This is a genomic window from Streptomyces scabiei 87.22, from assembly GCF_000091305.1.
GTDB lineage: Bacteria > Actinomycetota > Actinomycetes > Streptomycetales > Streptomycetaceae > Streptomyces > Streptomyces scabiei.
This window is the reverse complement of record NC_013929.1, coordinates 8,591,204-8,647,302: the sequence shown is the minus strand read 5'-3', so window position 1 is coordinate 8,647,302 and position 56,099 is coordinate 8,591,204. Positions and strand designations below refer to the sequence as shown.

The 56,099-nt window shown below is 73.5% G+C and carries 53 protein-coding genes (2 of these 53 running past the window's edge); 30 read left to right on the top strand and 23 right to left on the bottom strand.

Annotation, left to right across the window (positions count from 1 at the left end; translation table 11 throughout):
- The 3 genes in view from bioB to bioD are tightly spaced (at most 14 nt apart) and all read left to right on the top strand, a layout consistent with a single transcriptional unit that may run on beyond the window.
- A protein-coding gene (bioB, locus tag SCAB_RS37455) for a biotin synthase BioB (RefSeq protein ID WP_013005239.1) crosses the window boundary here: on the top strand, nt 1-590 show its 3' portion. The gene continues 643 nt to the left of window position 1, outside the view; the window shows 590 of its 1,233 coding nt (coding positions 644-1,233); the start codon falls outside the window, past its left edge; its stop codon occupies nt 588-590.
- Nucleotides 583-1,872, top strand: coding sequence for an adenosylmethionine--8-amino-7-oxononanoate transaminase (locus SCAB_RS37450; protein WP_041670091.1), 1,290 nt, complete (start codon nt 583-585; stop codon nt 1,870-1,872). Before bioB ends, SCAB_RS37450 begins: the two co-directional genes overlap by 8 nt.
- Before the next feature lie 14 nt (nt 1,873-1,886).
- Nucleotides 1,887-2,606, top strand: a complete 720-nt coding sequence (bioD, locus tag SCAB_RS37445) for a dethiobiotin synthase (protein WP_013005237.1) — start codon at nt 1,887-1,889, stop codon at nt 2,604-2,606.
- Between the two features lie 81 nt (nt 2,607-2,687).
- Here the strand turns inward: bioD and SCAB_RS37440 are convergent, their stop codons facing one another.
- Nucleotides 2,688-4,901 carry a helix-turn-helix transcriptional regulator gene (locus SCAB_RS37440; RefSeq protein WP_013005236.1) on the bottom strand — a complete coding sequence of 738 codons (2,214 nt, stop codon included), beginning with the start codon at nt 4,899-4,901 and terminating at the stop codon, nt 2,688-2,690.
- Nucleotides 4,902-5,010: 109 nt separating this feature from the next.
- Between SCAB_RS37440 and SCAB_RS37435 the strand changes: the two genes are divergently transcribed.
- A complete protein-coding gene (locus SCAB_RS37435) occupies nt 5,011-5,697 on the top strand; it encodes an esterase/lipase family protein (RefSeq protein WP_013005235.1) in 687 nt (228 codons plus the stop codon).
- A 204-nt stretch (nt 5,698-5,901) separates the two neighbouring features.
- Nucleotides 5,902-6,582 carry a class I SAM-dependent methyltransferase gene (locus SCAB_RS37430; RefSeq protein WP_013005234.1) on the top strand — a complete coding sequence of 227 codons (681 nt, stop codon included), beginning with the start codon at nt 5,902-5,904 and terminating at the stop codon, nt 6,580-6,582.
- Here the strand turns inward: SCAB_RS37430 and SCAB_RS37425 are convergent.
- Nucleotides 6,551-6,925, bottom strand: a complete 375-nt coding sequence (locus tag SCAB_RS37425) for a hypothetical protein (protein ID WP_013005233.1) — start codon at nt 6,923-6,925, stop codon at nt 6,551-6,553. The genes SCAB_RS37430 and SCAB_RS37425 overlap by 32 nt on opposite strands.
- 4 nt (nt 6,926-6,929) lie before the next feature.
- Nucleotides 6,930-7,169, bottom strand: coding sequence for a toxin-antitoxin system HicB family antitoxin (locus tag SCAB_RS37420; protein ID WP_013005232.1), 240 nt, complete (start codon nt 7,167-7,169; stop codon nt 6,930-6,932).
- A 219-nt stretch (nt 7,170-7,388) separates the two neighbouring features.
- Here SCAB_RS37420 and SCAB_RS37415 point away from each other — a divergent pair, with 219 nt between their 5' ends.
- The 12 genes from SCAB_RS37415 to mug all read left to right on the top strand — a co-directional run bounded on the left by SCAB_RS37415 (nt 7,389) and on the right by mug (nt 22,152).
- On the top strand, nt 7,389-8,321 hold the full coding sequence (locus SCAB_RS37415; protein ID WP_013005231.1) for an ABC transporter ATP-binding protein: 933 nt from the start codon (nt 7,389-7,391) through the stop codon (nt 8,319-8,321).
- A gap of 4 nt (nt 8,322-8,325) precedes the next feature.
- Nucleotides 8,326-10,896: an FtsX-like permease family protein gene (locus SCAB_RS37410; RefSeq protein WP_013005230.1), complete on the top strand. Its 2,571-nt coding sequence runs from the start codon at nt 8,326-8,328 to the stop codon at nt 10,894-10,896.
- 117 nt (nt 10,897-11,013) lie between these two features.
- A complete protein-coding gene (locus tag SCAB_RS37405) occupies nt 11,014-11,895 on the top strand; it encodes an LLM class F420-dependent oxidoreductase (RefSeq protein WP_013005229.1) in 882 nt (293 codons plus the stop codon).
- Nucleotides 11,896-12,279: 384 nt separating this feature from the next.
- Nucleotides 12,280-12,705, top strand: a complete 426-nt coding sequence (locus tag SCAB_RS37400) for a GNAT family N-acetyltransferase (protein ID WP_013005228.1) — start codon at nt 12,280-12,282, stop codon at nt 12,703-12,705.
- A 215-nt stretch (nt 12,706-12,920) separates the two neighbouring features.
- Nucleotides 12,921-14,258, top strand: a complete 1,338-nt coding sequence (locus SCAB_RS37395; protein WP_013005227.1) for a hemolysin family protein — start codon at nt 12,921-12,923, stop codon at nt 14,256-14,258.
- A complete protein-coding gene (locus tag SCAB_RS37390) occupies nt 14,255-15,271 on the top strand; it encodes a hemolysin family protein (RefSeq protein WP_013005226.1) in 1,017 nt (338 codons plus the stop codon). Before SCAB_RS37395 ends, SCAB_RS37390 begins: the two co-directional genes overlap by 4 nt.
- A 65-nt stretch (nt 15,272-15,336) precedes the next feature.
- Nucleotides 15,337-16,176 (top strand): SGNH/GDSL hydrolase family protein, encoded by an 840-nt coding sequence (locus SCAB_RS37385; RefSeq protein ID WP_013005225.1) that lies wholly within the window; start codon nt 15,337-15,339, stop codon nt 16,174-16,176.
- A gap of 253 nt (nt 16,177-16,429) precedes the next feature.
- Nucleotides 16,430-18,451 (top strand): LodA/GoxA family CTQ-dependent oxidase, encoded by a 2,022-nt coding sequence (locus tag SCAB_RS37380; protein ID WP_013005224.1) that lies wholly within the window; start codon nt 16,430-16,432, stop codon nt 18,449-18,451.
- Nucleotides 18,448-19,638 (top strand): NAD(P)/FAD-dependent oxidoreductase, encoded by a 1,191-nt coding sequence (locus SCAB_RS37375; protein ID WP_013005223.1) that lies wholly within the window; start codon nt 18,448-18,450, stop codon nt 19,636-19,638. Before SCAB_RS37380 ends, SCAB_RS37375 begins: the two co-directional genes overlap by 4 nt.
- Before the next feature lie 61 nt (nt 19,639-19,699).
- Entirely contained in the window at nt 19,700-20,038 is a 339-nt protein-coding gene (locus SCAB_RS37370; RefSeq protein WP_013005222.1) for a DUF4326 domain-containing protein, read from the top strand.
- A 129-nt stretch (nt 20,039-20,167) separates the two neighbouring features.
- Nucleotides 20,168-21,610 carry an adenylosuccinate lyase gene (purB, locus tag SCAB_RS37365; protein WP_013005221.1) on the top strand — a complete coding sequence of 481 codons (1,443 nt, stop codon included), beginning with the start codon at nt 20,168-20,170 and terminating at the stop codon, nt 21,608-21,610.
- Nucleotides 21,611-21,654: 44 nt separating this feature from the next.
- Nucleotides 21,655-22,152: a G/U mismatch-specific DNA glycosylase gene (gene mug / locus SCAB_RS37360; RefSeq protein WP_013005220.1), complete on the top strand. Its 498-nt coding sequence runs from the start codon at nt 21,655-21,657 to the stop codon at nt 22,150-22,152.
- A gap of 34 nt (nt 22,153-22,186) precedes the next feature.
- On the opposite strand, the gene SCAB_RS37355 is transcribed toward mug, so the two are convergent.
- Nucleotides 22,187-22,624 (bottom strand): hypothetical protein, encoded by a 438-nt coding sequence (locus tag SCAB_RS37355; RefSeq protein WP_013005219.1) that lies wholly within the window; start codon nt 22,622-22,624, stop codon nt 22,187-22,189.
- Between the two features lie 636 nt (nt 22,625-23,260).
- On the opposite strand from SCAB_RS37355, the gene SCAB_RS37350 reads away from it, so the two are divergent.
- A complete protein-coding gene (locus tag SCAB_RS37350) occupies nt 23,261-24,418 on the top strand; it encodes an ROK family transcriptional regulator (protein ID WP_041670088.1) in 1,158 nt (385 codons plus the stop codon).
- A 135-nt stretch (nt 24,419-24,553) separates the two neighbouring features.
- Here SCAB_RS37350 and SCAB_RS37345 read toward each other — a convergent pair whose 3' ends face one another.
- A complete protein-coding gene (locus SCAB_RS37345; RefSeq protein WP_037727502.1) occupies nt 24,554-25,315 on the bottom strand; it encodes a GntR family transcriptional regulator in 762 nt (253 codons plus the stop codon).
- Nucleotides 25,316-25,549: 234 nt separating this feature from the next.
- A complete protein-coding gene (locus SCAB_RS37340; protein ID WP_013005216.1) occupies nt 25,550-26,437 on the bottom strand; it encodes an RNA polymerase sigma-70 factor in 888 nt (295 codons plus the stop codon).
- Between the two features lie 159 nt (nt 26,438-26,596).
- On the opposite strand from SCAB_RS37340, the gene SCAB_RS37335 reads away from it, so the two are divergent.
- From SCAB_RS37335 to SCAB_RS37315, 4 genes are all read left to right on the top strand, one after another.
- Entirely contained in the window at nt 26,597-27,430 is an 834-nt protein-coding gene (locus SCAB_RS37335) for an alpha/beta fold hydrolase (protein WP_037727500.1), read from the top strand.
- Nucleotides 27,431-28,503: 1,073 nt separating this feature from the next.
- Nucleotides 28,504-29,913, top strand: coding sequence for a MocR-like pyridoxine biosynthesis transcription factor PdxR (gene pdxR, locus SCAB_RS37325; protein ID WP_013005214.1), 1,410 nt, complete (start codon nt 28,504-28,506; stop codon nt 29,911-29,913).
- Between the two features lie 173 nt (nt 29,914-30,086).
- Nucleotides 30,087-31,682 carry an alkaline phosphatase D family protein gene (locus SCAB_RS37320; protein ID WP_037727494.1) on the top strand — a complete coding sequence of 532 codons (1,596 nt, stop codon included), beginning with the start codon at nt 30,087-30,089 and terminating at the stop codon, nt 31,680-31,682.
- 415 nt (nt 31,683-32,097) lie between these two features.
- A complete protein-coding gene (locus tag SCAB_RS37315) occupies nt 32,098-33,393 on the top strand; it encodes a GNAT family N-acetyltransferase (protein WP_046774248.1) in 1,296 nt (431 codons plus the stop codon).
- A gap of 128 nt (nt 33,394-33,521) precedes the next feature.
- Here the strand turns inward: SCAB_RS37315 and SCAB_RS37310 are convergent, their stop codons facing one another.
- Nucleotides 33,522-34,766, bottom strand: coding sequence for a trans-sulfuration enzyme family protein (locus SCAB_RS37310; protein WP_013005211.1), 1,245 nt, complete (start codon nt 34,764-34,766; stop codon nt 33,522-33,524).
- Nucleotides 34,767-34,825: 59 nt separating this feature from the next.
- Between SCAB_RS37310 and SCAB_RS37305 the strand changes: the two genes are divergently transcribed.
- Nucleotides 34,826-35,320: an Lrp/AsnC family transcriptional regulator gene (locus SCAB_RS37305; RefSeq protein WP_013005210.1), complete on the top strand. Its 495-nt coding sequence runs from the start codon at nt 34,826-34,828 to the stop codon at nt 35,318-35,320.
- 59 nt (nt 35,321-35,379) lie between these two features.
- Nucleotides 35,380-37,071: a DUF885 domain-containing protein gene (locus SCAB_RS37300; RefSeq protein WP_013005209.1), complete on the top strand. Its 1,692-nt coding sequence runs from the start codon at nt 35,380-35,382 to the stop codon at nt 37,069-37,071.
- A gap of 169 nt (nt 37,072-37,240) precedes the next feature.
- On the opposite strand, the gene SCAB_RS37295 is transcribed toward SCAB_RS37300, so the two are convergent.
- Nucleotides 37,241-37,783, bottom strand: coding sequence for an immunity 21 family protein (locus SCAB_RS37295; protein WP_013005208.1), 543 nt, complete (start codon nt 37,781-37,783; stop codon nt 37,241-37,243).
- Between the two features lie 65 nt (nt 37,784-37,848).
- Nucleotides 37,849-38,331, bottom strand: coding sequence for a rhodanese-like domain-containing protein (locus tag SCAB_RS37290; protein WP_013005207.1), 483 nt, complete (start codon nt 38,329-38,331; stop codon nt 37,849-37,851).
- Nucleotides 38,332-38,469: 138 nt separating this feature from the next.
- Between SCAB_RS37290 and SCAB_RS37285 the strand changes: the two genes are divergently transcribed.
- Nucleotides 38,470-38,925 (top strand): Lrp/AsnC family transcriptional regulator, encoded by a 456-nt coding sequence (locus SCAB_RS37285; RefSeq protein WP_013005206.1) that lies wholly within the window; start codon nt 38,470-38,472, stop codon nt 38,923-38,925.
- A gap of 35 nt (nt 38,926-38,960) precedes the next feature.
- Here the strand turns inward: SCAB_RS37285 and SCAB_RS37280 are convergent, their stop codons facing one another.
- From SCAB_RS37280 to SCAB_RS37260, 5 genes are all read right to left on the bottom strand, one after another.
- A complete protein-coding gene (locus SCAB_RS37280; RefSeq protein ID WP_013005205.1) occupies nt 38,961-41,954 on the bottom strand; it encodes an AAA family ATPase in 2,994 nt (997 codons plus the stop codon).
- 217 nt (nt 41,955-42,171) lie between these two features.
- Entirely contained in the window at nt 42,172-43,335 is a 1,164-nt protein-coding gene (locus tag SCAB_RS37275) for an exonuclease SbcCD subunit D (protein WP_037727485.1), read from the bottom strand.
- 137 nt (nt 43,336-43,472) lie between these two features.
- On the bottom strand, nt 43,473-44,099 hold the full coding sequence (locus tag SCAB_RS37270) for a YigZ family protein (protein ID WP_013005203.1): 627 nt from the start codon (nt 44,097-44,099) through the stop codon (nt 43,473-43,475).
- Between the two features lie 77 nt (nt 44,100-44,176).
- Nucleotides 44,177-44,722 (bottom strand): SixA phosphatase family protein, encoded by a 546-nt coding sequence (locus SCAB_RS37265; RefSeq protein WP_013005202.1) that lies wholly within the window; start codon nt 44,720-44,722, stop codon nt 44,177-44,179.
- On the bottom strand, nt 44,719-45,468 hold the full coding sequence (locus SCAB_RS37260; protein WP_041671179.1) for a cysteine--tRNA ligase: 750 nt from the start codon (nt 45,466-45,468) through the stop codon (nt 44,719-44,721). The genes SCAB_RS37265 and SCAB_RS37260 overlap by 4 nt, the downstream gene beginning before the upstream one ends.
- A 179-nt stretch (nt 45,469-45,647) precedes the next feature.
- Between SCAB_RS37260 and SCAB_RS37255 the strand changes: the two genes are divergently transcribed.
- A complete protein-coding gene (locus SCAB_RS37255; protein WP_013005200.1) occupies nt 45,648-46,064 on the top strand; it encodes a CoA-binding protein in 417 nt (138 codons plus the stop codon).
- Between the two features lie 124 nt (nt 46,065-46,188).
- On the opposite strand, the gene SCAB_RS37250 is transcribed toward SCAB_RS37255, so the two are convergent.
- Complete coding sequence (locus tag SCAB_RS37250; RefSeq protein WP_013005199.1) at nt 46,189-47,115, bottom strand: universal stress protein; 927 nt, start codon at nt 47,113-47,115, stop codon at nt 46,189-46,191.
- A 77-nt stretch (nt 47,116-47,192) separates the two neighbouring features.
- On the opposite strand from SCAB_RS37250, the gene SCAB_RS37245 reads away from it, so the two are divergent.
- On the top strand, nt 47,193-47,561 hold the full coding sequence (locus SCAB_RS37245; RefSeq protein WP_013005198.1) for a VOC family protein: 369 nt from the start codon (nt 47,193-47,195) through the stop codon (nt 47,559-47,561).
- A gap of 22 nt (nt 47,562-47,583) precedes the next feature.
- Here SCAB_RS37245 and SCAB_RS37240 read toward each other — a convergent pair whose 3' ends face one another.
- The 3 genes from SCAB_RS37240 to SCAB_RS37230 form a co-directional block, all read right to left on the bottom strand.
- Entirely contained in the window at nt 47,584-49,140 is a 1,557-nt protein-coding gene (locus tag SCAB_RS37240; RefSeq protein ID WP_013005197.1) for a VWA domain-containing protein, read from the bottom strand.
- A complete protein-coding gene (locus SCAB_RS37235; protein ID WP_013005196.1) occupies nt 49,137-50,072 on the bottom strand; it encodes an AAA family ATPase in 936 nt (311 codons plus the stop codon). Before SCAB_RS37235 ends, SCAB_RS37240 begins: the two co-directional genes overlap by 4 nt.
- Nucleotides 50,073-50,188: 116 nt before the next feature.
- Nucleotides 50,189-50,845: a TetR/AcrR family transcriptional regulator gene (locus SCAB_RS37230; protein WP_013005195.1), complete on the bottom strand. Its 657-nt coding sequence runs from the start codon at nt 50,843-50,845 to the stop codon at nt 50,189-50,191.
- Between the two features lie 120 nt (nt 50,846-50,965).
- Between SCAB_RS37230 and SCAB_RS37225 the strand changes: the two genes are divergently transcribed.
- Nucleotides 50,966-51,526, top strand: coding sequence for an NAD(P)H-dependent oxidoreductase (locus SCAB_RS37225; protein WP_013005194.1), 561 nt, complete (start codon nt 50,966-50,968; stop codon nt 51,524-51,526).
- A gap of 93 nt (nt 51,527-51,619) precedes the next feature.
- On the opposite strand, the gene SCAB_RS37220 is transcribed toward SCAB_RS37225, so the two are convergent.
- The 3 genes from SCAB_RS37220 to SCAB_RS37210 all read right to left on the bottom strand — a co-directional run bounded on the left by SCAB_RS37220 (nt 51,620) and on the right by SCAB_RS37210 (nt 53,724).
- On the bottom strand, nt 51,620-52,177 hold the full coding sequence (locus tag SCAB_RS37220) for a YbaK/EbsC family protein (RefSeq protein ID WP_013005193.1): 558 nt from the start codon (nt 52,175-52,177) through the stop codon (nt 51,620-51,622).
- A gap of 91 nt (nt 52,178-52,268) precedes the next feature.
- A complete protein-coding gene (locus tag SCAB_RS37215; protein WP_013005192.1) occupies nt 52,269-52,841 on the bottom strand; it encodes a helix-turn-helix domain-containing protein in 573 nt (190 codons plus the stop codon).
- A gap of 103 nt (nt 52,842-52,944) precedes the next feature.
- Nucleotides 52,945-53,724 (bottom strand): acyltransferase, encoded by a 780-nt coding sequence (locus SCAB_RS37210; protein WP_013005191.1) that lies wholly within the window; start codon nt 53,722-53,724, stop codon nt 52,945-52,947.
- Nucleotides 53,725-53,821: 97 nt separating this feature from the next.
- Between SCAB_RS37210 and SCAB_RS37205 the strand changes: the two genes are divergently transcribed.
- Nucleotides 53,822-54,364, top strand: coding sequence for a gamma carbonic anhydrase family protein (locus SCAB_RS37205; protein ID WP_013005190.1), 543 nt, complete (start codon nt 53,822-53,824; stop codon nt 54,362-54,364).
- Between the two features lie 46 nt (nt 54,365-54,410).
- Here SCAB_RS37205 and SCAB_RS37200 read toward each other — a convergent pair whose 3' ends face one another.
- Nucleotides 54,411-55,061, bottom strand: a complete 651-nt coding sequence (locus tag SCAB_RS37200; protein WP_013005189.1) for a DedA family protein — start codon at nt 55,059-55,061, stop codon at nt 54,411-54,413.
- A 206-nt stretch (nt 55,062-55,267) separates the two neighbouring features.
- Nucleotides 55,268-55,705 (bottom strand): DUF4442 domain-containing protein, encoded by a 438-nt coding sequence (locus tag SCAB_RS37195; RefSeq protein ID WP_037727477.1) that lies wholly within the window; start codon nt 55,703-55,705, stop codon nt 55,268-55,270.
- 233 nt (nt 55,706-55,938) lie between these two features.
- Between SCAB_RS37195 and SCAB_RS37190 the strand changes: the two genes are divergently transcribed.
- Nucleotides 55,939-56,099, top strand: partial view of a hypothetical protein gene (locus tag SCAB_RS37190; RefSeq protein ID WP_013005187.1) — the beginning only. The gene runs 895 nt beyond the window's last position; 161 of the gene's 1,056 nt are visible here — the first part of the coding sequence; its start codon is at nt 55,939-55,941; its stop codon lies off the right edge, out of view.

Here is a 56,099-nt window from a genome sequence, read left to right as displayed (position 1 = left end):
ACCTGGTCGACGTCGTCTTCTCCCTCCGTGAGCTGGACCCGGACTCGGTGCCGGTCAACTTCCTGATCCCGTTCGAGGGCACCCCGCTCGCCAAGGAGTGGAACCTGACCCCGCAGCGCTGTCTGCGGATCCTGGCGATGGTGCGGTTCGTCTGCCCGGACAGCGAGGTGCGGATCGCGGGCGGGCGCGAGGTCCACCTGCGCACGATGCAGCCGCTCGCGCTGCACCTGGCCAACTCGATCTTCCTGGGCGACTACCTCACCAGTGAGGGCCAGGCGGGCAAGGCCGACCTGGAGATGATCGCGGACGCCGGCTTCGAGGTGGAGGGCACCGACCAGGTCACCCTGCCGGAGCACCGGGCCGCGGTCACCGCGGGCGGGGCGTGCGGGTCCGGGGAGAGCGCCGGGTGCGGGTCGCACGAGGGGGGCGGCTGCGGGGCGCACGAGAGCGCCGGCGCGGGCTGCGGATCGCACGCGGAGGGCGGCCCCTGCGGGTCCGTCGCCGCCACGGCCCTGGCCGGCGAGGCGCGGACGGACCTGGTCGCGGTACGCCGTCGGGGTGCCGGAACCGACCTCGCGCCCAATGCCTGAGCCGTCCGGTCTGGGCGTGGCGGAGCTGCTGGACCTCGACCGGCGGCATGTGTGGCACCCGTACGGGCCCATGCCGGGCCGGCAGGCACCGCTCGTCGTGGAGTCGGCGAGCGGGGTCCGGCTGAAGCTCGCGGACGGCTCGGGCGAGCTGGTGGACGGCATGTCGTCCTGGTGGTCGGCCATCCACGGCTACAACCACCCGGTGCTCAACGAGGCGGCCCGCGAGCAGCTCGGCCGGATGAGTCACGTCATGTTCGGCGGGCTCACCCACGAGCCCGCCGTCCGGCTGGCGAAGCACCTCGTCGACCTGTCGCCCGACGGTCTGGAGCACGTGTTCCTGGCCGACTCGGGGTCGGTCTCCGTCGAGGTCGCGGTCAAGATGTGCCTGCAGTACTGGCGTTCGCTCGGCCGCCCCGCCAAGCGGCGCCTGCTGACCTGGCGCGGCGGCTACCACGGCGACACCTGGCAGCCGATGTCCGTGTGCGACCCCGAGGGCGGGATGCACGAGTTGTGGCAGGGCGTCCTGCCCCACCAGGTGTTCGTGGACCCGCCGCCGGCCGAGTTCGACGAGGCGTACGCGCAGTCGCTGCGCGCGGCGGTCGAGCGGCACGCCGACGAACTGGCCGCCGTGATCGTGGAGCCCGTGGTGCAGGGGGCGGGTGGGATGCGCTTCCACTCCCCCGCGTATCTGCGGGTGCTGCGCGAGGCGTGCGACGCGCACGACGTGCTGCTGGTCTTCGACGAGATCGCGACCGGGTTCGGCCGTACGGGCGCTCTGTTCGCGGCGGACCACGCGGCGGTGACACCGGATGTGATGTGCGTCGGCAAGGCGCTGACCGGCGGTTACCTGACCCTGGCGGCGGCCCTGTGCACCGCCGGGGTGGCCGAGGGGATCTCGCGGGGCGAGGTGCCCGTGCTGGCCCACGGGCCCACCTTCATGGGCAACCCGCTGGCGGCCTCCGTCGCCTGTGCCTCGATCGAGCTGCTGCTCGGTCAGGACTGGCTCGCGGAGGTCAAGCGGATCGAGACGGGGCTGCGGGACGGGCTGGCGCCCGCGCGGGAGCTGCCGGGGGTGAAGGACGTCCGGGTCCTCGGCGCGATCGGGGTCGTCCAGCTCGACCACCCGGTGGACATGGCCGCCGCCACGGCCGCCGCGGTGCGCGAGGGCGTGTGGCTGCGGCCGTTCCGCGACCTCGTCTACACGATGCCTCCCTATGTCACGGGCGACGAGGACGTGGCACGGATCGCGCGCGCGGTGCGCGCGGCGGCGACGGCGGGATGACGGAGAGGGATGACATGACGGTCCTGGTGGTCACGGGGACGGGTACGGAGGTCGGCAAGACGGTCACCACGGCGGCCGTCGCGGCGGTGGCCCTGGCGTCCGGCCGGTCCGTGGCCGTCCTCAAGCCCGCGCAGACCGGTGTACGGCCGGACGAGCGCGGGGACGCGGACGAGGTGGCCCGGCTCGCGGGCGCCGTGACGGTCCGCGAACTCGCCCGCTATCCGGAGCCGTTGGCCCCGGCGACCGCCGCCCGGCGCGCCGGGCTTCCCGCGGTGCACCCCGAGGACGTCGCCGAGGCGGCGGCGAAGCTGGCGGCCGACCACGACCTGGTGCTGGTGGAGGGCGCGGGCGGCCTCCTCGTCCGCTTCGACGAGACGGGCGGCACCCTGGCGGACACGGCACGGCTGCTCGGCGCGCCGGTGCTGCTCGTCGCCTCCGCCGGGCTGGGCACGCTGAACACGACCGAGCTGACGGCCCGCGAACTCGCCGTGCGGGAAGTGGAGCTGGCGGGTGTCGTGATCGGCAGCTGGCCCGAGGTCCCGGACCTGGCGTCGCGGTGCAACCTGGCGGATCTGCCCGTGGTCGCGGCTGCGCCGCTGGTGGGGGCGGTGCCCGCGGGGGCCGGGGGGCTGCCCCCGGCTGCCTTCCGGGCGGCGGCCGGGGGCTGGCTGGCGCCGGCGCTGGGCGGGGTGTGGGACGCGGTGTCCTTCAGCGCCGGCGAGGCCGCGCCGTAGAGGTCCCGTGGCGGGTCTTCCGCGGGTACGTCGTGGCTGGTCGCGCAGTTCGGCGCGCCCCTGTGGGGCGCGCCGCCGCTCTCAGCTCTCCGTCTCCCCCAGCAGTCTCACCAGCTCGATCCTCGACCGGATCCCCAGCCGCGAGAACACCCCCCGCAGATGGTGGTCGATCGTGCGCGGGCTGAGCAGCAGCCGCGCGGCGATCTCCCGGTTCGTCGCACCCTCCGCCGCCATGCGGGCGATCATCAACTGCTGGGCGGTGAGGACGGACGCCAGGGCCTCCGCGGCCGGCACCGCGGCCGCGCGCTCCCCGAGGGCCCGGAGTTCCGCGCGGGCCTGGGCCGCGCAGTGCGGCGAGCCGAAGTGGTCGAAGGCCTCCAGGGCGCTGTGCAGCCGGTCGCGGGCCTCGGTGCGGTTGCGCAACCGCCGCAGGGCACTGCCGAACAGCAGTTCCGTACGGGCGCGTTCGAAGTCGCGGGTGCCGGAGGCGTGCAGGTCGAGCGCCGCGCGGTAGTGCTCCACGGCTGCCTCCCCGGTGGCGAGCAGCGCCCGGCAGCGGGCGCTGAGGGCGAGGTCGTCGGCGCTGCGGACGGTACGGGCCCAGCGGTCGTAGTCGGCGTGCGCGGCGCGCGCCACCCGGGTGTCGCCGGTGCGGACGGCCGCCTCGACGTAGTGCGGGGTGGCGAGGTGCCTCACGGCCCGGTGCCCGTGCCCGGGGCCGAAGCCGGCCAGGGCGCGCAGACGGGCCGCCGAGGCGGCGTACCGGCCGGTGCTCAGGTCGAGGAAGGCGAGGGCGAACATGGCGAGCGCGGCGGGCAGTCCGAGCCCGCGTTCCAGGGCGTGCACACGGGCGGCCTCGGCGCGCTCCCGGCACACCTGCTCGTCCCCGGTGACGGCCGCGAACATCGCGAGGGCGGCCTGGAGATGGCAGGCGCCGTTGTCCTGCCCGGTGGCGTACGCCTGGCGCAGGGCGTCCACGGCGGCGGCCTCGGCAGCCCTCGGCCGTCCGGTCCAGAACTCCGCGTAGGCCCGGAACTCCATGGCCTGCGGCACGGTCACCATCTCGCCCCCGGCCCGGGCGGAGGCGGCGGCGCGGACGGTGGCGGTGTAGGCGCGGGTGTGGTCGCCGAGGAGGAGGGCGGCGATCCCGGCGTGGATGAGCTGGGTGGGGTCGCCACCGGGACCGCAGCGCCCGGCGGCGGCTTCGAGCACGTCCCGGGCGTCCTCGTAGCGGCCCTCGAACGCGGCGGCGAGTGCGCCGAGGGTGCTGGGCGGCACGATGCCGAGCCCGTCGGCGACGGCGGCGGCCTCCCGGCAGCGGCGCAGGTCCCCGGTGTAGATGGCGGCCTCGGTGGCGCGTGCCAGCAGGTGGGCGGCCCTGTCCCGGGTGTGGTCGCCGACGTGCCGGACGGTGGCGGTGAGCAGGGCGTCGAAGGCCTCGGCCGCGTTTCCGGCGCGCAGGGCGAGCAGTCCCGCGAGGGCGTCGTCGTCCGTGGCGGTGACGAGCCGGCGGGCCCGGTCGCCGTCGCCGGACCGCCATGCCTCGGCGGCTGCCCGGGCGAGCAGGGGCGCGCGTTCGGCGGGTTCGGGGGTGAGTGCGGCGGCGCGTTCGGCGAGCGCGGAGGCGAGCGCCGGGTCACCGATGGCACGTGCCACCCGTGCCGCCAGGCGGAGTTCGGCGGCGAGGCGGCGGCTGGGGCCGAGCGCGGCGGCGGCCCGGTGCCAGGAGCGGCCGGGGCGCTCGCCCTCGCCGCTGAGGACGGCGGCGAGCAGACGGTGGGCCTCGCGCCGGTCGGCCATGGACGCGGACTCGTACACGGCGACACGGATCCAGGCGTCCTGGAAGACGATGCCGTGGGCCGTGGCGTGCGCGAGACCAGCCGCCTCCGCCGTGTCCAGGGGGCGGGTGTCGAGCCGGGCCGCGGTGACGGCCCGCGCGTAGGCGTGCGTGGCGACCGGGTACTGGTCGGCGGCCGCGAGGAGCAGCAGGAAGCGGGTGTCGTCGGGCAGCGCCCGTACGTCCCGTCGATGGCCGCGCAGCAGGGCGGGGGCCAGCGCCAGCGGTTCGGCGGGGAGCGGGTCGAGGCCCGTGAGCTGACGCGGGGTCAGGACAGCGGCGAGTTCCGCGGCCGCGCGCGGATCGCCGTGGGCGGCGTGCAGCAGGCGTACGCGCACGCCCTCGGACGGCGCGGGCGCGGCGGCCGACGCTGGGTCCGGGCTCGGCCGCGTGCGCGTGGGGGGCGGTGGCGAGCGATGCGGAAGTCGTGGGGGATTCACCGGGGTCACCACACCCATCACGTTACTTGCGAGTTAACCGGCCAGTAAAGACCGGCGATTTCGCCGATGCGGCGCGCGTAGACCCCGCTGACACTCCAGACGAACCCCACCCGTTTCAGGAGGCACCATGCAGCGCCGCATGCGCCGTATCGCCACGGCCCTCGCGACCGTGACCACCACGCTCCTTCTGTCGCTCTCCTTCTCCGCGACCTCCGCTCAGGCCGCGACCCGCAACCCCGTGGTCTTCGTGCACGGTCTGAGCAGTTCGTCCAGCAGCTGGGACGACTGGATCGCGTACTTCAAGGCCGACGGCTACACGTCCGCGGAGCTGTACTCCTGGTCCTACGACTGGGGTCAGTCCAACGTCACGACGGCCGCGCAGCTCAAGACCAAGATCGAGAGCGTGCGGGCCGCGACCGGCGCCGCCAAGGTCGACGTGGTCGTCCACTCGATGGGCGCGCTCAGCTCCCGGTACTACCTCAAGAACCTCGGCGGGACGGCGTACGTGGACGACTTCGTCTCCGCGGCCGGTGTGAACCACGGGACGACGGTGGCCGGTTGGTGCCGGTGGCTCTACACGTCCTGCGGCGAGATGTACACCGGCAGCTCGTTCCTGACCGCGCTGAACTCCGGCGACGAGACGCCGGGCAGCGTGTCGTACGCCAGCTACTGGTCGAACTGCGACGACGCGCTCACCCCGGACACCTCCGCGATCCTGAGCGGCGCGACCAACGTCGAGGTCGGCTGTGTCTCGCACAACGACATGAACAACGACAAGGGCATCTACAACCAGGTCCGGGCCTTCATCGCCTGACCTTCCGGCGGCCGGCACCGCGTGCCGCGTTCCCCCGCGCCCGTCGCGTGGTCCCCTCCCCTGGGACACGCGGCGGGTGAGCCGTTTCCGCCCCCTTCACGACCGGCGGCCCCCTTCCACGGCCGGCCGTCCCGGTCGTGACGGGTGAGCCGATACTTCCGGGGGGACAATCACGGTATCTGCCGTTCTCTTCGGGAGGTCCTCATGGCCCGCGCGACGACGGACGCCGTGCACCACCCTCTCTTCGCCCGGTTCTACGCCCGGCTGAGCGTGTCGGCGGAGCCGAGGATCGGCCCCCTGCGCGACGAGTTGCTGGCGGGGCTGTCGGGGCGGGTCATCGAGATCGGCGCCGGGAACGGACTGAACTTCGCGCGCTACCCGAACGCGGTGTCGGAGGTCGTGGCGATCGAACCGGAGCACTCCCTGCGGCGGTTGGCCCTGGAGTCCGCCCTGCGCGCCGAGGTGCCGGTGGACGTGGTGCCGGGCGCGGCGGAGGCGCTGCCGGTCAAGAGCGAGGCGTTCGACGCGGCCGTCGTGTCGCTGGTGCTGTGCAGCGTGCGGGACGTACGGCGCTCGCTGAGCGAGGTGCGGCGGGTGCTGCGTCCCGGCGGTGAGCTGCGGTTCTTCGAGCACGGCCGGGGCGGCGGACGCGTGATGCGGACGGCGCAGCGGGCGCTGGACGGCACGGTGTGGCCCCTGTTGTTCGGCGGCTGCCATGTGTCCCGCGACCCGGTCGCCGTGATCCGGGCCGCCGGGTTCGAGACCGGGGCGGTCCGGGAGGTCCTGGTGCCCGAGCGGGGGCCGCGGCTGCCCAGCTCCTACTGCGTGCTGGGCCGGGCCCGGCGGCCCGGCGTCACAGACTCCACTGGCGCAGCTCCCGCGTGATGTCCTGCACGGTGGCCTCGCCGCTCTTGACCAGCCGGGCGAGTTCACGCACCTGCTCGGCGGAGGTGACGACCTTGACGCCGCTGGCCACGAGGTAGCCGTAGGCGACGGCGGAGGCGAACAGCGCGTTGGAGCGCTCCAGCGCCGGGACGTGCATCAGGACCTGGAGGAGGGCGGCGGCCCGGGCGTGCGGGGTGTCGTAGACGGGGACCCCGAAGATCTCGGCCTCGTGCCGGGCGACGGCCGCGACGAGTGCGCCCCAGTCGGCGACCTGTGGGTCTCCGGGCGTCTTGCGTTCGGCGACCATGAGGAGCCAGGCGAGGTCGATTCTGAGCTGACTCAAGGGATCAGTGACGTCCCTCGCGCCGGCCCTCGGGATCGGCGCCGAACTCCTCGGCGAAGACCGCCTCGTACTGCTTCATGAAGTCGGCGGCGGACTCGACGAAGGTGTGGCCCGCCTCGCCGGTGTCCTGCCGGACCAGTTCCTCGATGTACCGGTTCACACTCATCCCGCGCTCCAGGGCTCGTTCACGGGCGGCCCGGGCCGTGTCCTCGTCCACCCGGACGTTCAGCTGGGTCTTGGCCATGAATCGACGCTAGCGCCGGAGTGCTAGCGGTGGCAAGGGCGCCTTCCTCCGGCACCACCCCTAAGGGCCCTCCTTGCGTGCCCCTTACACACAGATCGGGAACCCGACCTGCGACGGAGACCGCCTCGGACTTCGGGGGGATTCCTGCTGTGCCCCACATCACACTAGGCTCGGCCCGAAGCGCCCGGAATTCGAACTGGTTCGAGCCTGGAGGCCGTTTTGTCCACTGCTGCCGCTGAGCACCCCCTCGGCCGCGCGGAAGCCGACGCCGTCGCCGCCCGCGCCCGGGGCCTGACGAAGGCGTACGGCTCGGGCGAGACCGCGGTGCTCGCCCTCGACTCGGTCGACGTGGACATCGCGCGCGGCCGTTTCACCGCCGTGATGGGCCCCTCGGGCTCGGGGAAGTCCACGCTGATGCACTGCCTCGCGGGGCTCGACACCGTCTCGGCCGGGCAGGTGTGGCTCGGGGACACCGAGATCACCCGGCTCAGGGAACGCGATCTGACCCGGTTGCGCCGGGACCGGATCGGCTTCATGTTCCAGTCCTTCAACCTGATCCCCACGCTGAACGCGGCCGAGAACATCACGCTGCCGATGGACATCGCGGGCCGGAAACCCGACCAGCAGTGGCTCGACCGGGTCATCGACACGCTCGGGCTGCGCGACCGGCTGAGGCACCGGCCCTCGCAGCTCTCCGGCGGGCAGCAGCAGCGCGTCGCCTGTGCCCGCGCGCTCGCCTCCCGGCCCGAGCTGATCTTCGCCGACGAGCCGACCGGCAACCTCGACTCCCGCGCCGGGCTCGAAGTGCTCGGCTTCCTGCGCGAGGCGGTCGACCGGCTGGGCCAGACGGTCGTCATGGTCACCCACGACCCGGGCGCCGCCGCCCACTCCGACCTGGTGCTCTACCTCGCGGACGGGCGGATCGTGGACCGGATGGAGCGCCCGACGGCCGAGGCCGTCCTGGAGCGCATGCGCCTGTTCTCCGGAGCCAAGCCGCAGGCGGCGGCCGGGACCGCCGCCGCAACCGCCGCGGTGGACGGGGGCGCGGAGGGGTCGGCCCCCGGATCCGTCGAGGGGTCCGTTGATCGGTCCGTCGATCGGTCCGTCGATCGGTCCGTCGATCGGTCCGTCGACTTCGGCAAGGGCGACTGAGGCCGTGCTGAAGGCGACCCTGCGGAGTTTCCTCGCACACAAGGGGCGGCTGCTGCTCTCGGCGCTGGCGGTCGTCCTGTCCGTGGCGTTCGTCGCGGGCAGCCTGATCTTCTCGGACACGGTCGCCCGCACCTTCGACCGGCTGTTCGCCTCCACCTCGGCCGACGTGACCGTGGGCCCGAAGGACGACGAGCTGACGGGGCAGCTGCCGACCGGGGCCGTCGAGACCGTGCCCGCCTCGCTCGCGCGGCGGGTCGCGGGGATCGACGGCGTGGCGGACGCCCGGATCGACGCGTCCGTCGACAACGTCACGGTCGTCGACAGCGACAACGAGTCCGTGGGGCCGACCACGGGCGCCCCCACCGTCGCCAGGAACTGGCGCCCCACCGACCGCAGCCCGGTGAAGCTGACGAGCGGGCACGCGCCACAAGGCGACGGCCAGGCGTTGCTCGACGCGGACACCGCGAAGAACAAGGGCGTGGAGATCGGCGACACCCTGACGGTGCTCGCCCGGCCGGGCTCCTTCGAGGTGCGGGTCGTCGGCATCGCCACCTTCACCACCACCAACCCGGGCGCCGCGCTCGTCTACCTCGACACCCGAACGGCCCAGACCCGGCTGCTGGGCGACCCCGGCGCCGCCACCGGCGTCTCCGTGACCGCCGAGCCGGGCGTGAGCGACGACCGGCTCAAGCGGCGGATCGCCGACGAGCTGGGGCCGACGACGTACGAGTACCTGACCGCCGACGAGCGGGCCGAGTCGGCGGCCGCCTCGCTGGGCGGATTCCTCGACGTCATCAAGTACGTGATGCTGGGTTTTGCCGGGATCGCGACCCTCGTCGGGATCTTCCTCATCGTGAACACCTTCTCGATGCTCATCGCCCAGCGCACCCGCGAACTGGGGCTGCTGCGTGCGCTGGGCGCCGACCGGCGCCAGGTGCGGCGCTCGGTGCTCGTCGAGGCCGCGCTCCTCGGCCTCGTCGGGGCGACGCTCGGCCTCGCCGCCGGCATCGGGCTGGCCTTCGGGCTGATCGAACTGATGGGCGCCTTCGGGATGAACCTGAGGTCGACCGAGATGGTGATCGGCGTGGGGACGCCGGTCGCGGCGTACGTCGTCGGGCTCGGCGTCACCTTCGTCGCCGCCTATCTGCCGGCGCGGCGGGCCTCGGCCGTCTCGCCGATGGCGGCCCTGTCCGACGCCGAGATCGCCGGGGTGGGGCGACCGCTCAAGGTTCGGGCCGTGGCCGGCGGGATCGTCGGAGCCGCCGGTGCCGCCGCGCTCGCGGGGTGCGCGCTGTCGTCCGACACGGGCTCCGCGGCGTCCCTGCTCGGTCTCGGCCTGGTCCTCACGCTGATCGCGACCGTGATCGCCGGACCGCTGCTCGTACGGCCCGTGATCCGGGTCCTCGGCGGCGCCTTCCCGGCGCTGTTCGGCTCCGTCGGCCGGATGAGCCAGCGCAACGCCCTGCGCAACCCGCGCCGCACCGGGGCCACCGCCTCCGCGCTGATGGTCGGCATCGCGCTCGTCGCCGGCATGTCCGTGGCGAGCGCGTCGATGGCCAAGTCCTTCGACGACGAGATCGACAACACTTTGGGCGCCGACTTCGTCATCCAGAACCAGAACTTCCTGCCGTTCCCGCAGGAGGTCACCGACAAGGTCCGCGCCACGGACGGCGTCGGCCTCGTCGTACGGCAGCGGTTCACCCCGGTCGCGGTACGGCTGCCGGACGGCGAACGCGTCGAGACGACCGCCGCGGCCTACGACGACCGGCTGGACGAGATCGCGAACGTGACCTACGCCGAGGGCGACAGCGAAGCCGCGCTCGGCGACGGCGCCATCGCCATGGACGCGGAGTTCGCGCGGGACCACGACGTACGGGTGGGCAGCACCATCCCCGTCCGGTTCCCTGCCGGGAGGAGCACCGAGCTGCGGGTGGCCGCCCTCACCGACCAGGACACCGCCGACGGCTTCGGGGTCCAGGGCGGGCTGTACTTCGGGACGGCCACGATCCAGCGGTACGTGCCCGACGGACAGGACTCCGCGCTGTACGTGAACGCCGGGCCGGGCACCGGCGCCGACGAACTGCGCGGGAACCTGGAGCGGACCCTGGAGGCCTACCCGCAGGTCCAGGTCCGCGACCAGGCCGACTACAAGGAGCTCGTCCGGGGCCAGATCGCCGTGCTCCTCTACCTCGTCTACGCGCTGCTCGGCCTGGCGATCGTCATCGCGGTCCTCGGTGTCGTCAACACCCTCGCCCTGTCGGTGGTCGAACGCACCCGGGAGATCGGCCTGTTGCGCGCCATCGGGCTGGGACGGCGACAGCTGCGGCGCATGATCCGGCTGGAGTCGGTGGTGATCGCCGTGTTCGGTGCCGTCCTCGGGCTCGTCCTGGGGCTGATCTGGGGGGTGTGCGCCCAGCAGGTGCTGGCGCTGCAGGGCATGAAGGAGCTGGCGATCCCGTGGGGGACGGTCGTGGCCGTGGTGATCGGCTCGGCGGTCGTCGGCGTCGTCGCGGCCCTGCTGCCCGCGCTGCGCGCGTCCCGGATGAACGTCCTGGCCGCGATCGCCCACGAGTGAGAACGCCCGCCGGGGGCGCCCCGCGCGTACGCGGTGCGCATGTGCTGGCGGCACGCGCGCACGGGTGGTGTACTCACCGGCGTGCCCGCTCGAGTCCCGCTGAGGTGAGGAGAGTTCATGCCGCGCCCGTTCCGCTTCGGAGTCAACTTACTCAGCCCCACGTCGGCCGGGGAGTGGCGCGCGAAGTGCCGCCGCGCCGAACAGCTCGGCTACGACGTGATCCTGGTCCCGGACCATCTGGGCATGCCGGCCCCGTTCCCGTCCCTGGTCGCGGCGGCGGAGGCGACCGAACGGCCCCGGCTCGGCACATTCGTGCTGAACGCGGGGTTCTGGAACCCGGCGCTGCTGGCGCGTGAGGTCGCGACCACGGACGCGCTCACCGGAGGACGTCTGGAGCTGGGCCTCGGCACCGGGTACGTACCGGCCGAGCACGAGAAGGCGGGCCTGCCGTGGGGCTCGGCGGGCGAACGGGTCGACCATCTGCTGCGCACGGTCCGGGAGTTGGACGAACTGCTCGGCTCCGGGGAACACGAGCCACGGCCGGTGCAGCGCCCCCGGGTGCCGCTGCTCATCGGGGCGAACGGCGACCGCGTGCTGCGGATCACCGCCGAGCACGCGGACATCGCGGCGTTCACGGGCGCCCGGACGGTGGCGAACGGCAAGCTGGAACCGCTGACCGCCGGGGAACTCGACGAACGGGTCGGCAGGTACCAGGAGTTCGCCGCCGGCCGGAAGGAACCGGCCGAGCTGAACCTGCTGATCCAGATCGTCGAGTTCACCGAGGACCGCGCCGCCGCCGTACGGCCCTGGCTCGGCCACCTCCCGAACCTGACCGAGGAGCAGGCGCTCCAGCTCCCGCTGGTCCTCGTGGGCACCCTGCAGGAGATCGTCGACCAGGTACTGGCACAGCGGGAGCGGTACGGCTTCTCGTACCTGACCGTCCTGGAACCGAACATGGAAACCTTCGCGAAGGTCGTCGAGGCGCTGCACGGACGGTGAGGGTGCGCCGGGCCGAGGGCGAGGAGCGCGCTCCGGTGAACGCCGAGCGGCGCGGAACCGGTGGGAACACGGAGGCGACCGGAGCCACTCCCCCGCTCGGGTGCCCGGAGCCCGGGCACGGAGTCTCGGGGCGGCCGCGAACGTCGCCGTCCTGTCCCGCGTCGGCCGCATCGGCTCCGGGCCCTCGCCGCGGCGACGCATCGCGCGCAGGGATCCGAGGCGCTTGCGGGTACCGGAACGCGAGCGGTCCGGAGTGCCGAACCGGCCCGGAAGGCGGGCGGGACACGGAGCCCGTCCGCACCTCGTCCCGGGACACCGCCGCGCGGCCGCGTCCGGATGATGGAATTCCGAACCGCGCTCCCGCCCCCGTGGTGGGATCGCCCCATGACCGACCTGCGCATACGGGCCGCGACGCCCGACGACCTCGACGCCGTCCTCGCCTTCTGGAAGGCGGCGGCCGAGGGCACGAGCATCAGCGACGACCGGGAGGGCGTCGAGCGGCTGGTGGCGCGTGACCCCGAGACGCTGATCCTGGCCGAGCTGGACGGCGAGCTGGTGGGCACCGTCATCGCCGGTTTCGACGGCTGGCGGTGCCACCTGTACCGGCTCGCCGTGCACCCCGAGCGGCGGCGCCGGGGCATCGGTTCGGCCCTGCTCACGGCGGCCGAGGAGCGGTTCCTCGGACTCGGCGGGCGGCGCGGCGACGCGATGGTGCTCGTGCGCAACGAGACGGCCCAGCATGCGTGGCGGGCCGCCGGGTACGCGCCCGAGGAGAAGTGGCGGCGGTGGGTGAAGCCGCTCGGAGGCTGAGACCCGGGCGTACTGCAGGGCATGCGTCGAGGCGAGGGAGGCACTTTGCCGGTCCTTTACCATGGGTGGACCAGTCAACCTCTACGGAAAGGTTGTGAGCGTCCGCCCATGGGCGAGCCTCCCAGTACGCGGCCCGGTACCGCGGGTACCCGAGCCGGTGCACGACATCGCGCGTTCCTCACGTCCCTGCCCGATCCTGGGACGGAGGTGACCCGATGACCGAAGTGCTCCTCCTTCTGGTGGCGGTGCTGCTCTCGCTGATCTGCGGCGCCTTCGTCGCCGCCGAGTTCTCGCTGACCACGGTCGACCGGGCCCGCCTGGAACGGGCCGTGGAGCGAGGCGAGCGGGGTGCCGCCGGCGCCCTCAAGGCCGTACGGAATCTGACCTTCCAGCTCTCCGGCGCCCAGCTCGGCATCACCGTCACCAACCTGGTCGTCGGCATGCTCGCCGAGCCGTCCATCGCGAAACTGATCGCGGGCCCGCTGGAGGCGGTCGGCGTGCCCGCCTCCGCGTCCAGCTCGGTGGCGCTGGTGATCGGCACGGCCCTGTCGACCGTCGTGCTGATGGTCGTCGGCGAGCTGGTGCCCAAGAACTGGGCGATCTCCGCGCCGCTGCCGGTGGCGAAGAAGGTGGCGAACCCGCAGCGCTGGTTCAGTGCCGCGTTCCGCCCGTTCATCACCCACCTCAACAACACCGCCAACCGTCTCGTGCGCCTGCTGGGCATCGAGCCCGCCGAGGAGCTGGCCTCCGCGCGGGGCCCCCAGGAGCTGGCCGCCCTCGCCCGGCACTCGGCCAAGGAGGGCGCCCTGGAGCCGGACACCGCCGAGCTGTTCGTCCGGACGCTGAACCTCGCCGATCTCACCGCGGAGAACGTGATGACCCCGCGCGTCCAGGTCATCGCCCTGGACGCCCAGGCGACCTGCGAGGACGTGGCGAACGCGACCCGGGCCACCGGCCTGTCCCGCTTCCCCGTCTACCGCGGCAGCCTCGACTCGGTGGTCGGCACCGTGCACATCAAGGACGTCCTCGCCGTGCCCGCCGCGCGCCGGCTGCGCACCTCCGTCGCGGAGCTGCTGCGCGAGCCGCTGCTCGTCCCCGAGTCGCTCACCGTCGACCGCGTGCTGGACCGGCTCTCGGGCAAGCGCACGATGGCCGTCGTCATCGACGAGTACGGCGGCACGGCCGGCGTCGTGACCCTGGAGGACATCGTCGAGGAGGTCGTCGGCGAGGTGCGGGACGAGCACGACCCGCACGAGACGCCCGACCTGGCCCCCGTGGGCACCGACGAGCACGGCCGCGAGCTGTACTCGGCCGACGGCGCGGCCCGCACCGACCAGCTGGCCCGGGTGGGCCTGCGCGCCCCGGACGGACCGTACGAGACGCTCGCCGGACTCGTCGCCACCGAGCTGGGCCGTATCCCGGCCGTCGGCGACACCGTGGCGGTGGCCGGCTGGCGGCTCGACGTGGTGGACGCCGCCGGACGCCGGGCCGCGCGGGTGCTGCTGCACGCGCCGGTCCCGTCCGTCGAGGAGCACGAGGAGGAGACGCGATGACCGCCGTCCAGCTGCTGATCGGTTTCGCGACGCTGGTCGTCAACGCCTTCTTCGTGGGCGCCGAGTTCGCCCTGATCTCGGTGCGCCGCAGCCAGATCGAGCCGTACGCCGAACAGGGCGACCGGCGGGCCCGCAGCGTGCTGTGGGGTCTGCAGCACGTGTCCGCGCTGATGGCGGCCGCGCAACTCGGCATCACGCTGTGCACCCTGGTCCTCGGTGTGGTCGCGGAGCCCGCGATCGCGCACCTGTTGGAGCCGCTGTTCCACGCGGTGGGCGTACCGGAGGGCGCGGGCCACGTGGTGTCCTTCGTGATCGCCCTGACGCTCGCCACGTATCTGCACATGCTGCTCGGCGAGATGGTCCCGAAGAACATCGCCCTGGCCGAGCCGGTACGCAGCGCGCTGCTGCTCGGCCCGCCGCTGGTGACCCTCTCGCGGGCGCTGCGCCCGGTGATCTTCACGGTCAACGCCTTCGCGAACACCCTGCTCAAGCTCATGCGGATCGAGACGAAGGACGAGGTCGCGGCGACCTTCTCGGACACCGAGCTCGCCCGTCTGGTCCGGGACTCCAGCGAGGCGGGACTGATCGACGACCGCGCGCAGGAGCGGCTGCGCGACGCGCTGGAACTGGGGCGGCGGCCGGTGCGTGACGTCGTGCTCCCGCTGGAGCGGGTCGTCTACGCGGGCATGGGGGTCACCCCCGAGGAGCTGGAGCGGCTGTCGGCCGAGTCCGGGTTCTCCCGTTTCCCGGTGGTGGACGAGGGGCGCCGGATCGTGGGCTATCTCCATGTGAAGGACGCGCTCGACGCGACCCCGCGCGACGTGCCGTTCTCCGTGCGGGACATGCGGTCCATCGCCCGGGTCCGCGAGACGACCCCGCTGGACGACGTGCTCAGCGCGATGCGCCGCAGCCGGACGCATCTGGCGGCCGTCCTGGGCGAGGACGGGCGGCTCGCGGGCATCGTGACCATGGAGGACGTACTGCGGGAGCTGTTCGGGCAGCCGGCCGTGTGACGTTCGTCGGCGAGGGGAAGCCTACCGACCGTAGGGTATGTGAACGCGTTACCATCGTTGGCGCCATGCAGACGAATCCCACGTATTCCAGCCTTGTCTCGGTCGGCGACTCCTTCACCGAGGGGATGTCCGACCTCCTCCCCGACGGTTCGTACCGGGGCTGGGCCGACCTCCTCGCCGGCCGTATGGCCGCGCGGACACCCGGCTTCCGGTACGCCAACCTCGCGGTGCGCGGAAAGCTGATCGGCCAGATCGTCGCCGAGCAGGTGGAGGTCGCGGCCGCCATGGAGGCGGACGTGATCACCCTGGTCGGCGGCCTCAACGACACGCTCCGGCCCAAGTGCGACATGGGCCGGGTGCGGGGCCTGCTGGAGGAGGCCGTGGAGCGTCTGGCCCCCTCCTGCAAGCAGCTCGTCCTGATGCGCAGCCCGGGCCGCGAGGGCCCCGTCCAGCAGCGGTTCCGGCCGCGCATGGAGGAACTGTTCACCTACGTCGACGAGCTGGCCGCCCGCCACGGCGCCCTCGTCGTGGACCTGTACGGCGCCTCGTCGCTCAGCGACCCGCGCATCTGGGACGTGGACCGGCTGCACCTGACGCCCGAAGGACACCGCCGGGTCGCCGAGGCGGTCTGGCAGACGCTCGGCTACGAGGCCGAGGACCCGGAGTGGCGGACGCCGATGCCGCTGACGCCGCCGCCCGGCTGGGCCGCCCGCCAGGTGGCCCACGCCCGGTTCACCCGGCAGTACCTGCTGCCGTGGATCGCGCGCCGCCTCACCGGCCGCTCCTCGGGGGACGGCCGGTCGGGCGCACACTTCAGCGCCGAGCTGGGCCAGGCGTTCTGGGTCACCCCCGCGGACCACACGGCCCCCGGCCCGGTGACGGACTGGCGCCGGGTGGGCCCCTGACCCGGAGCCTTCCCGCACCCTCGCGAGACCGCAGCCTCGCGAGACCGCGTCCGGTGAGCTCCGTCGGCGATCTCCTCGGGTGCGGCCGCACACTCCGACGGCCGGGGCGAACTCGCGGGCGTGCGACGGCAGTCGGCGGACGGCGGGGGACCGTCGACGTCGATCGGCTCCCGCGGCGGTGTGACCCCCGGGCGAAATCGAACGTCTAACGTTCGAGACCGCATCCCGGCGGTTCCCGACGGAAGGTTCTTCGATGGACAGTCAGATCGTGAAGGTGAAGATTCACCCCGCCATCGGGGTCGCCCGGGTCGGCAACAGCGCCGAAGCACCCTTCATCGGCCCGGAATCACCGGACCAGGAACCGGCGGATCCCGGCTCCTACAAGGACGCTTCCGGTGCGCTCCGCAGGCAGGCCGCACGGTTCCGTGTGTACGGCTACAACGCCGCGGGCGAGGTGGTGAGGGAGCTGAAGCCGGGCGTCGAGGGTGTCTCCGAGATCCAGTGGACGGTGCACCTGGCCAACAAGAAGGCCGCCTGGTACCAGTTCCATCTCGCGCTGGACATCCCCGAGGGCAAGACGCTCGCGGCGGAGCAGTACGCCCTGCGCAATGCCGACGTCGTGGGCGCCGAGCGGAAGAAGCTGGTCAACGACCCCGGAAGCCGCACCGTCCTCGGCTCGAAGACCGAGACGCAGAAGTTCGACACCGGCAAGATCATGGGAAAGGCGGTGTACCTCGGCGAGATCTCCACGCGTTCCGACGGCCGCCTGGTGGTGCTCGGCGGCCGGGGCAACTCCGCCTCGTACAAGAACCAGCCGATCACCGGGGTCGCCAACAACAACACCTGGTACGACGACGTGTCCGACGGCCCGGTGACGGCGAAGGTCCGCATCGACGGCAAGGATCTGACCGCCGCTCCGGCCTGGGTCGTGGTGGGGCCTCCGCACTACGCCCCCGGCGTGAAGTCCGTCCGCACCCTCCACGACCTGCTCTTCGACGTCTTCGTCCAGGCCGGTTCACTGACCCGCCCCCAGCAGATCTCGTACACCGACCACATCGAGCCGATCCTGCGCCGCTTCTGCGATCTGCAGTGGGTCAACCACGGTTTCGCGGCACAGTTCGGCTGGAACGGCCCCCACTTCTTCCTCTCGCCCGCCATGCGCAAGAGGCTCGCCGATCCCTCCGACCGGACCCGGGAACTGCGCCGCCAGACGTACGCCGCCCTGCGCGACTACGACCGGGACGGGAAGTCCCCGCAGCCGTGGCCGTGGATCTACGGCGACGCCATGGCCAGCAAGCCCAAGTCCGTACGCCAGCACCTGGTGCTCTCCCCGACCCAGGACTGGATGCTGCAGCGCTGGGCTGACGGGGCGTTCCGGGCCGGATCCCTGCGGCAGCCGCGCCCCACGGTCGACGACGCCCCTGTCGGTGAGCAGCCGGGGCTGCTGGACCGGGCGGCCCTGGAGAACTGCGCCGCCGACGCGTTCCACCCGGGGTGCGAGGTCACCTGGCCGATCAGGCACGCGAGCATGTTCGGTGACCCCTTCCGCATCCGGCACCGCGCCGCCGGCACCGCGGAGCCCGACTACGGGCCCACCCTCACCGCGCAGGAGGCGGTCGCCGCCAACGGTCCCCTGCACGCACAGGGACCCGGAGACCTCACCCGCTGGATGGCCGCCCCCTGGCAGGCGGACACCGCCAGCTGCCGCTCCGGCTACGAGGTGCTGGCCAATCTGGGGCCCCGGTACAGCCCCTACCTGCCGACCTTCTGGCCCGCCCAGGTACCCAACCATGTCCTCAAACTGGAGGACTTCGAGAAGGTCAACACGCCGTCGACCGGGAGCGACGACAGCGCGCGGGAGGAGGCGTTCGAGCGACGGGCGACCTGGCTGCGCGGCCTCAGCGGCACCATGAACCAGCAGCGCACCCAGATGATCAAGGACTGGTACAAACTCGGCATCGTCGAGGTGCGCGACTACACCGTCGGCGACGGGAAGTTCCCGGACCGGATCCTGGTGGAGTCGCGCCCGGGACAACCGCTCGCCCAGGCACCCGACACGGCGAACCTCGTCAACCTGCACGTGCCCGAGGCGGGTCCGCACGTGATGTCCGCGGCGGCGGGCGTGCGGCCCGAAGGAAGGCTCTCCCCGGAGACCGCCGAGGCCGAGGCCGCGGCACGGGCGATCGGCGAGGCCGCCAGGGCGACCGGTTACCGCCCGGAGGAGATCACCGCCGGATATCTGGAGATACTCGACCCCTTCCGCGACGCGCGGTGAGCGCCGCACCCGCTCCCGGCACGGACACCTACGACGTCGTGGTGGCGGGCGGCGGCCCGGCCGGCTGTGCCGCCGCGCTCGTGCTCGCCCGTGCCGGCCGTACGGTCCTGCTGGCGGACGCCGGCACCGGGGCGCCCAAGGTCGGCGAGACGCTCGTGCCCGCCGGACGGGTCCTGCTCGGCGACCTCGGCGTCGCCGACGGGGTTCTCGGCTCCGGGCATCTGCCCTGCTACGGCAGCCTGTCGGCGTGGGGGACGGCCGGCCTGCACGCCGTGGACTTCATCAACGACCCGCACGGCCACGGCTGGCACCTCGACCGGCGGCTGTTCGACCGGCGGCTGCGCGACGCCTCGCGCGCGGCGGGGGCCGAGGTCGCCGAGGGCTCGGCCGTCCGCGACACCGCGCGGACGCCGGACGGCGGCTGGACCCTGGCCCTGCGCGGCGGCACCGGCCCCGCCGGTACCCGGTCCGGTGGCGAGCGTACGGTGCGCTGCCGCTGGGTGATCGACGCCACCGGCCGCGCCGCCGCGATCGCCGTCCGGTGCGGGGCCCGGCGGCGGGTCGCGGACCGGCTCACCGCTCTGTACGTGCCCCTGGAGGCGGATCCGCTGGACACCGACCGCCGTTCCCTCGTCGAGTCCGACGAGAACGGCTGGTGGTACACCGCCCCGCAGCCCTCCGGCGGGCGCCTGGTCGCCTACTTCACCGACGCCGACCTGCCCGCCGCGTCCCACACCGCACGCCACTTCCACCGACGGATGTCGGCCACCCGCCACATGTCCCGATGGGCCCGGCGGAACGGGCCCCCGTCGCCTGCCGCGCCCCGCCGGGCCGCGGCGCACACGGCGCACCTGGACACGGTGTACGGAGACGGCTGGACCGCCGCCGGGGACGCGGCGGTCGCGTTCGACCCGCTCTCCTCCCAGGGCGTGCTGACCGCGCTCTACACCGGGCTGGGCGCGGGCCTGGCCGTCGACACCCGCCTGGGTCACGCCCGCTCCGGCTCGGACTCGGCCCTCGCCGCGTACGCCGACAAGGTCGCGGCCGCACGGCACGCCTATCTGCGCGGCCACCGTGCCATCCACGCCCAGGAGGCCCGCTGGACCGACCGCGCCTTCTGGGCGCGGCGCCTGGCCGGGCTCCCCGACCCGTCCTCCCGACCTCAGGAGGAGCCCAGCGCCTCATGATCCGAGTTGCTGCCGCAGGAGGGCCCGCTAGCGTAGGGAGCCGCCGTACCGGGAGGCGTGTGTGACCACGACCGTGATCAACCTCAAGGGCCGCATCCGCGACTTCGGGCCCCGGCTGGAATTCGCCCCCGGCGACGTGGTGTACATCGGCCGCCGCTGGACCATGGGCCACTGGGACCTGCCACGGCATCCGCTGTTCAACCCGTTCCAGTACGACACCGAGAAGAAGAAGCGCGACGGGACACGGGCCGAGGTGATGGCGAAGTACCGGGAGTACCTGACGTCCGACCCCGAGCTGATGGCCCTCGTCCCGGAGCTGCGTGGCAAGACCCTGGCCTGCTGGTGCGCACCGGAGCCGTGCCACGGGGACGTCCTGGCGGAGCTGGCGGACGGGCGCTGAGGGCGCGGAGGCCTGCGGGCGCGGGAGGCTCCCCGCCACGCCTCCCGACCGCCCCGGCCGGGCTTCGTAGGTTCCTCCGAAGAGACCCTCGGCGCCGACCTGCACGAATCGCCAGTAGAATCCGTACACGTGACTTCCGCGCCAGCCAAGCCCCGCATCCCCAACGTCCTCGCCGGACGCTACGCCTCCGCCGAGCTCGCCACGCTCTGGTCGCCCGAGCAGAAGGTGAGGCTGGAGCGGCGGCTCTGGCTGGCCGTGCTGCGGGCGCAGAAGGACCTCGGCATCGAGGTGCCGGACGAGGCCCTCGCCGACTACGAGCGGGTCCTCGACACCGTCGACCTGGCCTCCATCGCCGAGCGCGAGAAGGTCACCCGGCACGACGTGAAGGCGCGGATCGAGGAGTTCAACGACCTCGCCGGGCACGAGCACGTGCACAAGGGCATGACCTCCCGCGACCTCACCGAGAACGTCGAGCAGCTGCAGATCCGGCTCTCCCTGGAGCTGGTGCGCGACCGTACGGTGGCCGTGCTGGCCCGCCTCGCCAAGCTGGCCGGTGAGTACGGCGAGCTGGTCATGGCTGGCCGCTCGCACAACGTGGCCGCGCAGGCCACCACCCTCGGCAAGCGGTTCGCGACCGCCGCCGACGAGCTGCTGGTGGCGTACGGGCGCGTCGAGGAACTGCTCGGCCGCTACCCGCTGCGCGGCATCAAGGGCCCGGTCGGCACGGCCCAGGACATGCTGGACCTGCTGGGCGGGGACGCCGCCAAGCTGGCGGAGCTGGAGGACCGGATCGCCGGGCACCTCGGCTTCGCCCAGGCGTTCACCTCGGTGGGGCAGGTCTACCCCCGCTCGCTCGACTACGACGTCGTGACGGCTCTCGTGCAGGTCGCCGCGGCGCCCTCGTCGATCGCCAAGACGATCCGGCTGATGGCCGGGCACGAGCTGGTGACCGAGGGCTTCAAGCCGGGCCAGGTCGGCTCCTCCGCGATGCCGCACAAGATGAACACCCGCTCCTGCGAGCGCGTCAACGGTCTCATGGTCATCCTGCGCGGCTACGCGTCGATGACCGGTGAGCTGGCGGGCGACCAGTGGAACGAGGGCGACGTGTCCTGCTCGGTGGTCCGCCGGGTCGCGCTGCCGGACGCGTTCTTCGCGCTGGACGGCCTGCTGGAGACGTTCCTCACCGTCCTCGACGAGTTCGGTGCCTTCCCGGCCGTCGTCGCCCGCGAGCTGGACCGCTACCTGCCGTTCCTCGCCACCACCAAGGTGCTGATGGGCGCCGTGCGCGCCGGTGTCGGCCGCGAGGTCGCGCACGAGGCCATCAAGGAGAACGCCGTCGCCTCCGCGCTCGCCATGCGTGAGCAGGGCGCCGAGCGCAACGAACTCCTCGACAAGCTCGCCGCCGACGACCGCATCCCGCTGGACCGTGCCCAGTTGGACGCGCTGATGGCCGACAAGCTCTCCTTCACGGGTGCTGCCGCCGATCAGGTCGCCGTCGTCGTCGGGCGGATCGAGGAGATCGTGAAGCAGCGTCCGGAGGCCGCCGGCTACACGCCCGGGGCGATCCTCTGACCCGCTACACCCAGGCCGAACTGGAGGCCGCCCGCGACCGGCTGGTGCCGGATGTCGTCGCGGACGGCCTCCGCGTCCTTTTCTGCGGCATCAACCCGGGGCTGATGACGGCGGCGTCCGGCCACCACTTCGCCCGCCCCGGCAACCGCTTCTGGCCCGTGCTGCATCTGTCCGGGTTCACCCCCCGTCTGCTCAAGCCGTCCGAGCAGGGGGAACTGCCGTCGTACGGGCTCGGCATCACGAACGTCGTCGCGCGGGCGACGGCACGCGCCGACGAGCTGACGGCGCAGGAGTACGTCGAGGGCGGGCGCCTGCTGACCGCCAAGGTGGAACGGCTCCGGCCGCGCTGGCTCGCGGTGGTCGGGGTGACCGCCTACCGGGCCGCCTTCGGCGAGCGCAAGGCCGGCGTCGGGCCGCAGGAGCGGACGATCGGGGCCTCACGTGTGTGGGTGCTGCCCAATCCCAGCGGGCTGAACGCGCACTGGACGGCGGCGACGATGGCGGAGGAGTTCGGGCGGCTGCGGGCGGCGGCGGAGAGCTGACCGCCGAACCCGGGGGCGGGGCCGGCGCCGGCGGTCACGGCGGGTCTGTCTCCGTTATCAGCGCGACGAGTTGGAAGGGCAGCTCCTTGTCCCACTGGGAGACGCCGAGGGCGACCCAGCGGCCGTCGGCCCGCCAGAGGTGCACATCCGGGACATGGGCGCTGAGGGCCGCCCAGGGCTCGGGTATCTCCTCGCCCTCCATGGAGCGTTCGAGGACGCTCCACAGACTGAACACGTCCGGGGCACCCCAGCGTGCGGTGAGCCGTTCCGACAGGGCGTCCCGGTCCGCCTCGTACTGCTCCTCCGTCTCCTCCCGCCGCGAGCCGTCGTCGTCCCCGAAGTCGGCACTCGTCGCTAACTCGGCGACGTGATAACCCGGTCCGGCCTCGCCGGTGTCCGACCGGCCGCGCTCCGCCGGGAAGGGCTCGGAGCGCAGCCGGTCGACGACGGCGAGGTGCTGGCTGATGCTCATGCGGTCCAGTAAAGCGGGCACCACTGACAATTGGCACGGAGTCAGGCGGCGGTTGCGGCGGGGACGGCCGGTCGCCGCCACCGGGAGAGCGGGCTCGTGCCGGCCGGTGCCCGCTCCGTCTCCGGCCGATGCCCACCTCCACGTCCGACCGGTGGCCACCTCCGCGTCCGACCGGTACCCACCTCCGCGTCCGACCGGTACCCACCGCCGCCTCGGCCGGTACCCACCTCCGCGTCCGACCGATGCGAGCCTCCGTATCCGGCCGGTGCCCGCACCGCGTCCGGCCGGTGCCCGCCTCGGTCTCCAGCCGGTGCCGCACCTCGCGCGGCCCGTGCCCGCCTCCGTCTCCGTCTCCGTCTCCGTCTCCGTCTCCGGCCGATGCCCGCACCGCGTCCGGCCGATGCCCGCACCGCGTCCGGCCGATGCCCGCACCGCGTCCGGCCGGTGCCCGCACCGTGCCTGCCGCGGGCCCGTCGTCGCACGGCCGCTCGGGCGCGGTTTCCCTCAGCCCGCCCGGCGGGCCGGCCGTCAGGCGCCCGGCCGGGATTCCGCAGGTCGGGGGCGGCGGGCACTCGCCCGGCCCGGCTGTGGCGAGTACCATCCGGCACACACGGGCGCGAGCGGGGAGGACGGACGTTGGGGCGACTGACCGGCGGGGATCCCTCTCTGCTCCGGAGGATCAACTCGGCCGTGGTGCTGCACGCGCTGCGCGCCACCGACCACGCGACCCTCACCGAGATCACCAGGGTCACCGGTCTGTCCCGGCCCACGGTCGAGGGCGTGGTCGAGGGGCTGGTCGAGGCCGGCCTCGTCGTCGAACAGGCGGCCGACGAGGGCGCCGCCCGGCGGCAGGGGCGCCCGGCACGGCACTACCGGTTCCGGGCCGAGGCGGGCCATCTGCTGGGCCTGGACGTGGGCTCGCACCAGGTGACCGCGCTGCTCGCGGACCTCGACGGGCGGGTGCTGGGCTCCCTGTCGAAGGAGGTCTCCGAGGCCGCGTCGGCGGACGACCGGCTGGAGCGGTTGCGCTCGACCGTGGCCGAGCTGCTGCGCAGGTCCGGGGTCTCGCGCGCGTCGCTGCGGGCGGTCGGTGTCGGCAGCCCGGGTGTCATCGAGGCGGACGGCGCCGTACGCCTGTGCGCCGCCCTGCCGGAGTGGACGGGCCTGAACCTGGGCGAGCGGCTGAGCCGTTCCTTCAAGTGCTCCGTCCTGGTCGAGAACGACGCGAACGCGGCGGCGGTCGCCGAGCACTGGAAGGGCGCGGCCGCCGAGTCCGACGACGTGGTGTTCGTGCTGGCGGGGCTCAGCCCGGGAGCCGGTTCGCTGATCGGAGGTCGGCTGCACCGCGGTTACGGCGGCGCGGCCGGCGAGATCGGGGCGCTGCACCTGCTGGGCCGTGAGGCCACCCCGGAGGCGCTGCTGTCGACCACGGGCGAGCCCCTGCACCCGCTCGACGAGCAGCAGGTCGCCGAGGTCTTCAAGCACGCGCGCGAGGGCGACGAGCGGGCCCGCGAAGCCGTCGACCGCTTCATACAACGGCTCGTGCACGACGTCACGGCCCTCGTCCTCGCCCTCGACCCCGAACTCGTGGTCGTCGGCGGCTGGGCGACCGGCATCGACGACGTCCTCGACCCCCTGCGCGACGAGCTGGCCCGCTACTGCCTGCGCCCGCCCCGTGTCGCCCTCTCCCGCCTGGGCGAGACGGCCGTCGCCATGGGCGCGCTGCGTCTCGCTCTGGATCATGTAGAGGAACAGCTGTTCGCGGTGGAGGGCACGGTGACCGCGCGGCGCTGAGCCGGTGCCGGCGGCGAAGCGGGATTCGCGGGCACAGGTGCGTGAAAACGGGTACGACGGCGCCGCGCCCCGGAGTCCGGTGACGCCGGAGTCCGGGGCGCTGCGGGGGCGGCTCGGTGGAGGCGGCCGGCGTCGTCAGGACGCGTGGCGCTCCGGGCCGTGGTGGATCTCGACGCCGCCCGAGTCGCCGAAGGTGAGCCGGCAGGTGTCGGCACGGTAGGTGGCCAGGGAGACCGCCGCCGTGCGTCCGCCGGCGTGGAAGCGGGTGGTGACGACGAGGACGGGTGCGCCGGGCAGCCGGTCCAGTTCCTTGGCGTCGTCCGCGCGGGCGGAGCCCAGCTCCACCGAGCGGTCCTGCCCCTCCAGCTCCAGGCGCTGAAGCTCGCGCAGCACGGCACGCGCGTGTGCGGCGCCCGAGGGCGCGTCGATGGCGGACAGTGCGGGCACCGAGTCCGCGGGGATGTAGAGCAGCTCGGCGGCGACGGGCTGTCCGTGCGACACACGGGAGCGGCGTACGACGTGCACCTGCTCGCCGTGCACGCTCTCCAGGACGTCGGCGACGGCGGCGGGCGGTGTCGCGGACGTGCAGTCCACGGCCTGCCAGGCGTCGCCGGCCGTGCCCGGCCACGCGTGCTGACGGGTGCCGACCGCGACCCGTACGCGCGGTGGCGCCACGGTGGTGCCGACGCCGCGACGGCGCTGCAGCCGGCCCTCCAGTTCGAGCTGCTCCAGCGCCTGGCGGAGCGTGGCGCGGGCCACCCCGAAGCGGGCGGCGAGATCACGTTCGTTGGGCAGGATCTCTCCCACCGAGAACTCGGAGTCCAATGCCTCACTGAGCACGGTTCTGAGATGCCAGTACTTCGGTTCCGGCACCGTTTCGAGCTGCTGGGTCCCCACCCTGTCCTCCGCTGCTTCGCCGTGGCCCGGCTGCGTTTTTAGCGCCCTTGTTTATTAAAGGTTGTTGCACTTTCTTGCGACCATAGGCCCGCCCCCACCCTTGGTCAAGACCAATCCTCGGCCTCAGGGGCGTCCGCCCGGCCGGACGCCCGGCAGCGTTCATCGAGGCTTCACGGCAGGGCGGCGGGCCTTGCCGGAAGGCGGCGGGGACGAAGCGGAAGGCGGCCCGGAGAACTACTGCTCCACCGTCAGCGCACCCAGCTTCTCCGGGTTCCGCACGATGTAGACGCACTGGATGCGCCCGTCGGCGACATCGAGCTGGAACACGCTGTCGACCTGGCCACCGGACCTGAGGACCACCGCGACACCGCCGTTGACCTCCATGAAGCGGAACGACGCGTCCGCGATGCCTTTTCCGGCCACGCCGTGCAGGAAGCGTCCCACCTTGTCGGCGGTTTCGAGGACCCGTACCGGGGCCTTGCCGAGGCCGCCGCCGTCGCCCACCAGGCGCACGTCGGGAGCCAGCAGCGCCATCAGTCGCTCCAGGTCGCCGCCGGTCGCCGCGGCGAGGAACCGCTCGGTCAGCTCCCGGCGTTCGGCCGGATCCACCTCGTAGCGCGGGCGCCGCTCGTCGACGTGCCTGCGGGCCCGCCCGGCGAGCTGGCGCACGGCGGGCTCGGCGCGGTCGATCATGGCCGCGATCTCGGCGTACGGGTAGCCGAACGCCTCCCTGAGCACGAACACCGCGCGCTCCAGGGGCGAGAGGGACTCCAGGACGACGAGGACGGCGAGCGAGACGGTGTCGGCGAGGACGGCCCGCTCGGCGGTGTCCTCCACGGTCACCGCGTAGTCGGTGACATAGGGCTCGGGCAGCCAGGGGCCGGGGTACGCCTCGTTGCGGGACTGCACCTGGCGCAGCCGGTCGATGGAGAGCCGTGTCGTGACGCGGACCAGGTAGCCGCGCGGCTCGCGCACCTCGGACCGGTCGGCGCCGGACCAGCGCAGCCACGCCTCCTGGACCACGTCCTCCGCGTCGGCCACCCGGCCGAGCATGCGGTAGGCGACTCCCATGAGGACGGAGCGGTGCTCTTCGAAGACGTCGGTCGCGATATCGGTGGTCACCGCTCCATCCCATCCCGGGTGACGCGGGCCTGTCCAGGCGATTCCGGGCCCGCTCACGGGCTTGTTACCCACAGGGACTACCCGCCGGTAGCAGTTGCTGACAAGCTGTCTATGAACGCCGTACGTCCGCGCACCCACTCCCAGACGAGGAGCTGCACCATGTCCGCCGCCACGGTCTCCTTCCAGGTCCCCTCCCCGCTCGGCCCGCGGTCCGTGACGGTCTCCTACACGCGCGAGGGCACCGGCGAGCCGCTGCTCCTGCTGCACGGAATCGGCCACCACCGGCAGGCATGGGACCCGGTGACGCACATCCTGGCCGCCGAACGCGAGGTCATCACCGTGGACCTCCCCGGCTTCGGCGAGTCCCCCGGGCTGCCGGACGGGCTCACCTACGACCTGCCCACGACGTCGGCCGTGTTCGGCGCCTTCTGCGAGGCCCTGGAACTCGACCGCCCCCATGTGGCGGGCAACTCCCTGGGCGGTCTGCTGGCCCTGGAACTGGGCCGCGAGAAGCTCGTACGGTCCGTCACCTCCCTCTCCCCGGCCGGGTTCTGGAACGAGACGGAGCGGCGGTACGCGTTCGGCATCCTGCTCACCATGCGGCACATCGCGCGGCGGATGCCCCTGTCACTGGTCGAACGACTGTCCCGTTCGACGGCCGGCCGCACCGCGCTGACGAGCACCATCTACGCCCGTCCGGGCCGCCGTTCACCCGAGGCGGTGGTCGCCGAGACCCTCGCGCTGGCGGGTGCGACGGGGTTCGACGACACCCTGCGGGCCGGTGGCAGCGTCCTGTTCACCGACGACGTCCCCGGCATCCCGATCACCGTGGCCTGGGGCACGCGGGACTGGCTGCTCGTCCCCCGTCAGGGCGTCCGCGCCAAGCGGATCATCCCCGGCGCCCGCCTGGTCCGCCTCCCCGGCTGCGGCCACTGCCCCATGAACGACGACCCGGCCCTGGTCGCCCGCGTGATCCTGGACGGCAGCCGCTGACCCGTGGGGCGCGGGCGCCCTCGACCCCAGGACGACTCCGGCACCGACCAGCACGCTCCCCACGGCCTGCGCGAAGCCGTAGGCCCCCGTGCCGACGAGGGGTGCCGTACAGGCGGCTGCCACCGGGATGAGCCCGGAGAAGAGGGTGGCGCGCTCGGTGCCGATGCGCTGCACGGCCATGTACCAGCACACGAATCCGACGACGGTGACGACCACCGCCTGCCACAGCAGCGCGGCGGTCTCCGTGCCGTCGGGGCGGCGCAGCCATGCGCCGCCGTCGACGACCAGGCCGACGACCGCCGACTCGATCGCGGCGATCGCGCACACGGTGGCCGACAGCAGCCTCGGACCGAGCGGTCGCAGCACCGGCACGGCCAGCACCGCGAAGCCGACCTCGCCGGCCAGCGCGCACACCGAGAAGGCGATGCCGGCGCCGTCCGTACGGCCCCATCCCTGGACGGTGAAGGCGCCGGCCGCGACCAGCGACGAACCGTACAGAACCAGCCGTCGCGGACGCCGGCCCTCCGTCAGGGGGACCAGGACGGCCACGGCGACCGGGGCGCAGCCCACGAAGACGCCCGGCACCGCCGGTTCCGCCGTGCGCTCGGCGGCGAGCACGGCGATGTTGAAGCCGACCATGCCGACCGCCGCGAGCAGCCCGAGCCGCACCCACAGACGTACGGTGAGCCGGCGCAGGGGTGCCACGCCGCCCCCGCCGAGGAACGGGAGCAGGAGGAGGCACGCCAGGCCGTAGCGGAGGAACTGGCCACCCGCGTAGGGGTAGTCGCCCAGAACGCTGTTGGCGGTGAACGAGCCGCCGACGAGGACGCAGGCGAGAGTGGCGAGAAGCGATCCCCGCACAGCGGAGGCATGCGTCGCTCCGGGGTGCCGCTGTGCGGCCCTCGTCGGCGCGGCCTTCCGAGGCGCGACCTTCCGCGACCCGGCGTTCTCCGGTACGGCGTTCTTGGGTACGGCGTTCTCCGGTACGGCGTCCTTGGGTGCGGCGTTTTCGGGCGTGGCTCTCATGGGTTCGACGCTAGGGACGCGGGCGGTTCGGATTAAGGTCCACTTCCATGACGTCATCGGGGACCAATTCCCGTTCCGCCGCCTGGGAGTTGCTGCTACCGGTCGCCGACGCTCCCGCACGCGCGCGTGGGCGAACCCTGCAGGCCGCGCTGCGGGAGGCGATCCGGTCGGGACGGCTGTCGCGGGGCACTCGGCTGCCGGCGAGCCGGGCACTGGCGGCCGACCTCGGAGTGTCGCGCGGACTGGTGACGGAGGCGTACGAGCAGCTGGTCGCGGAGGGCTACCTGCGCAGCTCCCGGGGTTCCGGGACCTGGGTGGGCAGCGCCGTGCGGGCCGCCCCGCCCCGCGCGCGCGACCTCGCTCCGGGCTTCTCCGGTGCCCGCGTCGACTTCGTACCCGGAACGCCGGACCTGTCGCTGTTCCCGCGTGCCGCGTGGGCGGCGGCCCAGCGCGCGGTGCTCGCGGAACTGCCGCACCAGTCGCTGGGCTACCCGGATCCGCGCGGGCTGCCCCGGCTGCGTACGGCGCTCGCCGAGCTGCTCGTCCGGCGCCGGGGCGTGGTCGCCGACCCGGAGCGGATCGTCGTCGTCTCCGGGGTGGCACAGGCCACGACCCTGATCGGATCGGTGCTCCACGCGCGCGGGGTACGCGACGTGGGCGTCGAGGACCCGGGCAGCCCCGAGCACGGGAGGCTGTACGCCGCCGCCGGGCTGGGCACCCTGCCGCTGCCGCTGGACGCGGAAGGGCTGGCCGTCGGGCCGCTGCGGGCGTCGGGGGCGCGGGCGGTGGTGACGACGCCCGCACATCAGTTCCCCACCGGGATCGCCTACTCCGCGCGGCGGCGGGCCGAACTGCTCGACTGGGCACGGGCGGGGGACGGGCTGATCGTCGAGGACGACTACGACGGGGACTTCCGCTACGACCGCGCCCCGGTGGGCGCCCTGCAGGGACTCGACCCCGAGCGAGTCGCGTACGCCGGGTCCGTCAGCAAGTCCCTGGCGCCAGGACTGCGGCTCGGCTGGCTCCTCGTGCCGGGGTGGCTGGCGGAGGAGGTCGTCGAACGCAAACGGACCATGGACCTGGGCCATCCCGCCCTCGACCAGGAGGTGTTCGCGCGCTGCGTGGAGCGGGGTGACTACGACCGGCAGTTGCGGCGGTGCCAGCGGACCTATCGAGAACGGCGGGACGCTCTGGTGTCCGCGCTCGCCTCGTACTTTCCCGGGGCGGCAGTGTCCGGGATCGCGGCGGGGCTGCACGTCATCGTCTCGCTGCCGGACCGGTACGGGCCGCTCGCCCGCTTGCTGGCGAAGGCCGAGGCGGGTGGGGTCAGGGTGCGGGGGCTGGGATCGTACGGGCAGGCGCCGGAGGCGGGAGTGCTGTTGGTCGTGGGGTACGCGCATCTGTCTCCGGAGCGGATTCGGGAGGGGGTGGAACTGCTGGCGACGGCGGTCGGGTGATCGGTGCGGTTGTTCCGCCCTCGCCGCTCCCACCCTCCCTCCCGCCGTTCGGCGAGTGTCGCCGCTTTCCGCGGGGCCCGGCCAGTTGTTCACTTGTCGTTTGCGTGTGCGCTGCGGCGTGCCCGTAGTTGTGGCTGTGCACCTTGGCCGGATCCGTCACTGGAGGCGCTTTCATGTCACACCGTCCACCGAGTCCCCTGCCCGGTCGCCGCAACGTGCTGCGCGGCTCGCTCGCCGCGTCGGCCGCGCTGGCGCTGCCCGGATCCGTCGCGCTCGGTTCGGTGCCGGCGCTGGCCCTCTCGGGGCGGCCGCGGGCCGGCTGGGGTGTGCAGGCCGGAGACGTGACCGCGCACTCCGGTCTGGTGTGGGTGCGGTCGGACCGTCCGGCCCGGATGATCGTCGAGACGGCGGCCACCGAGTCGTTCCGCAACCCGCGCAGATGGCACGGCCCGCTGCTGGACGCCGGTACGGACTTCACCGGTACGACGCGCCTGCGCGGCCTGCCCTCGGGTGAGCAGATCCACTACCGGGTGCTGCTGGCCGACCCGGACGACCCGCGCCGCACCGGTGAGCCGGTCACCGGCACCTTCCGTACGACGTCGCCGAAGCGGAGTTCCGGGGCGCGGTTCGTGTGGTCGGGCGACCTGGCGGGGCAGGGCTGGGGCATCAACCCCGACCGCGGCGGCTACCGCATCTTCGACGCGATGGGCGCCCTCGACCCGGACTTCTTCCTGTGCAGCGGCGACAACATCTACGCCGACGGTCCGGTCGCGGCGACGGTCGCGCTGCCGGACGGGAGCACCTGGCGGAACGTCACCACCGAGGAGAAGTCCAAGGTCGCGGAGACGCTCGCGGAGTTCCGGGGCAACTTCCGCTACAACCTGCTGGACGAGAACCTGAAGAGGTTCAACGCACGGGTCCCGTCGATCGTGCAGTGGGACGACCACGAGGTCACCAACAACTGGTACCCGGGCGAGATCCTCACCGACGCCCGGTACACCGAGAAGAGCGTGGACGTGCTGGCGGCACGGGCGCGGCGGGCCTTCAGCGAGTACTTCCCCATCTCCACGCTGCGGCCGGGCGCCCGGGAGGGCCGCGTGCACCGCGTGCTGCGCCACGGCCCTCTGCTGGACGTGTTCGTGCTGGACATGCGGACCTACCGCAACGCCAACTCGCCCGACACGCAGACCACCGACGCGGTCGGCATCCTCGGCGCCGAGCAGCTGGAGTGGCTCAAGCGGGAGCTGTCGAGGTCGCGGGCGGTGTGGAAGGTGATCGCCTCCGACATGCCGCTCGGTCTGGTCGTGCCCGACACCGGGGACGGCAAGCCGAACATCGAGGCCGTGGCCCAGGGCGACCCGGGCGCTCCGCTGGGGCGGGAGCTCCAGATCGCCGAGCTGCTGCGGTTCATCAAGCACCGCAAGGTCACCGGCACGGTGTGGCTGACGGCGGACGTGCACTACACCTCGGCGCAGCACTACCAGCCGTCGCGGGCCGCGTTCACCGACTTCGAGCCGTTCTGGGAGTTCGTCTCGGGCCCGCTCAACGCCGGCGCCTTCCCGTCGAACGCGCTCGACAACACCTTCGGCCCCGAACGGGTGTTCATGAAGGCGCCGACGACGGCGAACGTCTCGCCGGCGGGCGGCTACCAGTTCTTCGGCGAGGTCGACATCGACGGCCACAGCGGTGAGCTGACGGTCCGGCTGCGGGAACAGGACGGGACGGTGCTGTACACGAAGGTGCTCCAGCCGGGGCTCGTGGGGCAGTGACCGGGATGCGGTGAGTCACCGCGCCTGCGGGCCATGTGGGGCACCGGCCGTCGGACGCAGGTGGAGCGGCACGTTGCGTCACCGACGCGGCGCGCCGCTGGTGGGCCGGGACAGAACAGGGTTCGGCCGACCGTCGGTTCCGCGACTCCCCGTACGGGCGGGAGATCGTCCGCGCGGAGCGCTGCGGGGCCAGGAACAAGAGCAGGAAGCCCCGGCCGCCCGACCGTGGGCCCCAGGCCGGAAGCCCGCCGACCGGTTGCCGAATGGCAGGTGCGGTGGCCGATGCGGTCGTCATCGGCGCAACTTCCGACAGCCGCGGTCATACAAAAAGCAACAAAAGGCGCGGAACGATGCTTTTACCGGTCAGTCACAAAGCGTTCGTGATCACGCAACACGATTCGTTCACAGTGGCCACATGACTCCTGACATGTCTGACGAGACGCGGGCGCGCGGCGGCCGCCCGGCGCACCACCGACCGCGGTTCCTCACGGCCGGGCTCCGTGGCTGGTGGGAACGGCGCCACGGGCACGCGCCGCCCGCGAGCGATACCGACGCCCGGCCGCCGCTCAGCGAGGGGCAGCAGGCCGGGCCGTCCGGGGCGGACGTACCGACGGGCACGGGTGCGACCCTGATGTGGCGGATGCGGACGACGGTGCGGGACGCGCCGGGATCGCTGGCCGTGCTGTGCACGGCGCTGGCGGAGCACCGGATCGACATCCTGAGCCTGCAGACACATCCGCTGGCCGAGGGCACGGTGGACGATTTCCTGCTCCGGGCGCCCGCGGAGCTGTCGGCCACCGAGATCGGCCGGGCCGTGTCGGCGGCGGGCGGCACCGGCACCTGGATCGAGCGCGGCGACGCCCACGACCTGGTGGACGCGCCGACCCGGATCCTCGGCCTGGCCACGCGTACGGCGCTGGACGCGGCGGAACTCCCGCTCGCGCTGCGGGAGCTGCTGGGCCGCTGCACGATCCGCTCCACTCCCGCCACCGCTCCCGGATCGGGCCGGGAGCAGGGGAGCGCCCCGGTCGAAGGGGTCCTGGAGGAGACGGTGATGCGGCTGCGTGCGCCGGAGGGCGGGGTGATCACGGTGGAGCGGCCGTATCTGCCGTTCACGCCGACGGAGTTCGCCCGGGCGCGGGCCCTGGTGGAGCTGGACGCACGGCTGGGGCCGCGGATCCCGGGCGACCGGGACGTACTGACGCTGCCCGAGGGCAACGACATCACGGTCGGGCGGGCCGACGCCGGGGATCTGCGGGCGGCGAAGGAGATGCACGAGCGGTGCTCCCCGCGCACGCTGGGCATGCGGTACCACGGGCCGGTGGGTGACGCCGACCGGTATCTCCGGCACCTGCTCAGTCCGCGCTTCGGACGGACGCTCGCCGCACGGACGACGTCCGGTCGTCTCGTCGGACTCGGGCACCTCCTGTGGGACGGGGACGAGACGGAGATCGCGCTGCTCGTCGAGGACGACTGGCAGCGGCGCGGGATCGGCGGCGAACTGCTGCGCAGGCTGGTGGACATGGCGGCCGAGTCGGGCTGCGAGAACGTGTACGTGGTGACGCAGTCGTCCAACACGGGTATGGTCGCGGCGATGCGGGGGCTCGGGCTGCCGATCGACTACCAGATCGAGGAGGGGACGCTGGTGATCACCGCCCGGCTGGACGAGGTACGGGTGGTGGAGGCCGCGAAGGGGCGCCGCAACGGCTGACGCGGAGGCCGGGTGCGGATGGACCCGGTGGTGGGCCGGGCGCTCGGGTCGCCCCCCGGCGACCCGAGCGCGTTCTCGTCGAAACCGGGTCGGCCGCAGCCGGCACGGGCCGCCCGGTCCTCGGGAACTCAGGCCCGGCCGGCCGACAGTTCGGCCCCCTCGCCCATGCCCCGCTCCGCCGGCAACCCGGCCCACTCCGCCGGCAGCCCCGCCCGCTGCCCCAGGGCCGCGTCCAGGTCCGCCCACAGGTCGTCCACGTCCTCCAGGCCCACCGACATGCGCAGCAGCCGGTCGCTCACACCGGCGCCCCGGCGGTCGGTCTCCTCCACGATGCGGTGGCTGATCGAGGCCGGGTGCTGGATGAGGGTGTCCACGCTGCCGAGACTCACCGCCGGGGTGATCAGCCGGACGGCGGCGATGACCTCGTGGGGGTCGCCGTGGACCTCGAAGGCGATCATTGCGCCGCCGATGCGGGGATAGTGGACCCGGGCCACCCGCGGGTCGGCGGCGAGGCGGCGGACGAGTTCCGCGGCGGTCGCCGAGGCCGCGCGGACCCGGACGGGCAGGGTGGACAGGCCGCGCAGGAGGAGGTAGCCGGCGAGCGGGTGGAGGACGCCGCCGGTGGCGAAGCGGATCTGGCGCAGCCGCCCGGCGAACTCCTCGTCGCAGGCCACGACCCCGGCCATGACGTCACCGTGACCGCCCAGGTACTTGGTCGCGCTGTGCAGCACGAGCCGGGCACCCTGCTCGACGGGGCGCTGCAGGACGGGCGTGGCGAAGGTGTTGTCCGCGAGCAGCGGAACCGATCCGCAGGCGTGGGCGAGGGCCCGCAGGTCGAGTTCGGCGAGGGTGGGGTTGGCCGGTGACTCGACCAGCACCAGCCCGGTGTCGGGCCGCAGCGCGTCCGCGACGCCGGCCGGGTCGACCCAGGTGACCTCGGTGCCGAGCAGCCCGGCGGTGAGGAGATGGTCGCTGCAGCCGTACAGGGGGCGTACCGCGACCACGTGGCGCAGGCCCGTCGAGGCGCGGGCGAGGAGGACGGCGCTCAGGGCGGCCATGCCGCTGGCGAAGGCGACCGCGCTCTCGGTGCCTTCGAGTCGGGCGAGGGCGGTCTCGAAGCGGGCGACGGTCGGGTTGCCGAGCCGTCCGTAGACGGGCGGCCCCTCCGGCTCGGCGCCGTCCGTGGCGAAGGCGTCGATGCGGGCGGCCTCGCCCCGGCTGTCGTACGAGGGGTAGGTCGTCGACAGGTCGATGGGCGGGGCGTGCAGGCCCAGGCGCGCGAGGTCGTCGCGGCCGGCGTGCACGGCCTCGGTGGCCAGTGCTCTCGGCGTGGTGCGTGCGTGGTCGTACGCGTGCGTGCTCGCTGAGTTCATGACAGGAGGGTGAACATCAGACGGGCGGGAGGGGACAGTCGCCGTGCTACGTTCGGGAAATGGCCGAATCCGTCGCACTTGATCCGGTGGACCTCCATCTTCTGCGGCTCCTGCAGAACGACGCCCGGACGACGTACCGGGATCTCGCCGCACAGGTCGGGGTCGCGCCCTCGACCTGCCTGGACCGGGTGACGCGGCTGCGCCGCGCCGGCGTGATCCTCGGTCATCAGCTGCGACTGGATCCGGCCAAGCTGGGCCGCGGTCTGGAGGCACTGTTGTCGGTGCAGGTCAGGCCGCATCGGCGGGAGCTGGTGGGGCCGTTCGTGGAGCGGATCAGGGCGCTGCCGGAGTCACGGACCGTGTACCACCTCACCGGCCCGGACGACTATCTGGTGCATGTGGCGGTCGCGGACATGGCGGATCTGCAGCGGCTGGTGCTCGACGGGTTCACCTCACGGCCCGAGGTCGCCCGGGTGGAGACCCGGTTGATCTTCCAGCAGTGGGAGTGCGGCCCCCTTTTGCCGCCGGACGGGGAACGAATCCGGCCGACGTAAGGCTCGATCACCGGCCAAGCGGCTGACGCCGCCCCCGTCGGCGTACCAAGATTGTCCGCATGTCTGACATCAAGAGCCCGCTGCCCCGTGCGGTCGCCGACGCGTACGTCGACGATCTCGTCGCCCTCGACCCCGTGACCGGTACGTACCTGGGCGTGAAGGAGAGTTCCAGCAGGCTGCCGGACACCTCGCCGGCCGGCCAGGAGGCCCGTGCGGAGCTGATCCGGGCGACGCTGGCGCGGCTGGACGAGGCGGAGCGCCGGCCGGGCGCGGACAGCGACGTGGAGCGCAGGTGCGCGCGTCTGCTGCGCGAGCGGCTGTCGGCGGAGCTGGCCGTGCACGAGGCGGACGAGGGTCTGCGCGCGGTCGGCAACATGGTCACGCCGCCCCACGAGGTGCGGGAGGTCTTCACCATCACTCCGGCCGAGACCGAGGAGGACTGGGCCGCGATCGCGGAGCGGCTGCGCGCGGTGCCGACGGCGTACGCCGGCTACCGCGAGTCCCTGGCGCTCGGCCTGGAGCGGAAGCTGTACGCGGGCCCGCGCCCGACCGCGACGTTCATCGGCCAGCTCACCGAGTGGGCGGACACGGACGGTTCGGGCCGCGGCTGGTTCGAGGAGTTCGCCGCCGCGGGCCCCGAGGCGCTGCGTGCGGAGCTGGACGAGGCCGCGCGCGCCGCGACCCGGGCCGTGGTGGAGCTGCGCGACTGGATGCGCGAGGTGTACGCCCCGGCCGTCGAGGACGCGCCGAACACGGTCGGCCGGGAGCGCTACGGCAGGCTGGTGCGCTACTTCACGGGTTCGGACCTGGATCTCGACGAGGCGTACGCGTACGGCTGGGCCGAGTTCCACCGGCTGCTCGGCGAGATGCGGCAGGAGGCCGCGAAGGTCCTGCCCGAAGCCAGGACGCCGTGGGAGGCGCTCGCGCACCTGGACGAGCACGGCCGGCACATCGAGGGCGTCGACGAGGTCCGCACCTGGCTGCAGTCCCTGATGGACGAGGCGATCGAGGCCCTGGACGGCACGCACTTCGACCTCGCCGAGCCGGTCCGCAGGGTGGAGTCGTGCATCGCGCCGCCCGGCGGCGCGGCGGCCCCCTACTACTCGGCGCCGACCGAGGACTTCTCCCGTCCGGGCCGCACCTGGCTGCCGACGATGGGCGCGACGCGGTTCCCGGTGTACGACCTGGTCTCGACCTGGTACCACGAGGGCGTCCCCGGCCATCACCTCCAGCTGGCGCAGTGGGTGTACGTCAAGGACGACCTGTCCCGCTACCAGGCCACCATCGGCGGGGTCAGCGCCAACGCCGAGGGCTGGGCGCTGTACGCGGAGCGGCTGATGGACGAGCTGGGCTTCCTCAAGGACGCGGAGGAACGGCTCGGTTACCTGGACGCGCAGATGATGCGCGCCGCCCGGGTCATCGTCGACATCGGCATGCATCTGGAGCTGGAGATCCCGGCGGACTCCCCCTTCCACCCGGGCGAGCGCTGGACCGTCGAGCTGGCCCAGGAGTTCTTCGGCGCCCACAGCAGCCGCCCCGCGGACTTCGTGGAGAGCGAGCTGACCCGCTATCTGACGATGCCGGGGCAGGCCATCGGCTACAAGCTCGGCGAACGCGCCTGGCTCCTCGGCCGGGAGAACGCCAGGCGCCGCCACGGCGACGCGTTCGACGCCAAGTCCTGGCACATGGCCGCGCTGTCCCAGGGGTCGCTGGGCCTGGACGACCTGGTGGACGAGCTGTCCCGGCTGTGATCCGGGCCGGCCGGGCCCCGTCGTCCGCGACCGGGCCCGGCCGCCGCCGTTCAGCCGGTCGACGGTCTCGACCGGTCAGAGGTCTTGACCAGTCAGAGGTATCAGCCGGTCAGAGGTATCAGCCGGTCAGTGGTCTCAGTCGGCAGGAGGTCTCAGTCGGTCAGAGGTCTCAGTCGGTAAGAGGTCTCAGTCGCACGAGACCGAGCCATGTCCGCGGGCCCGTCGCGACCCGGGCCGCGCGCACCCCGTAGCGGCCGGGGGCCAGCTCCACCCGCACGTGATCCCCGTCCCGGACGGTGCGCCCCGGCCGGGCGGCGTCGAACAGGACGACCGGGCCCGGCACCCGCCACCGCACCTCCGGCTCCCAGCCTGCCGCGTCGAGCGCCGCCGCAACGTCCGCGAGGGGCCCGTCCGCGAAGGGGCCGGCCGCGGAGTCGGCGGCGTGGTGGCGTACGAAGGCGGCGTGTTCGGGCAGATACGTGGTGGCGGCGGGTTCACGGCCCAGGACCAGGGCGCGGCTGTCACCGACCGGCAGCAGGCCGACGTGCCCGTCGAGGTCACAGGCCCGGTCGTGATCGGAGGACGTCTCGTCGCCGTCGGCTCCCGCCCAGAACGGCAGCACCGCTTCCGGCACCGCTATGAGCGGTCCGCCGCCCGACTCCACCCACCGCACCGCACCGGGGACCACCGCCGTATCCGCGTATCGAGCCATGCCCAGAAGCTACACGGCGCCCTTGCCGCCGAACTGGTCGCCCCTGAGCGCTTGTTGACTTTCCGTCAGCAGCCGCAGTCGGCGGTGTCCTCCGGCGCGGTCAGCGGGTCGGCCGCGCGCCGTGTCACGCCTTCCCAGGTCTCGTACGCGAAGCCCTCGCGCGCCCAGTACTCGAAGCCGCCGAGCATCTCCTTGACCTGAAAGCCGAGTTCGGCCAGGGCGAGGGCGGCACGGGTGGCGCCGTTGCAGCCGGGGCCCCAGCAGTAGGTGACGACGGGCACGGACCTGTCGAGCACCTGCTCGGCCTGCTCGGGGATCAGCGCGGTCGGCAGGTGGACCGCGCCCGGGATGTGGCCCTGGTCCCAGGACGCGGTGGAGCGGGAGTCGAGGACCACGAAGCCGGGGTCGCCGTCGGCGGCGAGGGCCGCGGCCACGTCCGAGGCGTCGGCGTGGAGGACGAGACTGGCCCGGAAGTACGCCGCGGCGTCGGCGGGGGCCGCCGGGGCGACCCGCAGGACGGCGTTGACGGCGGACGTGCTGACGCTCATGAGCGGGCCCTTTCTCTCGCGGAGCCGTTCGGCTCCGTCTCCCTGACCAGGAATCTACGGTCGCCCGACGCCGGCCTGAAGGGGCATTCCACGGCCCGGCCCTTGATCGGCCGGGGATTCCCCTGCTATCCCTTCCACATGACCACGCAATCCCCGTACGAGCCCGACGCCACCGACTGGCGCATCCTCGACATCCTCCAGCGCGAGGGCCGGACCGGCTTCGCCGAGCTGGCCCGGGCCGTGTCGATGTCGGCGAGCGCGGTGACGGAGCGGGTGCGGCGGCTGGAGGAGGCGGGTGTGATCCAGGGGTACGCGGCCGTCGTGGACCCGGAGCGGCTGGGGCTGCCGATCCTGGCCTTCGTGCGTCTGCGCTACCCGCACGGGAACTACAAGCCGTTCCACGACCTGGTGGCCGTCACGCCCGAGATCCTGGAGGCGCACCACGTCACGGGCGACGACTGCTTCGTGATCAAGGTCGCCGCCCGTTCGATGCGTCATCTGGAGGAGGTGTCGGGCCGGATCGGCACGCTGGGGTCGGTCACGACGAGCGTGGTCTACTCCTCACCGCTCCCCCGACGGCCCCTCGGTCACTGACCGGCCGCTCCCGACGGCGTCCCGGGTCACCTCAGTCATTGACCGCGCTGCCGCACGATCGACCCGGTGCGTTCCTTCACGACCTCCAGCTGGGCGTGCACCCGCCGCCGCAGGTCGGCGACATGGCTCACGATGCCGACACTGCGGTCGCGTTCGCGGAGCGCGTCGAGGACGTCGAGCACCTCGTCGAGGGTCTGGTCGTCGAGGCTGCCGAACCCCTCGTCGACGAAGAGGGTGTCGAGACGCACGCCCCCCGCCTCGTCGGTGACGACGTCGGCCAGCCCGAGGGCCAGCGCGAGGGAGGCGAAGAACGTCTCGCCGCCGGAGAGCGTGGCCGTGTCCCGCTCCCGCCCGGTCCACGCGTCGACGACGTGCAGTCCGAGCCCGCTGCGGCCCCGCCCGGACCGGTCGTCGGAGTGGACGAGGGTGTAGCGGCCGGACGACATGCGCTGCAGCCGTACGGTCGCGGCGGCGGCGACCTGCTCCAGGCGGGCCGCGAGGACGTAGGACTCCAGGCGCATCCTGCGTTCGTTGTCGGCCGAGGTGCCGGCGGCGAGGCCCGCCATCCGGGCGACGCGCTCGTACTCCTCGCGCAGCGGCGCCAGCCGGCGCACGGAGGCGGTCGCCCGCACGGAGAGCCGGTCCAGTTCGGCAGCGCGCCGCTCGGCGGCGTCCCACGCCGAGACCGTGTCCTGGAGCCGCCGGGCGGCGGCCGCGGCGGCCCGCTCGGCGGTGGCGAGGTCGGCGGCCGGCTGCCCGGCCGCGGCGGCCGTCTCGGCCTCGGCGAGCACGGCCCGTACGGCGGCCTCCTCCGACTGCCGTGCGTCGAGGCGGTGTTGCAGGTCCCGGTGGGCGGCGTCGTCGAGGACGGCGGCGGCAGCGGCCGACGGAGTGCCGAACCCGGCGCGGAACGCCGCGTCGGCCAGACGCGCGTCGGCGTCCTTGAGGCGCTGCGCGGTGTCGTCGGCCGTCCGCACCGCCTCGGCGGCCTCGCCGAGGAGCCCGGCCAGACGCTCCCACTGCGCGGCCCGCGCGGCCACGCTCTCGGCGTCGCCCCGGGCCTGCGCCAACTCCCCCTCCAGCGCTTCCCGTTGCCGCTCCAGCGCGTCCCGCCGGGTATTGCGGGACGCGGCCCGCACAGCGGCCTCCCGCTGGGCGTCGAGCCGTCGGTCACGCTCGCGTTCGGCGTGCAGCAGGGCCTCCTGCGCGGGATGCAGATCGGAGGCACCGGCCCGGGCCCGCGCGTACTCCTCGGTCACCTCCTCGACCAGGGCGGCGAGCCGCTCCGTCGGCGCGTCACCGGCCTCGGCGCTCGCCGCCGCGTACGCCTGCCGGACGACTCCCAGCCGGCGCTCCGCCCCGGCCCGTTCCTCGTCGGCCCGCTGGACCGCGGCGAACGCCCGCTCCTCCGTCTCCCGGTCCACATGTCCGGCGACCTTCCGGGCGGGCTCGGGGTGTTCGGTGCCCCCGCAGACGGCGCACGGCTGCCCGTCGACCAGTGCGGCGGCGAGTTCCGCCGCGATGCCGGACAGCCGCTGTTCCTTGAGGTCGAGCCAGTGGGCGCGGGCCTCCACGGCCCGCTCGGCGAGCCGGAGCACGCGCGCCTGCGCGTCCTCCGTGTCCCGCCCGAGCTGATCACGCTGCCGCGCGGCGGCGAGCCGCTGCTCGGCGGGGTCCCGCCGCACGGCGAGCTGTTCGGCGCGGGTGGCCGCCTCCTGGGCGGACTCGATCCGGGTCCGCAGCTCCGCGCGGGTCGTCTCCCATGCGGCGAGCCAGCTCTCGGCGTCCTGGAGGACCTCCTCGTCGGCCCGCTCCTCGCTGTCCGACTCCGCCCGTTCGGTGAGGAGTTCGGCAAGGCGCCGCTCCGCACGGCGGGCCGACTCCAGCCCGCCCAGTTCCTCCGCCGCTCGGCGGGCGGCGGCGGCGAGTCCGGCGGCGCCCTCGTCGGCGTACGCCCTCGACAGCCGCGCCCGGGCGCCCTCCTCGGCGGCACGTGCCCGCCGGTGCGCGGTCTCGGCCTCGTCCCGCAGCTCCAGCGCGGGCACCACGGCCTCCGCCTTGCGGGCCCGCTCCATGCGCGCCCGGTCCTCGCGGTGGTCGCCGGCCCGCTCCTCCAGCCGCGCGGCCCGCTCCCGCGCCTGAGCGAACCGCTCCTGCAGCCGCGCCACTTCGCGTACGTCGTCCAGGTCCCGGCCCGCGGCGGCGCGCGCCGACTCGGCCGCCGCCCGCGCGCAGTGGGCGATGGTGAGCCGTTCACGGGCGGTGCTGCGGACGACGGCGGCCCAGCCCAGCACGGCGTCGGCGAGGCCCGGGTCACCGGGCGCGAGGCCGGGCGGCTCCGGGGCGTCCCCCGCCGCCTGCTGCATCCGGTGGACGTCGGCGAGCAGGTCCGCGTCGCCCTCCCGGACCCGCGCCTCGGTCGCCCGGCGCCGGTCGGCGAGCCGCTTCTCGACGGCGGCGAAGTGATGGGTGTCGAAGAGCCGGCCCAGCAGCCTGCCCCGCGCCTCGGCGTCGGCGCGCAGGAACCGTGCGAAGTCGCCCTGCGGCAACAGCACGACCTGGCAGAACTGCTCCCGGCTCATCCCGAGGACCTGGGTGATCTCCTCGCCGATCTCCTGGTGGGAGCGGCTGAGGTCCTTCCAGGAGGCGGCCGCCGTGTCGTACTCGCGCAGCCAGCTCTGTGCCTTGTCGACCGTGGTGCCCGACCGGTTTCCCTTCTTGGGCCGCTCCCAGGGCGGCTGCCGGGTGATCTCCAACCGGCGCCCGGCGACGGTCAGTTCCAGGCGGACCTCGGTGCGTGTCGCGGGTGCCGCGTGGTCACTGCGCAGGGTCGCGCCCTGGCCGTTCTGCCGGGCGCCCGGCACCGCGCCGTAGAGCGCGTAGCAGACGGCGTCCAGGATCGAGGTCTTGCCGGCGCCGGTCGGGCCGTGCAGCAGGAAGAGCCCGGCCGCCGAGAGGTCGTCGAAGTCGACGGACTGGGCGCCGCCGAAGGGGCCGAAGGCGGTGATGTCGAGCCGGTGGAGCCTCATCGGTCACCACCCGCCGCGCCCGCCCGGCGGGACACCCCGGGAGGCCGGTGCCCGGCGGCCACGGCATGGCCGGTCGCCGTACGGCTCCCCGTACAGCCTCTCGCCGTGCAGCCGGTCGCCGCCGGAGGACGTCCGGGGCGGTACGTACGCCTCACCGGACGGCCTGCTCGGCAACCCACCGGACAGACCGGGGATGCCGCCCGGCGGACCACGCGGCTCATCGGACGGCCTCCCGGAGGGTCTCGTCGGCCCTGACCGCGTCGAACGCGTCCCTGAGCACGATGCGTTCGTGGGCGTCGGGCCCCGTGCCGCGGACATGGGCGACGAAGTCCTCGGCGATCTGCTGGTCGTCGCGGCCGGCGAGGCGCCGGGCGTAGGAGACGTCCGGGTCGCCGGGGGCGCGTTCGGGGTCGAAGGCGAGGCTGAGCGTGTGCGGGAAGCGGGCGCACAGCCGGGCCATGGGCTCGGCGGGCCGGACCGGGTCGGTGAGCGTGGCCTCGACCCACGCCTCCTCGTGCCGGGCCAGCTCCGGTGCGGCGAGCAGGTCGTCCAGCCGGCCCCGGATCCGGGCGAGCGGGCGCGGCACCGGGCAGTCGATGCGCTCCGCGTCGACGGCACCGTCGGGGCCGAGGTCCACCAGCCACATGCTCTTGCGGTGGTCGGCCTCGGAGAAGGAGTACGGCAGGGGCGAACCCGAGTAGCGGATACGGTCGGTGAGGGTCTGGCTGCCGTGCAGATGCCCCAGCGCCACGTAGTCGACGCCGTCGAAGACGCCCGCCGGTACCGAGGCGACCCCGCCGACGGAGATGTCCCGCTCGCTGTCGCTGGGCGTGCCGCCGGTGACGAACGCGTGGGCAAGCACGACGGAACGGGTGCCCGGCGGGCGGGCGGCGAGGTCGGCCCGGACCCGGTCCATGGCGGCGGCGAGCACCGACTCGTGGTTCGCCCTCTCCACCCCGAACTCGTCCTTCACCAGGGCGGGTTCGAGATAGGGCAGCCCGTAGAAGGCGACGTCGCCATGGGTGTCGGGGAGCATCACGGGGGTCCCGGCCGCCGAGGCCGCCGTCCGCAGATGGATGCCCGCCCGGCCGATGAGCCCCGCGCCGACACCGAGGCGCCGTGCCGAGTCGTGGTTCCCGGAGATCATCACCGTGGGCACGCCCAGCTCGGCGAGACGGTGCAGGGCGTCGTCGAACAGCTCCACCGCCGCCAGCGCGGGCACCGCCCGGTCGTACACGTCCCCCGCCACCACCACCGCGTCCACCTCGCGCTCACGCGCGGTCGTGACCAGGTGACCGATGAACTCGGCCTGCGCGCCGAGCATGTTCACCCGGTGGAACGCCCGACCGAGATGCCAGTCGGAAGTGTGCAGCAGCCTCATGATCCTCGAACCTAACAGGCGGGTCGGACATCACGGGCGCCTACCGGCGAACCGACCCGCGTACGCCGCCCCCTCCGCGTTCCCGCACCCGCACCCCCGGCCCGACAGGGCATCCGGGGCATCCAGGACATCCGCGGTCACACGTCCCCGTACGCCTCGCCCCCGAGTTCGAACCCGGCCGTGCCCGCGGTGGTGTCGGCGAGCCAGGCGCGGAAGGCGCCGACCTCGGCGTCGGGCAGGCCGATCTCCAGGGTGACGGCCTCGGCGTACCGCACGTCACGGACCTCGCGCCCGGTGGACCGCAGGTCGTTCTGCAGCTTGCCGGCCCGCTGGTGGTCGACGGTCACCGTGGCCAGCCGGAAGCGCCGGCGGGTGATGCCCCCGAGCGCGTCCAGGGCCTCGCCCACGGCACCGCCGTACGCCCTGATGAGTCCGCCGGCGCCCAGTTTGACCCCGCCGTAGTACCGGGTGACGACGGCGACGACGTAGCGCATGTCCCGGCGCAGCAGCATCTGCAGCATGGGGACGCCCGCGGTGCCGCCGGGTTCCCCGTCGTCGCTCGCGCGCTGGACGGCCGCGTCGGCGCCGATGACGTAGGCGTAGCAGTTGTGGGTGGCGTCGGCGTGTTCCCTGCGGACGGCCGCGACGAAGTCCTGGGCCTCCTGTTCGGTGGCCGCCGGGGCGAGCGCGCACAGGAACCGCGATCGGTTGACCTCGGTCTCGTGCACGCCGGCGCGGGCGACGGTGCGGTACTCGTCCTGCATCCGGCCAGCCTATGCGCAGGCCGGCGCACGCCCGCGCGGGGCGTCGTCCGACGGCCGGGCTTTCGGTCGGGCGGCGTTCAGGACCGCTTCGCGCCCCTGGCCACGAGCGTGTCCGTCAGCAGCGCGGTGCCCGGGGCGAGCGCGGCCCAGGTCCCGCCGTGCCAGGACAGGAAGGCGAGCGCCGAGGTGGGGAACTTGGTCCGTACGTCGTCCAGCGCTCCGTCGAGGGCGTCGCCGGCCAGTTCCAGCACCAGTTCCTCCAGTCCCGGGTTGTGACCGACGAGGAGCAGCGTCCGCACATGGCCGGGGGTCTCGTGCACCACGTCGAGCAGTTCGGGCACGTCGGCCGCGTACACCCGCCCGTCGTACCGTACGGGCGGCGGCGTCCCCCACTGCGCGGAGGCCAGTTCCCAGGTCAGGCGCGCCCGTACGGCCGTGGAGCACACGGCCAGGTCGGGCAGGCAGTCCACGTCGGCGAGGGCCTGTCCGGCGGCGGGGGCGTCGCGCCGGCCGCGTGGTGCCAGGGGGCGCTCGTGGTCGGGGACGCCCACGGGCCAGGCGGACTTGGCGTGCCGCAGGACAACGAGTCTGCGCAGCGGTCCGGCGCCGGCACGGGGCGTCATGCCGTCGCCCCGATCTCCCGGGTGAGTTCCAGCCCGAGGAGGCGGTCCGCGTAGGCGTACGTCTCGAACCGGGCGCCGTCGGGGACGTCCGGGTCCCGTTCCACGTCCCGCAGCACGTCGAGCACCGCGCGTACGTCGAGGTCGTCGTCCCAGGCCTCCCGCAGTGCCTGCCGGACGGGCTCGGGGACCGGCCGCGACGGCCGGGCCGCCCAGGCCGCCACCGACCCGCGCCAGTGGCCGAGCGTGTCCTCGGCCTCGCGGACGGCGGTGGCGTCGAGGGTCACGGGGGTGCGGCGGGGATGGCTGAGGAGGGCGAGCCGCAGGGCGGTGCCCGACGCGGGCGGCTCGCCGGTCCGGGTCACAGGGCCGGTCCAGGTCACAGGGCCGGCCTCGGTCACCGGGCCGGCCTCGATCGCGATCCCGGCGTCGGTGCGGGGGCCTGTGCCGGGGCCGGCCGGCTCACCCGCGACGGTCACGTGCAGCACCTGCCGCCCGCCCCGCGTCGCCCCGGGGGTCTCGCTCTGCCGGATGCCGAGGTCGTCGGCGCGCTCCCGCAGGGCGGCCGGCGGGTCGGCGACGAAGAGGACCGGGCTCCCGCCCAGTTCGAGAGCGCGGGCGAGGACGTCCGCGACCAGCAGGACGCGCAGCGCCGAGGGGGTGTCCCCCGGCGTGTGGGCATGGACCCGGGTGAGCGCCCTGGGGATCTCGGCGGGTTCACCGGTCCGGGCGTCAGTGATACGCAGCACGGGCTGAGCGTAGGCGCGGAAGCGGCCGAACGCAGTGCGGACGACGACATTCCGGAGATCGAGCCGCACGCCCGGTGTGCCGGACCGGGAATTCGGCGCGCACCTCCCGCTGTTGCCGCAGGCAGCCCCCGCGCCAGGGCTCTCCCGCGCGGCACCCGGCCAGAACAGAAGGAGACGGCATGTACGGCGACCCCGACACGATCCGCAAGGTCCTCACGGAACTCGGCGAGACCTGGGCCGTCGTCGGCCTGTCCGGCAACCGCGGCCGCGCGGCGTACGGCGTCGCGGAGGTCCTGCGGCGCTACGGCAAGCGTGTCGTCCCGGTGCACCCCAGGGCCGAGACGGTCCACGGCGAACAGGGCTACGCCTCGCTGTCCGACATCCCCTTCCCCGTGGACGTCGTCGACGTCTTCGTCAACAGCGACCTCGCGGGCCCCGTCGCCGACGAGGCCGCCCGCATCGGTGCCAAGGCGGTCTGGTTCCAGCTCGGCGTCGTCGACGAGGCGGCCTACCGGCGCACCCGCGCGGCGGGGCTGGACATGATCATGGACCGCTGCCCGGCGATAGAGATCCCCCGTCTGCCCGCCGACGCCTGAACCGGCCGGTGGGCCCCCGCCCCGGGAGCGCGGCGCCTTCCTCCGGTGCGCCCCGGGGCTCGGGCGACCGGACGACAAGGTCCACCACTCAAGAACGTCCACCACGCGACAGGGCCCACCGGCCTCACTGGTGCGCGACGACCACCACCGGCACCCCCGCGTGATGCAGCAGCGCGTGCACGACCGGCCCGACGTGCGCCCCCACCGGCGAATGCCGCACCCGCCGCCCGACCACGACGAGCGAAGCGTCCCGGGACGCCTCCAGCAGATGCTCCGCCGCCTTCCCCCGCCGTGACTCCTCCACCACCTCGACCCCCGGGAACTCCCGCCGCCACGGCACCAGCACCTCGTGCAGCGTGCCCGCCTCCACCTCGCCCACGTCCGCGTCGAGATCGGCCTCCAGACCGGGCCTCTCCCGCAGTCCGGAGTGCGGGGGCGGCCGCCAGTCGTGCAGTATCCGCAACGGCGCTCCCCGCACCTCCGCCGCCTCGAACGCGAACCGGATCAGGGTGTGGTCGGGCTGTACGGTGTCCAGCCCGAGCACGACGGGCCGGAACGGTGCCAGGGCGGACGGCGTCCCGGTGGCGCCCGGCGCGTGCTCGTCCGCGGCCTGCTCCTCCGCCCGCACGAGCACCACCGGCCGCTCGGTGTGCGCGACGACGTGCAGCCCGACCGAGCCGAGCAGAAACCCCGCGAGCCCGCTCAGCCCGCGGGAACCCAGCACCAGCAGGTCCCCTTCGTGCGCGACCCGCACCAGCTCCTCGCTCGCCCGACCCGTCAACTGCTCCACTCCCGGGTCGAGCCCGGGGTGCCGCAGCCGTATCCCGTCGGCGGCCTCCCGCAGCACCCTCCCGACACCGGTCTCCCCCGAGTCGCCCGGCTCCGTCGCCACCCCCAGCACCGGCTCCCGGCCCATCGGCTCGGGAACCGGCTCCCAGACGTTGACCAGCCGCAACGGCAGGGCCCGGAGCCGCGCCTCCCGGGCCGCCCACTCGGCGGCTGCCAGGCTCTCGCGCGAACCGTCGATACCCACGGTGACGGTGCGGAACATGGGCGCACCTCCTGAGGTCGAGGTCTGTCTCCAGGATCGCCGCAGTGCGGCGGATCCGCAGGGGCGAGAATCGGACCATGCTGAGCATCGGTTCCGTGGTGATGGGCGCGTCCGACGTACGGCGGGCCACCGTGTTCTGGACACAGGCCCTCGGGTTCGTCCCGCGTGAGGAGCCGGAGGACGACTGGGTCGTCCTGGTGCACCCGCGGGGCACCGGCGTCCAGCTCTCCATCGGCTTCAGCGAGACCCCGGTGCAGGAGCGCCCGCGGGTCCATCTGGACCTGTACGCGGGCAACGCCGAGGATCAGGCCGCGGAGGTCGAGCGGCTGCTGGGTCTCGGCGCACGGCGCGTCGCGTGGGACTCCTACCCGCCGGGCGCCGACTTCGTCGTCCTGGCCGACCCGGAGGGCAATCGCTTCTGCGTGATCGACACCGGCCGGGGGTGAGGGCCGGGCGGCCCCGTACGCCTCACACCGGCAGCAGTCGGGTCACCAGCTCCCCGAGCCGCCGGGCGTTCCGGCAGGCGTGCATGTCGACGATCTCGGCGTACACGAGGGCGGCGGAGTCGCCCGTGCCCCACTGTTCGGGCGACTCGGGGTTCAGCCAGTGGACGCGGCGGGCGCGGGCGGCGATGCGATGCAGTGCGTCCGCGCGCGGGTCGAACCCGTTGGTGCGGGCGTCCCCGAGCACGATCACGGACGTACGCGGGCCGATCGCGTCGAGGTGGCGCTCGGCGAACTCCCCGAGCGCGGAACCGTAGTCGCTGCTGCCGTGCCAGCCGGAGACCGCGGCCTCGTCGGCGATCCGGCGGCCGAGTCCGGCGGGATCGGCCTCGCCGTTGGTGACGAGCCGGGTGACCTCGTCGACGCGATTGACGAACGCGTACACCCGCACCTTGCTGAACTGGTCCCGCATCGCCTGGACCAGCAGCATCGTGAAGTTCGCGAACCCGGCGACCGATCCCGACACGTCGCACAGCAGCACGATCTCCGGACGTGCCGGCCGATGCCGCCGGTACGCCGGGCGCAGCGGCACACCCCCGGTGGACAGCGAGCGCCGGAGCGTGCGCCGGATGTCGATCTGGCCGCGCGCGGCCCTGCGCCGCCGGGCGGCCAGCCGGGTCGCGAGCTTACGGGCCAACGGCTGGACGGTACCGCGTAGTTCGACGAGCTGCTCGCGGCTCGCGACGAGGAAGTCGACCTGGTCGGCGCCGCGGGCGATGCCCCGCTGGGCGATCGTCTCCGCTCCGCGCCGCTCGGCGACCCGCCGCCGTGCCTCGGTGCCCACCCGCTTCCGGAAGTCCTCGATACGGCGCCGGATCTCGTCGGCGTCCAGCCGGTCGGTGAACCCGCCGGCACCGAGCCCCGAGCCGGCACCGGAACCCGAACCCGTGGCGGACCGCGCACCCGCACCCATGCCCGCACCCGCTCCCGTACCCGCGCCGAACCCGAATCCGCCGCCGAATCCCATGCGGAACCCGCCGCCGCCTCCCGGACCCGGGGCACCGGCGCCCTCCCCTCCGTCCGCGCGCGCACCCGCCAGGATCCGCGCCAGCAGTGTCTGCGGACGAAGGCGGTCCAGGGTCTGGTGGGCCGACCAGCCGTCCGCGCCCGGCGTCCCGTAACGGCCGAGCATCTCCACGGCCTCGGCGGCGAGTCGGGTGAGGGCCGCCGTGTCGTTCGCGGCCAGGGCCTCGGCGAGCCGGTCGCGCAGCTCGTCCCGGTCCCCGGCGGCCGTACCGCGCGCCGCCGCCAACTCCCCCACCCCCAGCGGGAAGTACAGCTCGAAGGCCGCGTCGAACACGGCACGCTGGCCGTCTGCGCGCAGCAGCGCCGCCGCGAGCCCCTCCCGGATCCGCTCCCGGTCGGCGAGGCCCAGCACCTCAAGGACGGCCGCCGCGTCCACGGTCTCGCCCGGCCCGATCCGTATCCCGTGGCCGCGCAACGCCCGTACGAACGCGGTCAGCCGGTCGGCCAGCGCGGAGCCGGACGTCGTACCGCTCGCGTCACGGGCGCCGGCGCTCATACCAGCGTCAGCTTCCGCGCGGCCTTCTCGATGTCGTCCTGGTGCTTGAGGATCACTCCCAGGCTGTCCCGGACGACCTTCTCGTCCAGGGTGTCCGCACCGAGGGCCAGCAGGGTGCGTGCCCAGTCGATGGTCTCGGCCACGGAGGGCGCCTTGCGCAGTTCCATCTCCCGCAGCGCGCCGACCACCCGGACCAGGGAGTCGACGAGCGTGGCGTCCAGACCGGGGACCCTGAGCGTCACGATCCGCCGCTCCAACTCGGCGTCGGGGAAGTCGAGATGGAGGAAGAGGCAGCGGCGGCGCAGGGCCTCGGAGAGCTCCCGGGTGGCGTTGGAGGTGAGGACCGTGAAGGGGCGCCGGGTGGCGATGATGGTGCCCAGCTCCGGGACGGTGACCTGGAAGTCGCTGAGCACCTCCAGCAGCAGCCCCTCGACCTCGACGTCCGCCTTGTCGGTCTCGTCGATGAGCAGGACCGTCGGCTCCTCGCCCCGGATCGCGGTCAGCAGGGGGCGGGTGAGCAGGAACTCGTCGCTGAAGATGTCCGTGCGGGTGTCGTCCCACGCCTCGTCGCGTCCGGCGGTGATGCGCAGCAGCTGCTTGGCGTGGTTCCACTCGTACAGGGCGCGGGACTCGTCGATGCCCTCGTAGCACTGGAGCCGGACCAGACGGGCGGCGCCGACCCGGGCGACGGCCTTGGCCAGCTCGGTCTTGCCGACGCCCGCGGGGCCTTCCACCAGCAGGGGCTTGCCGAGCCGGTCGGCCAGGAAGACGGTGGTGGCGACGGCCGTCGAGGCCAGGTATCCCACGTCGGCGAGCCGTGCGGCGACGTCGTCCACGGACGTGAAGAAGCCGGTGCCGGTGCCGTCCGGGCGGCTCGTCGCGTCGCCCCCGGCCGGGCCGTTCCCGGCGTGCTCGGCGATCTCGTCGGTCATGTGGCCCGTCCCCTCACCCGGCGTACGAGGCCGCTCCCCGACACCCGCCCTCCAAGTTACCAAGCGGTCGCTTTGACTGTCCCGATGTCCTTACGGCTCCCTGAGGCTCCCTGCGGCTACGCGGTCACGACCAACCGCTCCACCAGGTCCGCCCAGCCCCGCTCCAGCCGTTCGAGGGACATCCCCCGGCGCTCCACGAGATGGTCGACCAGGCCGATGTCCAGGAACCCCAGCAGGGTCTGCGCCAGCAGCTCGATGTCGCCGGCCGCCCCGGCGCGGCGCAGCAGCATGCACAGGTGGCCCAGGCGGAGCTGGTTGGCCGGGCTGGTGTGCCGGCGTGAGACGTCCGCGCCGGCGGCCAGGTAGAGGTCGCGGTGGGCGTACTCGTGGCGGACCACCGCCACACCGAAGGCCCGGAGCCGGTCGACGGGCGGCGCGTCGGGCCCGAGGGGCGGCGGGCCGGTGAGGAAGGCGGCCTGCAGCTCCCGCTCGTGATGGTCGAGGAGCGCGAACATCAGCCCGGTCCGGTCGCCGAACCGCCGGAAGACGGTGCCCTTGCCCACTTCGGCGGCGGTCGCCACGGCTTCCATGGTCAGCTTGGCGGCGCCCCCGTCGGCCGCCAGCCGGGCGGCCACCTCCAGCAGCCGGGTGCGGTTGCGGGCCGCGTCCGCGCGCAGTCGGGGCGGTTCGGGGGCGGTGATGGCGAGGTTCAGCAGTCCGTCGAGGGGGTCGGGGTCCTGAGGCGCCGGAAAGGGCGGCAGCGACTCTTTCATGAAATGAGCGTAACGCTCACCACAGAGAAGTGGACCCCGGTCCGGATAGCTGCTACAAATTTGAACGGACCCCGGTCCGCTTAGCTCTTCCCAGTGCTCGCCCTTACTAGGAGTCAGCTCATGTCCGTACGCATCCTCGCGCTCGTCGGCAGCCTTCGCGCCGGTTCGCACAACCGCCAGCTCGCCGAGGCCGCTGTGAAGCACGCCCCGGAAGGCGTCACGATCGAGCTGTACGAGGGCCTGGCCGACGTCCCGTTCTACAACGAGGACATCGACACCGAGGCCGCCCTTCCGGCCACCGCCGCCCGTCTGCGTGAGGCCGCCAACCAGGTCGACGGCTTCCTGCTCTTCTCCCCCGAGTACAACGGCACCATCCCGGCCGTCCTGAAGAACGCCATCGACTGGCTGTCGCGTCCGTACGGCGCCGGCTCCTTCACCGGCAAGCCGGTCGCCGTGGTCGGCACCGCGTTCGGCCAGTTCGGCGGCGTGTGGGCGCAGGACGAGACCCGCAAGGCCCTCGGTATCGCCGGCGCCACGGTCCTGGAGGACGCCAAGCTCTCCATCCCCGGCTCGGTCGTCCGCTTCGCCGAGACCCACCCGGCGGACGACGCCGAGGTCGTCACCGGTCTGACCGAGGTCCTGGAGCAGCTCGGCTCCCAGGCCGGCACCGTCGCCGCCTGACCGGCAGCCTGTCGTACGACGCCGGGTCCCGGGCCGCGTGCCCGGGGCCCGGCGTCGGCGTTCCGGCACCCGCCTCCCCCGGCGGGCGGCCGGTCAGACGACGCCCAGCCCCTCCAGCACGACCGCGTTGGGCAGTTCCGCGAAGACCTTCCCGGGCACCAGCAGTTTGCCGCGCCGCCGTCCGCTGCCGACCAGGACGTACGGCAGGTCGACCACGGCGGAGTCCACCAGGACCGGCCACGACGCGGGCAGCCCGACCGGGGTGATGCCGCCGTACTCCATCCCGGTCTCCCCGGTGGCCGTCTCCATCGACGCGAAGGACGCCTTGCGGGCGCCGAGCCGGCGGCGGACCACACCGTTGACGTCGACGCGGGTGGTGGAGAGCACGACACACGCGGCCAGGCTCGACTCGCCGCCCCGCCTGCCCGCGACGACCACGCAGTTCGCGGAGGTGTCGAGCAGGTCCTGCCCGTAGTGCTGGACGAACACGGCGGTGTCGGCCCACTCCGGGTCCGTCTCGACGTACAGGATCCGGTCGGCGGGCACGCTGCCGGACCAGTCGCGCACGGCGTCGGAGACCGGACCCACGAGGTCGTCGAGGCAGTCGGGGGCGGGGGTGGCGTGGTCGAAGTCTCCGATGGGTGCGCGCATGGGCCGCACGGTAACAAAGGGCGGCGGGCGGCCGGGACGGCCATGCGACGCAGGCCGGGAGGTGCGCTCGGCGCACGGCCGGGACGTGCGCTCAGTGCACGGCCGGGACCGACACCGTCAGCACCATCCGGGTCGGCACGTCCGCCCGGTTCGCGTACTCGTGCGCCGCGTTGGCCTCGAAGGTGACACTCGCGCCGGCCGGCACCCGGTACTCCGCGCCCTCGACGGTGAGGGTCAGCTCGCCCTCGGTGACATGGGCGATCTCGACCGTCCCCACGGGGTGCGGGTCGGACCGGCTGCCCTCGCCGGGCATCAGCAGCCAGTCCCACATCTCCAGCGGGCCGGGTGCCTCCGCACCGGCCAGCAGTTTGCTGTGGCTGCCCGCCTCGGTGTGCCAGAGCCGGACCACCTGCTCGGCCGGCACGATCCGGACCCTGGGGCCCCGCTCGTAGTCCAGCAGGGTGGTGATGCTGACCCCGAGCGCGTCCCCGATCTTCACGACGGTGCCGATGCTGGGGTTGGTGCGGGCCTGCTCGATCTGGATGAGCATGCCGCGGCTGACGCCGGCGCGGGACGCGAGGGCGTCCAGCGTGAACCCCCGCTCGGTGCGCCAGCGCTTGACGTTGCGTGCCAGGGACTGGGTCAGCAGATCGAGATCCGACACGTTCCGTCCAATGGTTTGCATGGAGAGGTTGACCGCGAGGCGCCGCGACGGGGGGCACCGGACACGCACCGAACTGTACTGCGCGGGGCCGGGCCTTGATCACCTAGGCGGACTCCCCCGCGCCCTCCGCGTCCCACTCGGCCAGGGCCAGCAACTGCTCCGGCGTGACCCCGTCGGGTATCGGCACCGGCGCGGGCGTCCGGATCGGCGGCTGCCACCCCTCGACGGGATCCCAGCGCCGCACGACCCGCGCGGGTGCCCCCGCCACCACCGAGTGGTCCGGCACCGCCCCCCGCACCACGGCTCCCGCGGCCACGACCACGTTCCGTCCGATCCGTGCGCCGGGGAGGATCACCGCACCCGTGCCGATCCAGCAGCCCGGTCCGATGGACACGGGGTCCATCCGCGGCCACTGCTTGCCGATCGGCTCGTGCGGGTCGTCGTAGGAGTGGTTCGTGGACGTCACGTACACGTACGGGCCGAAGTAGCAGTCGCTGCCGATGGTGACGGTGGTGTCGGCGATGACATGGCTGCCCCGGCCGAGGACGACACCGTCGCCGATGCGCAGGATCGGTTCCGCGCCGAGCTCCAGATCGGGCATCAGCCCGGCGGTGAGGGTGACCTGCTCGCCGATGATGCAGTGGGAGCCGAGCTGGATCCACGGTTCACCGAAGACCGTGCCGAGCGGGAAGGCGAGTCTGGTACCCGTTCCCATCGCGCCGAAGCGGAAGCGGCCGGGGCGGTCGGCCGTCACCGACCCCGTGCGCTGCAGCCACGCCCAGCCCGCGTGGACGGCGCGCTGCACGAGGCGGCCCCGCCAGGACGAGAACGTGTTCTTGCTTTTCGGCACCCGCTCACGGTACTCACCGCGCCGCACCCGCATGACGCCGTACGGCTGTGATCTTCACCCCACGGGATGCGCGTGCCATGGCTTACGGTGCGGGTGCGGACTGATCCGCACCCATCACCAGGAGGCGGCGATGAACCGGCAGCGGGCCCTGATCACGACGTTCGGCGGCAACAAGCCGGATGTGGAGGAGGCCGCGTTCGTCTCCCCCACGTCCGTGGTGATCGGGGATGTGACGCTGCGGCCGGGGTCGAGCGTCTGGTACGGGGCCGTGCTGCGGGCCGAGTTCGAGCCCATCGTGATCGGCGCGGACGCCAACGTCCAGGACAACTGCACGCTGCACGTCGACCCCGGGTTCCCGGTCTCGATCGGCGCGCGGGTCTCCATCGGGCACAACGCGGTGGTGCACGGGGCGACCGTCGAGGACGACTGCCTGATCGGCATGGGCGCGACGGTACTGAACGGCGCGGTGATCGGAGCCGGGTCACTGGTGGCCGCGCAGGCACTGGTCCCGCAGGGGATGCGGGTCCCGCCGGGCTCGCTGGTCGCGGGGGTTCCGGCCAAGGTGAAGCGCCCGCTCACCGAGGAGGAACGCGAGCTGGTGACCCTGAACGGCACGCACTACACGGAACTGGCCGCGGCCCACCGGGAAGCACAGGACGAGTACGGCGCTTAGGCCGTACGCGGGGCGGGCGCGGCACAGGCGTGCGGCGCCGCGCCTCTCAGGAGTCGGCGGGGACCAGGTCCCCTTCCGGCCTCTCCGCCGCTTCCGCCGCCTTCTTCGCCTTGCGCTTGATCACCAGCATCGACGTGACGCCGATGAGGACGGCGAGGACCAGGCCCAGCCAGGAGAAGCGCTTGAGCCATGCCTCGGCGACGATTCCGACGTAGTAGATGACGGCCGTGGTGCCGCCGGCCCAGAGGATGCCGCCGAGCACGTTGGCGACGAGGAAACGCCAGTAGGGCATCTGCAGGACACCGGCGAGAGGGCCGGCGAAGATGCGCAGGAGGGCGATGAACCGGCCGAAGAAGACCGCCCACATGCCCCAGCGGTCGAACGAGCGCTCGGCGACGGCGATATTGCCCTCACTGAAGTGCTTGGGGAACCGCCGGTTGAGCTTGGCCAGCAGCGGGCGGCCGCCCTTGCGGCCGATCGCGTAGCCGATGGAGTCACCGATGATCGCCCCGGCGGTGGCGCAGGCGCCCAGGACGAACGGGTCGATCTCACCGTGCTGGGAGGCGAGCAGCGCCGAGGAGACCAGGATGATCTCGCCCGGCAGCGGGATGCCCAGGCTCTCCAGGCCGATGACCAGCCCCACCAGCAGATAGACGGCGAGCGGGGGCACTGTTTCGAGCCACTCCTGGACGTGCAAGACCGGTTCCTCCCGTGTAGCGGTTCAAAGGCCCCCGGCGTGCGCTCGCGACGGAGCGCACGCCGGGGAAGCCTACCCGCTTACTCGGACGGCGACGGAGCCCTCCGGGTTGTCCCGCGGACGGCATCGTCGCTCGGCGCGCACGGTCGCACCGGGCGCGTCGCGGCGGCCGAGGAGGTGAGGGCCGGGTGGGGATCGGGTGCGGATCAGGCGTTGGGGCGCAGGGTCCACACCACGGTCATCTCGCCCGTCACGGCGCCGTCGGCGCGCTGGAGGGCGACCGCGACGGGGAACTCGGGGCGCCGCCCGGCGTCGAGTTCGGCGACGACCTCGGCAGCGGGGCGCCCCAGGGTGGCGGTGGCCGTGACGGGGCCCATCGCCAGCTTGCGGTACGCGATCTCCGCACTGACGGCGAGGGGCACGGCCCGGGAGAGCTGGTCCCCGAACGCGGCGAGCACGATCGCCCCGCTCGCCGACTCGCCCAGCGTGAACATCGCACCGGCGTGCGGCCCGCCGACGTGGTTGTGGAACTCGCCCTGGTCGGGCAGGGACACCACGGCCTTCTCCGGCGTGGTCTCCAGGAACTCCAGCTTCAGGGTCCTGGCCATCGGCACGGTGGCGGCGAGCATCTCGCCGATCGACATCTGGTCTGCGCTCATGCCGCGATGTTACCCACGAGTAGCCACGTCTGGCCAGGGCCTGCCGCCGGCCCGTCGAAACCGTTCGCGGACAGGAACGACGAAGTCGCCCGCACCGGCCGTCCGTTCACCGGCACCCGCCCACCCGGCGCCGATTTGGAACCGTTCGTCCCGAGTGCAAAGACGCTTCCCGGACTCCCGTGGCACCCCGCCCCTCGGCGCATCTATGGTTACGAGCCATGTGGCCAGGACAGCAGCAGCCGCCCGGGGGCGAGCACCAACCGCAGCAGCCGAATCCGTACCAGCAGCCGGGGTACGACCAGTCGGGACAGCAGGGGTACCAGCAGCCGGGGTATCAGCAACCCAACCCCTACCAGCAGCCCGGATACCAGTCGACGGG

Bases quoted from the DNA above. Each gene is read 5' to 3' on its own strand.
- SCAB_RS37355 (WP_013005219.1), bottom strand. From the start codon at position 22,624: ATGAGCATCAGCCAGCACCTCGCCGTCGTCGACCGGCTGCGCTCCGAG.
- SCAB_RS37230 (WP_013005195.1), bottom strand. From the start codon at position 50,845: ATGAAAGAGTCGCTGCCGCCCTTTCCGGCGCCTCAGGACCCCGACCCC.
- SCAB_RS37205 (WP_013005190.1), top strand. From the start codon at position 53,822: ATGAACCGGCAGCGGGCCCTGATCACGACGTTCGGCGGCAACAAGCCG.
- SCAB_RS37380 (WP_013005224.1), top strand. From the start codon at position 16,430: ATGGACAGTCAGATCGTGAAGGTGAAGATTCACCCCGCCATCGGGGTC.
- SCAB_RS37250 (WP_013005199.1), bottom strand. From the start codon at position 47,115: ATGTTCCGCACCGTCACCGTGGGTATCGACGGTTCGCGCGAGAGCCTG.
- SCAB_RS37220 (WP_013005193.1), bottom strand. From the start codon at position 52,177: ATGCGCGCACCCATCGGAGACTTCGACCACGCCACCCCCGCCCCCGAC.
- SCAB_RS37400 (WP_013005228.1), top strand. From the start codon at position 12,280: ATGACCGACCTGCGCATACGGGCCGCGACGCCCGACGACCTCGACGCC.
- SCAB_RS37275 (WP_037727485.1), bottom strand. From the start codon at position 43,335: ATGAGGCTGCTGCACACTTCCGACTGGCATCTCGGTCGGGCGTTCCAC.
- SCAB_RS37295 (WP_013005208.1), bottom strand. From the start codon at position 37,783: ATGGCTCGATACGCGGATACGGCGGTGGTCCCCGGTGCGGTGCGGTGG.
- SCAB_RS37430 (WP_013005234.1), top strand. From the start codon at position 5,902: ATGGCCCGCGCGACGACGGACGCCGTGCACCACCCTCTCTTCGCCCGG.
- SCAB_RS37450 (WP_041670091.1), top strand. From the start codon at position 583: ATGCCTGAGCCGTCCGGTCTGGGCGTGGCGGAGCTGCTGGACCTCGAC.
- SCAB_RS37405 (WP_013005229.1), top strand. From the start codon at position 11,014: ATGCCGCGCCCGTTCCGCTTCGGAGTCAACTTACTCAGCCCCACGTCG.
- SCAB_RS37210 (WP_013005191.1), bottom strand. From the start codon at position 53,724: ATGCGGGTGCGGCGCGGTGAGTACCGTGAGCGGGTGCCGAAAAGCAAG.
- SCAB_RS37270 (WP_013005203.1), bottom strand. From the start codon at position 44,099: ATGCAGGACGAGTACCGCACCGTCGCCCGCGCCGGCGTGCACGAGACC.
- SCAB_RS37315 (WP_046774248.1), top strand. From the start codon at position 32,098: ATGACTCCTGACATGTCTGACGAGACGCGGGCGCGCGGCGGCCGCCCG.
- SCAB_RS37225 (WP_013005194.1), top strand. From the start codon at position 50,966: ATGTCCGTACGCATCCTCGCGCTCGTCGGCAGCCTTCGCGCCGGTTCG.
- SCAB_RS37285 (WP_013005206.1), top strand. From the start codon at position 38,470: ATGACCACGCAATCCCCGTACGAGCCCGACGCCACCGACTGGCGCATC.
- SCAB_RS37280 (WP_013005205.1), bottom strand. From the start codon at position 41,954: ATGAGGCTCCACCGGCTCGACATCACCGCCTTCGGCCCCTTCGGCGGC.
- SCAB_RS37255 (WP_013005200.1), top strand. From the start codon at position 45,648: ATGTACGGCGACCCCGACACGATCCGCAAGGTCCTCACGGAACTCGGC.
- SCAB_RS37335 (WP_037727500.1), top strand. From the start codon at position 26,597: ATGTCCGCCGCCACGGTCTCCTTCCAGGTCCCCTCCCCGCTCGGCCCG.
- SCAB_RS37240 (WP_013005197.1), bottom strand. From the start codon at position 49,140: ATGAGCGCCGGCGCCCGTGACGCGAGCGGTACGACGTCCGGCTCCGCG.
- SCAB_RS37195 (WP_037727477.1), bottom strand. From the start codon at position 55,705: ATGTCGATCGGCGAGATGCTCGCCGCCACCGTGCCGATGGCCAGGACC.
- SCAB_RS37245 (WP_013005198.1), top strand. From the start codon at position 47,193: ATGCTGAGCATCGGTTCCGTGGTGATGGGCGCGTCCGACGTACGGCGG.
- SCAB_RS37435 (WP_013005235.1), top strand. From the start codon at position 5,011: ATGCAGCGCCGCATGCGCCGTATCGCCACGGCCCTCGCGACCGTGACC.
- SCAB_RS37310 (WP_013005211.1), bottom strand. From the start codon at position 34,766: ATGAACTCAGCGAGCACGCACGCGTACGACCACGCACGCACCACGCCG.
- SCAB_RS37290 (WP_013005207.1), bottom strand. From the start codon at position 38,331: ATGAGCGTCAGCACGTCCGCCGTCAACGCCGTCCTGCGGGTCGCCCCG.
- SCAB_RS37420 (WP_013005232.1), bottom strand. From the start codon at position 7,169: ATGGCCAAGACCCAGCTGAACGTCCGGGTGGACGAGGACACGGCCCGG.
- SCAB_RS37265 (WP_013005202.1), bottom strand. From the start codon at position 44,722: ATGACGCCCCGTGCCGGCGCCGGACCGCTGCGCAGACTCGTTGTCCTG.
- SCAB_RS37395 (WP_013005227.1), top strand. From the start codon at position 12,921: ATGACCGAAGTGCTCCTCCTTCTGGTGGCGGTGCTGCTCTCGCTGATC.
- SCAB_RS37385 (WP_013005225.1), top strand. From the start codon at position 15,337: ATGCAGACGAATCCCACGTATTCCAGCCTTGTCTCGGTCGGCGACTCC.
- SCAB_RS37440 (WP_013005236.1), bottom strand. From the start codon at position 4,901: ATGGGTGTGGTGACCCCGGTGAATCCCCCACGACTTCCGCATCGCTCG.
- SCAB_RS37300 (WP_013005209.1), top strand. From the start codon at position 35,380: ATGTCTGACATCAAGAGCCCGCTGCCCCGTGCGGTCGCCGACGCGTAC.
- bioD (WP_013005237.1), top strand. From the start codon at position 1,887: ATGACGGTCCTGGTGGTCACGGGGACGGGTACGGAGGTCGGCAAGACG.
- SCAB_RS37305 (WP_013005210.1), top strand. From the start codon at position 34,826: ATGGCCGAATCCGTCGCACTTGATCCGGTGGACCTCCATCTTCTGCGG.
- SCAB_RS37390 (WP_013005226.1), top strand. From the start codon at position 14,255: ATGACCGCCGTCCAGCTGCTGATCGGTTTCGCGACGCTGGTCGTCAAC.
- SCAB_RS37235 (WP_013005196.1), bottom strand. From the start codon at position 50,072: ATGACCGACGAGATCGCCGAGCACGCCGGGAACGGCCCGGCCGGGGGC.
- SCAB_RS37320 (WP_037727494.1), top strand. From the start codon at position 30,087: ATGTCACACCGTCCACCGAGTCCCCTGCCCGGTCGCCGCAACGTGCTG.
- pdxR (WP_013005214.1), top strand. From the start codon at position 28,504: ATGACGTCATCGGGGACCAATTCCCGTTCCGCCGCCTGGGAGTTGCTG.